Below are 57,671 nucleotides of genomic sequence, written 5' to 3' on the forward strand. Positions count from 1 at the left end.
TAACTCATCTAGCCCATTTACTTTTAATCCTGTAAATTTTGAGTTCTCTTTATGCGCTTTCATTATTCGCAACTCATCTCGCGCATTGCTTATAAATGAGGCACATTGTAGATTATTCTTTTCATTTAAAAAAGAACGAAATTGATCCGGTATATTATCTATAGCATACTCAATAAGGTTATCATTTCTCATGGTAAGAACACCTCAACATCGCCACTTCTTATCCCTTTAAGTAAGATTTCGCGTTCCATCCATTCATCAAAAGAATACTCCCACGACCACGAATCGCCAGGTTTGGGAGCACCAACTTTAACTCTCAATATGACTCCATCAGGTCCTGCGAAGTTTCTGGCTACCTCTGGACTATCTGTCCACGACGTATATGGACTGATACTAGATACCCCACCGAAATTATGTTGTTCTGGAGTTATCGATGAATTAACATCTCCTGGTATTACCTTGCCACGAAGAGCATTTTCCCATTCGGGATGATCTTTATGTATACCTCGGTAATTATACTGTCCTAGTTCCGCATCCGGCAGATGTTTATCGGGTTTACAAGGAGTCAACCCCCACGGATCCACCCACCCCAGCGCATTCGGCGCATACTGGTAAAGGTTTACCCCCCCCGCCAGCCCTATCGGGTCCTGCTGCGTAAACCTTCCGCAGTCCGGGTCGTAATACCGAAACAGATTGTAGTGCAGCCCTGTCTCACGATCCAGGTATTGCCCCTGCATGCGCAGGTTCTGGGAATATCCTGATACCTGCGTCTCGCTTTCCCGCAACAGCTTGCCCCAGGCACTGTTTACCCCTTCCCAGCGCACCTGTCCTTCGCTATCCGTCATCCGCTCCGGCGTGCCGTTCGGCTGGCAGTGGAACCAGAAGATCTCCGGGGCATCAACCCCGTCGATACGCGCCAGCGGATCGTAGCTGTCCTGATCGCTGTAGACGTAGGTCAGCGGCACTTCTCCGTGCACTTCCTGCAACAGGCGGAACCCTTCCCAGACGAACCGCGTGGTGACAGGCTTACCGGTTGGCTGGCCGCCCAGCATCTGGCGGCGCGTTTTGCTGATGCGTCGCCCGAGCGGATCGTAGAGGAAGCTGACCTGCGTCTGCGGCCTGTTGCAGTCCCGCGGCTGGCTGATGACCTCCGTCAGGCGGTGCTCACCGTCGTAGCGGTAGTGCCAGCGGGTCTGGCCGTTATCTTTCTCCACGGTGCGGCCGTGGATGTCATAGCGCCAGTGAATGCCGTTCAGCTGCGTCAGGCGGTTGTGCGTGACCTTCTCGGTAGAACCTTCTAGCGGGTTACCGGCTGCATCCCAGCGCCACTGCTCCTGGCCGGGCAGCGTGCCGTCCTGAACCAGCAGACGTCCGGCGCTGTCGTACTGCCAGCGGTACCAGCTGAACGGATTATCGTCCCGCTCTTCGCGAACCAGGTTATTACGGTAGTCGTAATCCCAGCGGCGGGACCAGCGGCGCGGCGACGGGCGCTGGGCGTTGCCGGTAAAGACGTCCCGCCGATGCAGGCGACCAAGGCGGTCGTATTCGCTGCGGGTGGTCAGCAGCCCCTGCGTGCGGCTGGTCTCGCGGTGAAGCTCGTCGCGGGTAAAGTCGGAGACCGACAGCTTATCGAGGGCAATGCTGAGCAAATGTCCGCTGCCGTAGTAGAACTGTTTCAGCTCACGGCCATCGGGCAGCGTGACGGAGGTGCGGTTGCCCAGCGCATCATATTCCCACGTCAGCTCCCCGTGCTCGCCCGCTTCGCGCGTCACGCGGCCGAGCGCGTCATACTCAAAGGCGAGCTCCTGCTCCGCCTCGGTGCTCCATGCATCGGCTGAAAGCGCAGGATGCAGCCCAATCCGGCTTAACAGCCCGGACGGCGTGTAGTGGTAGCGGGTCTGCCCTTCCGGCGTGGTGCGGGCCACCAGCTGACCGCTCGCGCTCCAGGCGAAGGCATGGGTGATGGCCTCCGGATGTCCGGCGGCAAAGGTGCGTGCTATCGTGCGGCCACAGGCATCGTAGCGATACTGCGAGGCCACGCCATCGAGCCCCACCTCTTCCATCAACAGCGAGTCTGCGCCCCAGATAAACCGGTACGCTTCGCCGTTTTCGTTTTCCAGAGCAATCAGACGCCCGCGGCTGTCCCAGCGGCGACGAACCTCTTCACCCTGCGTATTACGCGTGGCGGTTAAACGCCCCGCGTCATCGTATTTAAACTCGCTCTCTTTCCCGTCGGCACCTGCATGCTTTACCGGCAGGCCACGCTCGTTCCATTTGAGCGACTCTGTCCACCCTTCCGGGCGATCGAGCTGTACCGGACGCCCCGCGGCATCGTAGCGGTAGCGCGTCTCTTCGCCGTCAGCGCTGATCTCAGCCACCAGCCAGCCCAGCGGATGATAGCGATACTGAGTAACCCGACCAGAGCAGTCCGTGGCGCGAACCACCTGTCCGGCCTCGTTGTACTCCTGGAAGCGGCTGTTGCCGGCGGCATCCACCTCTTCAACCACCTGCCCATACTCGTCCCGACGCAGTTGCGTAACGTGCCCGATTGGATCGACCACGCGCTTCAGCCCGTGATGTTCGTCGTACCAGAAGCGGGTCGCGCTACCGTCTGCTTCAATGATTGACGCCGGAAGCGCACGGTGCTCCAGCCAGGTGGTGGTGCGGGCGTTACCGTCTGCGTCGATCTCCTGCACCCGATTGCCCATCTCGTCATAGACGAAGGTGACGGCATTGCCGAGCGGATCGATGCGGCGCGTAAGGAGCTCGTTGTCATCCCACTCGTAGCGCCAGTTCTCGCCGCGCTCGTCAACGTAGCGAACAATCAGGCTCTGCGCGTTCCAGTAGTGCTTTCGCGTCTGTCCATCGTAGTGCTCGACGGTGGTCAGCCCGGCGGTTAAATCGTAGCTAAAGCGGCAGCCGTCGCCGGTGCTGGTGCGATTTTCCACCACGCGCCAGTGGTCGAATTTTTGCCAGCGGTATTCGCTCTCCAGCCCGCCCGGCAGGCGGTGCCAGACCATCAGGCCGTTATCGTTATAACGGTATTCACGGGTCACTACGCCGGAGGCATCCGTCGCGCTGGCCAGCTGGCCGCGCCCGTCGTAGCCCCACTGCATCAGCGGCCAGGTGCGGCTTCCGTCAAAATGGCTCGCCGAGGTAACGCGCTGCGGGAAACGCTCGTCCTCATAGCGCAGGGTGACGTCAATCGCCCGCGGCTCGTCGTGAAGACCGACCAGCCTGCCGTGCTCGTCCCACTCCGTCAGCAGCGCGTTGCCGTATTCATCGCTGAGGGACGCCAGACGCAGGATGGAGGGGTTAGCGCGGGTCGGTTTATACAGACGCCACACCGCGCCGTCATCGTCGGCAATCGCCACGTCGCCGCTGTCATTGCGACGGATAATAATGCCTTCGCTAATGCTGTAAAACGCGCGGTCGACAGGTGGCAGCGCAAAGCTCAGCTCGCGCCCGGTTTCGTCGAACCAGGTGGCGTTGTTTTCTTCCAGCGTCAGGTAGCTGTCAAAGGTGGTTGCCCAGCCGAGGCCAAACAGCCCTTCGCGGGTAGTCAGGCTGTTGTAGCTGCGCTGCCAGCGCAAAGGAAAGCGCCCCGGCAGCGAGAAATCGAGCTCATCGTCGTCATTCAGCACCTTCACGCCGGTGGCGGCGTGAACCGGGTGCGAGGAGCCGAACACGGCGTTGACCGCCATATCGGCCAGCATCCCGCCGCCGGCAGACGCCAGCGCGCAGGGCATGTTTTTCAAAATCTTGCCAGGACGCCCGCGCAGCAGGGAGAGCGCAATCATCCCCAGCGCCAGGCCCGGCGTTTTGCCGCTTTTGATGTCGCGGACCGTCAGCGTGTCGCCGCCGATGATCACGTTCGGGGAGACGTCGTCGGACACGGTGCCCTCGCAGGTGGTGCGATCTTTCGCGCGCACTGCGGGCTGCCCGTTGATGAAGACGCTTTTGGAGCCTTCCGCCAGATACTGCGGCCCGGAGTGTTTATCGCACGCCACCTTGTCTTCTTCCAGCGGCGAGGTGCCGGCAGCGGCAGAGGCCACGCTCGGCTGCCACATTTCGCTGCCGAACTGTCCGGCGGCGGAAAGCAGCATGCCCGCGTAGTCGGCAAAGCTGCCCGGAGACTGCGGCTCAGGGGAAGGAGTATCGGCAGGCGTTAACGTCCCGGCTGCGCGTGCAGCCGGGATCGCATTGGTCAGAACGTTGCTGGAACCGGTGGTGATCTTACCCGCAGGCGACGGCGGGAAAAGCGCGTTACCCAGCCCTTCAGCGGCGTTGCTGATATCGTCGGTGATCCCGGCGACGTTCGCCAGAACCCCGCCGATAATGCCGCTCAACAGACAGCTGGAACCTATCGCCGCCACGCCTGCGGCAGCGGCCCCGGCACCCAGCAGCGGAGCCGCGGCGGTCGCTGCCGCGCCCACCGCCGCGCCGATCACCGCATAGGCGGCACCTTCCGCCACAATGCTGGTTATATCAGCAAAAATGCTGGAGTGAATAATCTCGTCGCCCTTACGGGCCGCGTTGTTATCGCTCATGCCTTACACATTCCGGTTGTCGTTTAGCGTCAGACTTTGCTTAAGCGCGCTCCAGCGCGCCTCGTCCTCTTCGGTGAAGGCTTTGAGCGACGAGAGGGTAAAAATCATCAATACCGGTTTGCCTGGTGTCTGCACGGCCAGCTGTTTTTGCCACAGGCGCTGGCCGTTACGGTCAAAGGTGGTTTCAACCTCCAGGCCGTTGATTTTTCCGTCAGGTCCCGCGTTGACGCGCTGGAATTCGCTCTGGGCGATCTCACCCATCTGAGGGCGCAGCACGTCCCACTGGCGGTGAAACTCTTTTTCGTAGTCGCTACCATCCGGGATGACGCCGCGGCTGACCACTACAGATAACCCGCTCTCGTCATCGCGAATGATGTTCATGCTGTTGTCCTGCCAGGCGGCAGGAAATAGGGTGAAGGAACCTTCCTGGAGGGTGTATTTCATAAGTGAACTCGGGATGATTAGTATTGAGAGAAATAACAGAGGCCAATCCACATTGGCCTTTTTACCGATGATTCTGTTATTTAAGCCACTGACCTGACTGTTCGACTAAAACATGGTTGCCTTTGCTGACAACCAATTTCGCAGGCGCATACGTCACGGTGTAAACGGTCTCGCCATTCTTGAAAGTTGAGCCGATTATTTTTCCTGCGGAGTCGTGTAACGTTTTTCCCTTTAAGGAGATCATACTATTATCGCTTTTGCGCATGCCGAGATAAGCCATCTGGTCACATTCGCTCTCAAAATGGCCGCACTTGTTTATCAGCGAAATAGCGAATTTATCGGTGTCCAGTTTTCTGGTTTCAGCGTTTTGAACCGAAGCGGCTTTACGTAACGTATACCGCAGCGGGGCATAGTAATTTCCATTTTGAGGAGGAGTTACTAAACGCCATTCCATTTCACGCCCCTTTATTTCCAGAACAGCCTGTCCGCCTACGCCGCCAAATGATGAGTTGAATTCAACGTTGGCATGATTGCCTGCGATCGTACCGCTAAGATTACGCTCATCATCCTCCGGGCAATCTATGCGGTTCCCTTTCTGGGATATATAGCAATAAGAGCCGGTGATACGGTTGCCTGATTCCGCTAACCGCAGGGTTAATGACGAGTCGTTCTCGACCCCGGCAGCCCAAATCCCGTCAAAAGGAACCTCACCGGTAACCTCCTCTTCCACCGGCACGTCGATTTTTCGGGCAATATCAGGAGTCCATCTGTCGCCCAGGGCGACAGATTTGTCTCTAATCTGTTTGGAAAAATCCTGTTCAGCCAGAATGGGTGGCATAGCCTGCGCTAATACTTCATAACTGCACAAAAAGGTCGAGATCAGGGTAAAACAAAGAGAAACAAAAAGGCGTTTATTCACGTTAATCGTCATTTGCTGGATAAATATTATGCTACTCACCACTTTAAAAAAACGGTGAGTAATGAAATCAGCATTCTTAGTCGGCGCTAATAGCAACCCCACCCAGGCAGTCAGGTTTTTTTACCGTGAAACTGAAGCTTATTTTTTGCCCATTCTTATCCTTTGGCGCTGTATAACTGGTCACTTCGTTCTCCGAACGGCCTCGCGGATAATCAGTTAACGTTAGTTGCGGATAATGTTTTTTAACGGTATCAAGAGTGATGCACTGGCCGGACGGTGCAAAATTCAGTAACGGTGCCATACCATCGCTTTCTTTACTTAAACGTAAATCTATTGCAGTAATGTTGGTTCCATCCGCGAGTTCAACATCGTCGGCATTGTAGAAATTGATATATTCATTCTGTTTCGTCAGCTTAAATGACAACGGAGCGTTATTCAGACTTGTAACGGACAACTTTTCGAGTGATGCGCTCATTTCTGTAATGAACTGCCAAAGATCCTGTTTCTGCATGTTACCTCCTGCCATTTCCGTCGTTAATAAAGCCGCAAGCACCGCACCAGTTTTTAGACTATGGATAATTTTTATCATACCAACCGCCATAATAATCTTCGTAAAATTGCCCTGTGTTCGACGTTTGTTCGCCTTTACCAAAGATACGGCCTATCTGCGTTCGCGCTTCACTTTCCTTAATAGTCCCTCGTTCGAGAGAATCATAGATGCGATTATATTGTGAATGATTTGCCGGATTGCCTGCAATACCTATATCTCCACCCTTATTGGCTAAGATTTCGCGTTGTACTCGAATATTGTTCAGCGTCGCAGCGCCCTCATCACTGAGAGCACTGTTGAGGTAAACATCACGCGATGAAAGATCAATGTTGGGTTCATATAAAGCGTGGCCACTTTCATGTGACAGAGACTGAACGACTGCATCCGGATTACCGAGCTCATTTTTATCAACGGTAATAACGCGCTTTTGACGATCGGCGTACGTCCCTTTACCTGCTTCACCCTTTTCAAATGTCCAGCCTCGTTTCTTTAAGGTTGCAATGTCATTCTTCATGGTAGGTGATTTGTCTACAAGGCTATCTACATCTTTGCCATAACCGCTTGAAGGCACACTGGACGTTGGGGGAGTAGCCGTTTTGGATGTTTCGGCAGGCGCACTGGCAGCCGCACCCGCCTTACTCTCCTTTCCCGGCGAAAATTTCTCCTGCACCGCCGCATCAATATCCCCTTTATGCCCTGATCCCGGCGCCGTCGTGCCCGGCTTGGTACCCGATGTATTCAGGTGCAGCTTGCCGCCAGTTGTAATGTGGCCATCCCCTTCAACGAAGAAGTTAAACTCTTTACCGATCAGGTTAATTTTGCCGTTAGCGTTAAGTTCAATCGCGCTTTCACCCGAGACCAGCCGCAGCTTCGTCCCGGACGCGATCACATACTGCTCCACCGCCGCATCCAGCTTGCCTTTCCCCGTCAGGATCTCGGTTCCGCCTTTCACGGCCTGGATCTGATTAGCCTCGACGCGATGCAGCTCATTTTTCTTCACGTAATGGCTGCGCGCCCCGCCGACGCTGTGCGTTTCATCATTTTTAACGCTGGTATCAAGATTGCGCTCGGCCTGGATCCACACCTGCTCCGCGCCCGCCTTGTCCTCAAAGCGCAGGGCGTTGGCGTTGTCCACAGAGCCGTCCTTCGTCCGGCTCATAAAACCCATCTGCGTTGCCGCTGCGGGCAGTGCCCACGGCGGCATGCTCGCGTCGTTGTACACGCGCCCGGTGATAATCGGACGGTCCGGATCGCCGTTGATAAAGTCCACCACCACCTCGTCGCCGACGCGCGGAATTTGCACCCCGCCGTAGCCCTGGCCTGCCCATGCGCTCGACACACGCACCCAGCAGGAGCTGGTGTCATCGCCCTTCGCCAGACGGTCCCAGTGGAACTTCACCTTCACCCGGCCATATTTGTCCGTCCAGATGCTCTCTCCCTGCGGCCCCACCACTTTCGCGGTCTGTGGGCCGTAGGTGCGCGGCCACGCCGTGGACTGCGCCGGACGGTACGACACCGCCGCCGGAATGACGCTGAAATCGGTGCGGTGAATGGTTTCCCCCTCGCCGCTCGCGTAGCGGTTCTCCTCGAAGTGATAGCCCGCCGCCGTGACCAGATACTCCCCGTTATCGCTGAAGAACGGCGCGTTGGTCAGGGTAAAGATGTGGCCCGGCGCAATGCCCGCTGCGGTAGCCGTCGCCTGAATCTGCTGGTGCTCCACCTGCCAGCGCTCCTGACGGATACGGGCGTAGAACTCCGCATGACCCGTCTCCACAAAGCGCCCCGGCCAGTCGTACACGTCTATGCTGCCCGGCTTCGGTGACGCCGGGTTCTGCTGGGCCTGGAACAGCCACGCGTTTGGCTTGCGGAAGTCGTAGTCGTCGAGGCTGTAAATCCCCGGCGTCACGCTGTCCTCCAGCGCCCACTGGCTGATGCCCTCTTCGTCCGTACTGCCGCCGGACGGCGTCTGGTGGTACGGGATGACCTCGTAGCCGCTGAACGGCTGATGCTGCGTCGCGGCATCGGTGAGTACCAGGGTGTGTTTGTCGGCCTCGTGGCTGAAGTAGTACGCAATCCCCTCCAGCTCCATCAGGCGGCTGATAAAGTCCAGGCTCGATTCCTGATACTGCACGCAGTAGTCCCACACCCGGTAGCTGCCGGTGAGCTTGTCTTCGAGGTTAACCTGATGCTCACCCAGCAGAGTTTTCACAATCTGCGGCACCGTCTGGCCCTGGAAGATCCGAAGGTTACGGTCGCGCTTCATCGGCCACAGGTCAGGCTCCACCGTTAGCTGGTACACCGCGTAGCGGGTGCCCGTCAGCTCCACGGCGCTCACCGCCACGCGCGTTACCTTGCCGTTGATGTAGCGGGGAGTGAGCAGGCTCTGCGTGGGGATGGTCACCGTGACCGGCTGACCGAGCAGCCTGCTGCGGTCAATGCGCGCATCCGTGCCGAGCAGGGTCAGCGTCAGCGCGAACGACTCGGACATCGCCTCGCGGCCGGAGAGTTTCCAGAAAAGCAGCCCTTCAACCGGGAGCTGAACGGTAATTCGGTTGAGCATAATCTTAATTCCATAATGGTTTATGCTGAGAATATTTTTAACGCAAGGCTTTTTTAAACGTGAATGTACTGGTTATTGGCCGTATTACTCTTTAACCGGGGGCCTTTCCCCTTCATATTTATAAATCCACAGGGAATAGATTTTCAGAAACTCTGACAAAAAGAACAAAAAGCCATTTAGCCAGACATTCATCACGCCCGTGAAACTTAACACCAGGGGAAAAAGGGAAACTGAGTAGCGAAATGTAACCAGACGCAGTATTTCCTGACAGAATGCCAGTCTGCTCGCGTATAAATTCCGGGCAAGGAAGCACCATGCTGAGGCAATAAAAGAGAGCAACAGCAAGAAATCGAGAATAAAAAAAAGAATAACCAGAGCGCTATACCCGCCAGCAGACAGCGTGTTCACAACCGTACTGAAGGCGTGTATATCGGAAATAAAAGGGATCCTGTCATGACGCACGGACTGGGCACAATAGAGCACAATGGCCAGGGCATCCATGCATCCCCAGAAAATGAAAACCTTATCTCTGACTTTCATGGCCGTTAAGCAATTACTTGACGGGCTGAGGTGGCCATTCGCCCCCCTTCTGGATGAGCTTCTCTTTTATTTCGTTTAATTTCTCGTACTGCTCACTGCCTCGGTCCAGTCCATTCAGCGCGTCCGCGAGCGCATTGCTCATCGACCAGCCATTTTTGGCCTTAATTGACGGATCCGCTCCACGATCGAGCAGCAACAAGACATGATCGTATGACTGGTTATCCAGCGCATCAAACACCAGCGTTTTACCCAGTGAGTTGGTTGAGTTGGCGTCAGCACCGCGATCGAGCATGGCTTCCAGCGTCTCTGTATTTTTCGCTTTAAGCGACTGGAAGACGATCGGTTCGTGGAAAACCTTATCTTTCACGTTGGGTGAGAGGCCACCGTCCAGCATCGCGTCGATCCAGTCCGCGCTGTCGCCCTTCAGGGCAAATTCAGCAGGACTGCTTTTTCCCTGTGGTCGAGGCTGGAGCGGATCTGCGCCGGCCTGAACAAGCAAAGTAATGACCTCTAAATGGTTCGACGTTTTTTTATCATTAATTGCGTTGCCAAGGGCCCAGAAAAGCAGGGTCATATCCTGCTTTCCTGGTTGATTAAGGTCGCTGTCCGGCGCAAGCGTCTTTACCGCATCGACGTCGCCTTCCTCAATCGCTTTCGCCAGTTCAAGCTGCTGGCCGCTGAAGTAGTCCTGTGGATTAAGTTCCATATCCTGCTTGCACCCCTGAATCATGAATAAAAAACATAACGCGACAAAAGCCATCAAACGTTTTTTCACAATCGACTCCCGATTATCGAAATATCCTCATTCTTCTGTTGCTCTATGCAATCTATCGCCTGGTTAATGCCATGGCGGTCCAGCGCGCTTCCGGTTCCACCAGGGAGATCGTGAGGAATTCCGGCAGCGTTGGGGCTCAGCGCAGAAATTTCCTCTTTGAGGATCCACGAAGGGACATGCCCTTTCATTGTTTTAAGATCTTCCCAGGGATTAACTTCCTGGATCCTGGTGAGCAGTTCACCTTCTACCCGATACGCCTGGATATTATCCGTACTGCCTAATAGCTTGCCGCCGTATTTTTCTACGGTTCCGGCATTCAGACCTGCGGCGTTGAACGTCCATCCCGCTTTCCCGCTGCCCATGGAGGTTGCAGAGGCGAGGCCACCGCCAAGGGAATGTCCGGCAATATCAATATTCTGGCCTGACCTTGCCAGCTCCTTACCAATACTCACGGCCTTTTTATAATAATCTGAAGCCATACCCATGCCCTGCGAGAAGTTATTCGACCAGTCAGCCCCGTTTACCACTGGTGCCAGCTCCCCTTTGGTCAGTAAAGAGGAGACATTCTCAGACAGTGAGGCGAAACCAGGCTCGCGCGATCCCCTGAATACCAGCGTGGGGTTCATGTCAGTGCCGAACACGTCCGGCTTCGGTTGATAGACGCGCGCCAGAAAATTGGGGGATGTGTCATCGTCAAAAAGCATCGATTTGTTCAGCCCGAACTTTCCTAACAGCGCATCGTCATTACTGATATCCGTCCACCCCTCCGGCACGCCGGGCGTGGCTTCCAGCGGGTTGACGGTCTTGTAAATATTCTCCGCCAGCTTCGCTTTTTCCACCGCGATATTATTCGCCGCCAGCCGCTTAGCCGCGATCTGCGCGTCCGGATACAGGCTGCTGCTCCCCTTCGCGATCAGATCTTTACGCGCCTGCCAGCGTTCTGCTTTGGTCATCTGCTGAAGCTGTGCGGCATAGGTTTTGCCGTCTTTGCCCGGGGTCGGCTCGTCCGGCACCTGCGCCGCTTTCGATTTCACCACCTGCTTCGGCAGTACCGTTGGCGCAGGGCGAGAACCATACGTTCTCACCATGGTTTCATAACGGTCGACAATCGTACTCACCGGATACCAGCCCAGCCCGACCAGGGACGCAGCCTGAAGTTGCCCTTTGGCGTTGATATAAAAAATTTCCGTTACTGATGACCAGTCACGAAAACTTTCATCAATGGCGACCACCCTGCCCATCTCCAGATCCTGCGCGATCAGCGTGCGGGTATCACGCCCGGACTGATAAGGATTCGCGCCGGTGATCGTGCGCAGCAAATCGTAGCGCGTGAAGAGCGAGCGCAGCGAGTGGTCGGGAACCGACATAATCCACTGCCCGGCAACGGACGGGCGGATAATTTTCGCAAACAGCGCCGGCGAGACGTTCTCGTGGAAAAGATAGACAAACTTGATGTTATACATTCGCTCCGTCCTGTTACCCGCAGGCTTACGGATTCACCAGCCAGGTGCCTGGCTTCGCAATATCCAGCGTCTGGGTACGCGTTCTTCCATTGCCTTCCAGTTCAATACGTGTTTCACCCGCCGGCAGTTTCAGCGATGCGTAACCGTTATTGCCCGGACGCAGCGCTTTCGGCTCGCCGTTAACCTTCAGCGTCTCGCCATCCAGCATGCGGATATAGACCAGCGCGACCGGGCTGGCGTCGACTGGCGGCGCACTCTGCTGTGCCGTAGCCGGTGGCACAACCGGTTCGCTCACCTCTGCGGTTGCCGGTTTGGTTTCCGGTGCGGCGGCGGTGTTAGCCGGAGGACTCACGGCAGGCGTTTGCGCCGTCTGCGTTGGCGTATCCTGACTGCCGCCGCCGAACAGCATCGCGCCGGCTACAACCCCAACCAGCACGCCCGCAGCAACCAGACCCGGCAGCTTGTAACGTCGCCAGTCCAGCGCGGAAGCAGACGCTTCCTCTTCCACCGGCACCAGCATCGTGCCGGTCTTTTTCGCGGTCAGCACCTCGTCGATACCGGCGACGGGCATCTCGATCAGCGCCGCGAACGCCTCAATGGATTGCGGACGGTCTTCCATATGCAGCGCCAGCGCCTTGTCGATGGCCTGTAGCAGCGGGATGGAATACCCCTGCGGCATCAGCTCCACCAGCGGTTTGCAGGTGTCCTGAATCGAACGCACCACGCTGACCGGCGGCGGTGAGCCCACGATGAGGGTGCGCAGCACGGCGCCGAGCGCGTAGATATCCGTCCACGGCCCCTGCTCGCTTTCATTGTCGTCGGTGTACTGCTCGATAGGCGCAAATCCCGGACGCAGCATGGTTTCCGTCTCGTCCGAAAGGTTGCCGATGGTGCGGCGCGCCGAACCGAAATCGAGCAGCACCGGCAGGCCGTTATCCTGAATCTGAATGTTATCCAGCGAGATATCGCGGTGCAGATAGCCTTCGTCGTGGATCGTTTTGATGGCGCCAAACAGCATCGGCAACATACGGCGGATCCACGCCTCGTTAATCAGCTCCGGTTTTTCTTCGCGCAGACGCGACAGCGTGGTGCCGCTGTAAAACAGCGTCCCCATGTAGGCCGTGTCGTTTTGCACCCAGAAACGCAGCACGTGCAGCAGGTTCGGGTGGTTAAAGCGCGCCAGCAGGCGGGCTTCCTGGATGAAGCTGTTGAGGCCCGCAGAAAACGCTTTGCCAAAGCGCTCGCTGCGCAGCACCAGCGTCATATCCTCGCCGCGTACGGCGAGGGAGGAAGGCATAAACTCTTTGATAGCGATAGTGCGTTCGAGCTGGTGATCCCAGGCGCGATAGACGATGCCGAATCCGCCGCCGCCAATCACCTCTTTTATTTCAAACTCATTGAAACGGTACCCGACCGGGAGCGCGTTTGGGACAGTCCGATTGTTATCATTATCCGTCATCTTTTACAGTTCTCTTGATGATTATTACGCGGCAAACTGACAGTGGAACTCGCCCTGCTCGCAGGTGACGTGCAGACGTCGGTACTGCTCGTCGCTGCGGCTGGCGGTAAGTAAAATCTGGCTCATCTGAGGCAGCAACGTATTGGTCAGAATCGCATCGACCATACGTCCGCCCGACTCGACCTCGGTACAGCGCTGAACAATCTGTTCGACCACGCTGTCGTCAAATTCAGAAATAATGTTGTGATTCTCTTCCAGACGTCGCTGAATGCGCTTGAGCTGAAGACGGACAATCTGCCCCAGCATCTCGTCGCTCAGCGGGTAATACGGCACCACCAGCAGACGCCCCAGCAGCGCTGGCGGGAAGACCTCCAGCAGCGGCTGGCGCAGGGCGCCGCTCAGCGCATCGGGCTCCGGCATCAGCTCCGGGTCGGCGCACATGGCGCTGATCAGGTCGGTACCCACGTTAGACGTCAGAATAATAATGGTGTTACGGAAATCGATGTGACGCCCTTCGCCGTCCTCCATCCAGCCCTTGTCGAAGACCTGGAAGAAGATCTCGTGCACGTCAGGGTGCGCTTTTTCAATTTCGTCCAGCAGCACCACGCTGTAGGGACGGCGGCGCACGGCCTCGGTTAAGACGCCGCCTTCACCATAGCCCACATAGCCCGGAGGCGCACCTTTTAACGTCGATACGGTGTGCGCTTCCTGGAATTCGCTCATGTTGATGGTGATGACGTTCTGCTCGCCGCCATAAAGCGACTCCGCCAGCGCCAGCGCGGTTTCGGTTTTACCCACGCCGGACGGCCCGCAGAGCATAAATACGCCGATCGGTTTGTTCGGATCGTCAAGCTTCGCGCGCGCGGTTTTCACCCGACGGGCGATCAGCTCCAGACCGTAGCGCTGGCCAATGACCCGCTGGTTCAGCGTGTCGGCCAGGTTAAGCACCGCGTCGATCTCATTTTTCACCATCCGGCCCAGCGGGATCCCGGTCCAGTCCGAAACCACCGCCGCCACCACGTTTTCATCCACCGCGGCAAACAGCAGCGGTTCGTCGCCCTGTAAGGTCGTCAGCGCCTGCTGCTGCTCCGCCAGCTGGCCGCGCAGTTCAGCCGTATCCTCATCACCCGCCGCAAACAGCGCGGCACGCAGGCGGATAATCTCCTGCACCCGCGTACGCTCTTCTTCCCAGCGGCGGGAAAGGGCTTCGCGTTGGGTTTCGAACGCGTCTCGCTCGGCTGTCAAGGTTGCCACGCGCGCCGGATCGCCTGCCCCCACGCGGGCTTCGCGTTCGGCAATCTCCAGCTCCACGTCCAGGGCCGCCAGATGACGCAGGCAGTCTTCCAGCTGGGCAGGCGGCGCGCTCTGGCTGACGGCCACGCGCGCACAGGCGGTATCCAGCAGCGCTACCGCTTTATCCGGCAGCTGACGCGCAGGAATATAGCGATGCGACAGCTTCACCGCCGCGCTGACCGCTTCGTCGAGAAGTAAAACCTGATGATGGGTTTCCAGCGGCGACACGGTGCTGCGGAGCATCAGTACGGCTTTCGCTTCATCCGGCTCGTGAACCTGTACGGTCTGGAAGCGGCGGGTCAGCGCCGGATCTTTCTCAATGTATTTTTTATATTCCGCCCAGGTGGTCGCGCCGATGGTGCGCAGCTGGCCGCGCGCCAGAGCTGGCTTGAGCAGGTTAGCGGCATCGCCGGTGCCCTGCTGCCCGCCTGCGCCAATCAGGGTGTGGATTTCATCGATAAACAGAATAATCGGCGTGGCGCTGGACTGCACCTCGTTAATCAGCGCCTGGAGGCGCGCTTCAAATTCCCCCTTCATGCCCGCCCCGGCCTGAAGCATGCCGATATCCAGCAGCCACAGCTGAACGTTTTGCAGCGGCTCCGGCACGTCGCCGTCGGCGATACGCAGCGCCAGCCCTTCCACAACCGCGGTTTTCCCGACGCCGGCTTCCCCGGTTAGCAAGGGGTTGTTCTGGCGACGACGCATCAGGATATCGACCATCTGGCGGATCTCTTCATCGCGCCCCACTACCGGGTCAATCTTGCCTTCCCGGGCGCGCGCCGTCAGATCCTGACCATACTGCGCCAGCGTGCCCTGCGCGGCCGGTACGGCACCGGCAGGCGCGTCCGCCGCGGCGGCAGCCTGCTGGCTCTCTTTGCTGTCGGCACAAATGGCGTCGAACTGCTCGATCAGCACCTCGACGTTAAGTCGGGTGAACTGCGCCGAAATGCTTTTCAGCACGTTAGCCAGATTCCACGTTTTCAGTATGCCGATCAGCAAATGGCCGCCGCGGATGCGGCTGACGCCAAACTTCAGCGAGCCGTAAACCCAGGCGCGCTCGACGGCGCTGTCGATATGCTCGGAAAGGTCAGAGACGGAACTGGCGCCGCGCGGCAGGGCATCCAGCGCCGCCACGATATCGCGCGTCAGCTGCTGTTCATCAAGGACGAAGTGACGGATGACCCGTTGCAGATCGCCATCCTGCTGCTGCATCAGCTGATGCAGCCAGTGCACCAGCTCAACGTACGGGTTGCCGCGCAGTTTGCAGAAGGCAGTCGCGCTCTCCAGAGAGGTAAATAACAGCGTATCCAGTTTGCCGAAAAGCACGGCACGGCTAATTTCTGACATGTTAGTTTCCATTAACAATGATTCGGTATACGGAAGGATTATCGCTCTGCGCGATACACCAGATCGCCACGCGGAACAGGCTGAGGCTGAAGGCCCAGCCAGGTGTTGTACCCTAATCGCCCGGCACTGCCGAGCGTGGCGCCCTGCACCGCATCGGCGCGCAGGATCACCCGTGTTTCCCATTCAAATTCCACCCCGGCATACTGTCGCACCCAGTCGCGCAGCTCGGTGACCCACCCTTCGCCCGGCAAAAAACGGTTGTACTCGTCTGCGCTTAAGGGGCCAATCTCCAGCCGAAACTTATGCTGCACGTCGCGTACCGCAATGCCGAGGAAGGCGGATTCCCCCATGCGCGGCAGGCGCCGCCCCTCACCCAGCTGTGCCTGCTCCCGCGTTGAGAGCGGCATCCACTGCGGGACGTTGGCCACCAGCCTGACCGGAACGTTGAAATAGTTGCGCAGGATCTTCTCCAGCCCTTCCGGATCACGCCCGTGGCGGGTCAGGTGCCCGGCGTGGGTAAAGCGGGCATGCGCGCTCAGGCTGCCTTTCGACATCTGACCGGGCTGGCCCATGCCAATCAGCGACGCCAGATACCCTTCGAAGCGCCTGTTGTCGTCGCGATCCAGTGAAACGGCAGGCTGCGCGTCCGCCCAGGCGCGGTAGAACAGCAGCGTCAGGCGGTGGTGAAAGAGGTCGGCAAACGCGCTGAGGCTGTGATCCTGATGATGATGAATACGCTCGCGGGCATACTCGGTCATGTGTACCGGCAGCGGGCCATTAGGACCAAACAGGCCGAAGCTCAGAATAGAAACCTCATGCAGCCCGTTCTCTTCTCGCTGCCGGACCTCGGCAACGGTTGACGGCGCAAAGCCCATCGAAGGCTGCTGACCAATACGCAGCGGCTCAAATTTCGGCAGCGGCGCGCGTCCCAGCGGATAACGTTCACCGCCCTGGGCATCAATGCGTCTTAACAGCTGGAACAGATCGTAGCGCCACGGCGTCTCGCGCACCCCGCGCCAGAAAGCATCGGGCAGCGGCGTCAGGCGATGCACGCGCAGCGTTGCAGGGGCAACCTCGCTCATACCAGCGCCCTTTTACCCATGCGCGGCGCCCAGTAGCCGATTTCGCCGCGCTGCTGGCTCTTGAGCGTGAATTCCGTAAAGCTGTTGATGGAGACCAGGCGGGCAAAAAGGCGCTCCAGCACGCTGCCGAATAGCCACGGGCTGGCGCCGGAAAAGGCGCGTTCATCCACGGTCAGGGTGATGCCGATCCCGCGGGCGAACACCACCGGGCCCGGCTCCGGCACGCGGCGGTGAACCGGCTCCAGCACGCAGTGGCGAACGCCATCCACCTGACGAGCAACCGGCGTCTCCGCCAGGTTGGCATACAGCCCTAACAGCTGACGCAGCGCGGCGGCGCCCTCTTCGTTTTCACTGTCCATCAGGCTGAGGTAATTCATTTGCAACTGGCTGATGAGTCGCCAGGTGCTGAACCCTTCCGCCAGCGCCGGACGCGGCGGCGTCGGGCCTTTGCGCAGGGTTAACGCCTTCACCGGCATGGAGTCGGCCATAATAAACTGCCCGAGCTCCTGCTGGAGCATCAGCGGCAGGTCGCGGCTGGTGCACAGAACCTCGGCGGAAATGTAGCGCAGGTTCTCCTGCCACGGCGCGTGCTGCGCATCCACCAGCGAGACAAAGACCTCCGAGCCGATATAGCCCGTGCGGGTGCCGTAGCGCAGCGCGTGTTCCGAGAGAACGCGCTGCTCGCGGCGCAGGGAAAAGTAGGCGCCGTAGTTACCCGCGTCGCCGCTCCAGGTACTCCAGAACGGTCGAAACGTCTGGTCGTCCCGCTGCCCGTCGGCGCTGGCGTAGATTTTTTTCACGGCATAAATTTCATAATCCAGCGGTCGGATGTTATCCACCACCAGATGGTATTCATGCTGGCCTTCGTTCAGCTTCTGTCGTGCAGCCACTTTCGGGAACAGGTTGATCACCGGCGTGCAGTGCAGCGCCAGGTGGCTGGCGTCCACTACGCGCTCCAGCTGATCGTCGCTCTTGTCGAGCAGAATAAAGATATCAAACGCCTTTTCATCTTCGCAGCGCTGGATCAGCTTGCCCAGCCCGCTCAGGCTGATGAAGCGAAAGCGTGCCGGGAACGCAAAGTACTCCTGCAACAGGCGATAGCCGTCAAAGTTGCGCAGATCGTCCGGGAGCAGCGCCTGGTTCGCGTCAAAGCCTTCCTGACGCAGGGCGTCAGACGACAATAGCTGGCGCTGGGGCTGCTTGCTGACCGTCTGGCAGACAATGCCCGCGTGGTGCTCCATGACCAGCTCCAGCAGCTTCAGCGCCTCGATGTCCGGGCCGCTTAAGAAGAACTCCAGGCGGTCAAAATCCAGGTGTCCAAGGTGCTGCGGGCCATCGCAGGCAATGCGGATCCGCAAGGCGCTGCTGATCCCCCGCTGGTTCAGGCCGAGCTGGGCCAGCGGCAGATCGGCGGGCACGCCGCCGAGCTCGATTCTGTCGATTTTTAGCGGCAGCAGGTTCACCTCGTGCGCCGTGGTATAGCTGCACGTGACGCCGGTTTTTTTCAGCGCCAGGCTGTCCATCATGGTGCCGCGCGGCACAATGAAGCCTTTGCTCAGGTCGCCGCGGCTGCTGTCGGGCTGAATTTCAGCGATCGCCATCGACGGCGTGGGCGCCAGATAATTCGGCGCAATCATCTCCAGCATGCGCTGTGAAAAGCGCGGGAACTCGGCGTCCATCTTCATCTGCACGCGGGAGGTCAGAAAGGCAAAACCTTCCATCAGCCGCTCGATGTATGGGTCCGCCACTTCGATGCCGCGCATACCAAGCCGCCCCGCCACCTTCGGGTAGCGTTCGGCGAACTCCGCGCCCATCTCGCGGAGATAGGCCAGTTCACGGTTGTAATATTCGAGCAGTTTGCTTTCCATAATTACCCCGCATCCTTCAGTTCAAAATGGCCATTTTCAAGGTCGACGTCGGTGCGAAAGAGAAACTCCAGCGGATACGGCACGCACCACAGGCGCCCTTTGATTTCGATAGACAGCACGTTGTGCAGATCTAACGACGAGGTATCGGATACGCAGCGAACCTGAAGCCCCTGCGGCAGGATCCGCGGTTCAAAGTTAATAATCGCTTCGGTGAGCTTACGCTGAATGTCGTGCCATTCGATATCGGACATTCTTTTCCCCGCCAGCGGCGCAACGCCAAAGTTGACGACGGAACGGCTCACCTGCGTCAGCCCGCTTAAGTCGCTGGAGGCATCGTAGTTGATGGTATTAAACAACCACTGTAAATCCCGCAGAACGTTGCGACGCAGCGCGGCGTGGGTGATCAGATTGCTGTTGGCGGACTCGCGTTTTTTTTCCGGATCGTTATCCGTCAGGCGATCCAGCAGCGAGGGCTGCATCTTGTCGCGTGCCCCCACTTTCTCCTGCCTGCTGCGGGCCTGCCAGCCGCTGCGCAGCAGATCGCCTTCGCCAGCGGGATTACTCATCCACACCATCCGCAGCAAACGTCACCAGGCTCAGGGTGAGCAGCGGGCTTTCGCTTTGCTCGCTCAGCCAGGCTTTCTGCCCCATGCCTTCATACAGGACACCGTCGTCGTCGAGCGGGAGCCACTCGGTAGTGCGCCCCAGCTTAACGCTATCGGAAGCGCCGTCAGCAAACGGATAACGCGCCGGGATCTGACAGACCTGCTCGCTGCCGTCCGTGAGGCGGACCAGCGCATGACGCCATACCAGATCGGTCACGCTGGCCGGAGCCTGAAACCGGATCGTGTCGATAGCGCAGAACGGCACCCAGAAATAGCGGCCATTGACCAGAGTTTCACACACTGGACCCAGACGGGCATCGCCGTCCATCAGCCATTCGAAGGGCTGGTTTTCTTCATTCTCCAGCGTGACCCGTCCACGGCTTGCCGGGGCCTGTTCGAGTGCCGCCAGACGCAGCGTTTGCGCATGCTCGCTGCTTTCCGTCAGCGCCTGGGCTAACGTCGTCAGCCACGGCCACTGCGCCTCGGGCATCGCCGGACGCGCCTCTCCTGCAAACACGCGGGCCCGCTGCTGTTCGCCCTGAATGGCCTGCTCCAGCAGCGTCACGGTCGGTTTTGCCTGCGGCTTCAGCGCCAGCCAGCTTTTCAGCTGGGTCAGGGCGCGCGCCCAGTTACCGCTGAGGATCAGAAACTGCACAAACGCGGCGCGCAGGTCGGCATCCGCCGGGCGGGCTTTAATATCGGCTTCCAGGCGAAGCAGCGCGTCGTTAATCGACTCACCCGCCAGGCGTTGATAAAGCGTATTCATGGCCACTCCTTAATTCGCCGCGCGCCAGGCGCCTATTGCCGGATCGCGCAGCTGCGGGCGCAGCGTGTCGATCAGAACAACGTTCAGCTCAGCGTCCGGTGCAACCCATGCGCTCCAGATCTTCTTGACCTCGGCGATACGCGCCTGAAGTCGGGCGTCGTCGCTGGCGATCTCGCGCGTGATTTCCACCGCCACCGTGCCGTTGCTCTTCCAGCCGTTCAGGGTGCTGTCGTACGGCAGGATCATCCAGCTCTGGTCGCTGTTCTGGGTGCTGAAGACCATGCGCTCTTTGTTGACGGAGGTGATCAGCGCGTTTTCAGGATCGACCGCGTTGTTCAGCCCCATCACCGGGAAGCCGTGAATGTAGGTGACCGGAATCGCTTTCTGCGTCCCGTTACGGTTTTGCGTCACCACCGTGTGGCCGCTGAGCCAGCTGCCGTTACCGCAGCGGGTGGTGTCGGAGTCAGGAATAAACAGCGCCGGCGCGGAGGAACCCCCCTCCCAGAAGGTGCGCAGGTGGCAGCCGTCCTGAAGGGTAAACTCCTGCCATGGGGTACGGTCTGCCGCTACGGTGTGCGTCTCCGGATTCTGGTCAGGCGGCAGCAGCGCGCCTGGGGTGGTGGTTGCTGCCACCGCCGTTTCCTGCTGCTTCACCACCAGCGCCCAGTCCTGCGCTTTAGCCGCCGTGCCACGGGCAAGCGTCGTCCCCTGCGGATCGTTCAGCGTCCAGTTGAGGGTATTCAGCTTGCTGCACTGGTGCTCCAGCAGCGAGCCAAGGCGCGGCACGAAGTTTTCCAGCACCGAAACCTCTTTCTTACCGTTCGCCACGATGCGCAGCGCCACGTCCGACTTACACCAGCTTTGCGGCGTATTATCTTTAATGTTGTCGATCCAGATATCCAGCTTCTGCGCAGGAGACTGCACGATGCGGAAGTTTTCAGCCTGTGCGGTGGTCGCCACCGTCAGAAGAGCCAAACCCGATAGCCAAAGTTTCATATCAATCCTTGTGTGTCTAATCAGTTCCGCAGGGAAGAAATTGTGCTGCGTCAGAGAGCGTATGCAGCAAAGTGGTGTCCTGAGGGTTGCCCATCCACACCGCCACGGCGGTGTAGTTATCCTGAGCATTGCCCTCCTGTTCGCCATTCTTTTGAATGATTTGGTTCATTAAGGTCAGCCACTCCTGTGGCGTATTGACCATGTGCAGCGACTGCTTCATCTGCTCTTCGCTGACGCCGTGCCAGAAACCGTCGGTGCAGAGTAAAAAAGCATCGCCGTCTTCAACCTGCACCACATCGCTGTAGCTCGCTTCCGGTCCGCCATTCTCAATACCCAGCGCCAGATACAGCAGGTTACTGTTGAGGTCATCGGTCTGATGTCCGGCATCCTTCATCTGCTGGACGAGGCTGTGATCGGTGGTGACGTGCCACAGCCAACCGCGACGAAACAGGTACAGGCGGCTGTCACCGGCGTGTGCCCAGTAGGCCAGACGGTAATCCCTGTCGATAAACAGGCTGACCAGCGTGGTGCCCATCCGGCGATAGTCCTGCACCGCCTGTTGTTCGCTGAGGATGGTGCGGTTCGCCGTTTGGACGTAGTCACGAATATGCTGCGCATTCAGGTGCTTGTCGCCATCAAAGCGGGAAATAATGCTGTTGCGGGCCAGCTCAGCGGCCACCTCGCCGCCCGGCAGGCCCGCAATGCCGTCGCAGACGACAAAGCAGGCTGAACGTTCCCCGATGGTTTCTCCCGTCTGATCCTGGTTGCTGGCGCGCGTCCCCTGGCGGGAGAGAGAAGCCGTTGCGATATTCATTTTTCTTCGGATCCGCTTTGTGAGTCTTTGTACTGATTGACCTCCATGTCATAGGCATGGAGGAAGGCTTCGCCAAACAGGGTATGGAAGTCATCCTCGATCTCGCCCGCCGTCTCGCCATAGCTGCGAACGAAATAATCCCACAGCGCGGCTTTACGGCTGCCCGGCAGCGCCAGGCGCGACGTCATCCCGTTCTGCTTCGCCTGCTCTTCCAGCTGTTCCGGGTTAAAGGATTGCAGCATAGCGGCGATAATGGCGCGGATACCGGAGATCATCCCCAGCTGGTGCGCCTGAAGATCGATCAGTGCATCACGCACCGATTTGGTCGGCGGCATAAAGCCCGGCATCGGCGTGCCGAACATCTGTATCAGGACCGTTTTACCGGTTGGCAGCAGCTTGAACGGGTTGTTGGCATCGTCGAGCACCATGGTCATATCGGCCTTCACCCCGCGCTTGAGGATGGAGCGCGAGGAGAGCAGCGCCACGGTCCCCTGCGAAAACATGCCCAGGATCTGGCCCAGCTGACGCATGTTTTCGCGGTCAAACTGCGGCACCGGCTGCATTTCGCTCAGGCCCATGCCATCCAGCAGCGCCTCCAGCAGTTCGCCCTGAAGCACCTCGCCCCGCTCGCCGGTCTGTGCAGCAGCAGCGGGGGATGCGGCGTTTTTAACCGGGTCGATGCGCAGGCGGCCCTTAGGCGCCTGGGCGTGACTGCGCGCCACGGCCTGCGGCGTTGGCATGGTGAAGCCGGCGTAATCGGGACGCGCGGGCTCTTCTTCTTCCGCGCGCGGCGCGTCCTGCGGTTCAGTCGGTTCCGGATCGAACAGCGGCGAACCGGCAAGCGCATCCTCTTCCGGTGCGGGCTGAGGTTCAGGCTTTGGCTCCGGCTTATCAGCCGCGATTTCATCCGGATGGGTTAACGGCGCGCCGCCCATCAGGCCGAGCGGGTCGTCGTGACGCGCGGCAGGCGCACTGGCCGTCCCGCCAAACAGGGCTAACGGATCGAGTTCATCCGCGGCCTCTTCCTTTGGCTGGGCAGGTTTGCTTTCGTCCGGCTGCACCAGTGTTGAAGGGGTGACATCGTCAAAGATGCTCTCCTGCTTGAACAACGCGTCATCGCTGAACAGCGAGTCCGGATCCACGTTCTTACGTTCCAGTGCCGGATCGGTGTCGTTGAACATCGCCAGCGGATCTTCGGCATTCCGCTCCGGAGCCGCGGGCTGGGAGAACGGGTCGTGGGACGCGGCGGGCTGTGGTTTCGCCCGGTTGCTGGAGATGCTGTCGGAGATGGAGAACTCCTGCATCAGGCTGTCCCAGATTTCCGACGGCACGGCCGTAGGTTCAGCTTTTCCGCGAGGCGCGGCGCTGGCCGGTTTTGGTTGCGGCGCCGCTGCCGGTGCGGGTGTTGCCGCTGGACGCGCCTGCTGCATGCTGGCCGCCATGCGGCTCACGGGCTGGGTATCGTGAATAAGTTCGCTGACTTCGATGCGATAATCATCAATACCGAGAATATCCCCATCCTGAAGCTCAACCTGACGCCCACGCTCCAGCGGAATATCATTCAATACCACGCGGGTGACGCTGCCACGGTTCGTGACGCGACATTCGCCGCTGGCGTCGACGTGAACGATAGCCTGCAAACGCGAGATAGTGCGATCGTTGTCCGGCAGCACCAGATTGTTATCCGTACCGCGCCCAATGGTGCCGCCCGGGGCATAAAAATCACAGCTGCTTTGCGGCGGCTGATGACCGGGTTTCGTAGAAATAATCGTGAATCGCATGGCGTATTCCTGCTGGTATGATTAGCGCTCAAACGCTGCCGCTCTCGGGGATGAGAACGGCGGGGTTTGGGCCCGCTTCTACTGCTTCTATTTTGCGGTTTTGAGCGGACGAATCGCGTCGCTGTTGGCGATTAAGCTGCACTTCAATACCTGATAATGACCCGACTGAGTACCGCCCACGCTCTCTTTCAGTAAAGTTGCAATCACCTTGTCAGCTTTTTCAAAATTTTCAGCAGGCAGGTCGCTTGCTTCCAGCCATGCGGCCGCGCTGGCCTCTGCATCATCTTTCAGACTTTTACTGTCCGCGATCTTACTGATGCACCGATTTTGCACCCAGTTTTCAAAAATTTGTTGCTGAGAAAAAGCGCTGACGGCAGGCAGCGTTTGGGCATAAACAACAGAGGCATTTAATGCCAATACGAGCAGCAGTAAACGTTTCATTTCAGGCTCCAGAAGGTGGCGTTGGTAGGAATAAATGAACCATTACCCGGCGAACCAAGGAAATGACAGTCATCAGAACAAATATTACCATTCCAGAGTGTTACATGACCTGTTGCGTCGCTCCAGCCATGCCCGGTAAAGATGATAATGCCTTGCTTACCTGCAAATTGCGCAGGCGTTGGGGAAGAGACCGACATATCTGCATTGCCCAATACCGTGGGTAGGAATGCAATCATATCTTTAACGCGGAACATATAGCGTTTTTTGTCGTTTCCGGTCACTGTCGCATATTTACTGTTAGAAGGAATCGGAATGCCACAGTAATTTAAAACGTAGCTCATACGAATTGGGCAGGCATTTTTAAAAATTCCGGCGTCGATATTATGCTGAACTTTTCCACCCAATAATTTGCCAACCTGTTCTACGTTTACGTTCACTTCTCTGAATCTGTTCCAGGCGGCACCAAAAGCAGGACGCATAAGTATTTTCCCTTTTAAATAGCCCAGGATAAAGTGAGCCCTTTCGGGCCCACTCCTGTTATGCTTCTTTGTTTTCTTTGATGTTCCAGCCAGCGCTGCTTTCAGCACCTTTACCACCGGCAGTGGTCTGCTCCCAGTACTGCTGTTTCACTTTCGCAGCCTGGAATGCATAGGTCACGCCAACGGTATCGCCGTTGTCTGCACCGGTGTACTGAACGGAAGTCACGAGAACGTCTTCCAGGGTGATGCGGGTGTATTCAACCTGCTGACCACCCGCTTTGCAGACGGACAGTTCAACTTTGGTCAGGTGCTTACCGCTTGCGCAGTGTTTCAGGATTGCTGTAGTGGATTTGTCGATCAGAGCGTTAACGTGCAGATCGTTAAAGTTAACCTTACCGGCACCACCGCCACCACCCACACTCATATTACCTGGCTGGGACGCGCCCCAGGAGAAGGAGGTAATGTCAGTCCAGCCGGTGTGGTTAGAATCTTTAGATTCGCCCGTAACACCCTCGACCTTCAGAAACATATCAATAGCCATAATATCTACTCTTCGTGGATGAACAATATTGCTTTCGAAAAAGCCCTTATATGGCAAACAGGAAAGCATGGGGCTGAATAAAACCGTCCATATTTTACCTCTGCCTCTAGTCTGTCGATATCGTACTCGCACAGACTGTTCAGAGTGGCTGCAATAACAACCACCCTAAATTATGGTTTGTCACTCATCACTGTGTCTCAACGCTAGACAATCATTGATTTCATCATCTAGAATAATTTCAATCACTTCCGGATTACATAAGGACACAAATGAAAAATCTTCTCTTAACAATACTTGCAATTGGATTATTCATTGTTGCAATTTTCACTACCGTGAATCTATTCCAGTCCGCATGGTATGTTTTCACGCTTGAGCAGATGACTACCCTGGCGGCTGGCTACCTATTTGGGAAATTACTTTTCCTGCTTATCGTTCTTCTGGTGATTTATTATCTACTGAAATCATTACGCAAATCAAAGTCGTGATTTTAATTTTTCAGCAAAGTAATAAATAGCGATAGATGCAGCCACAGAAAATATTAACAAAGCTGCATTTATCGTTACTTCAAAAGTACTCACACTCCAATCAAAGACGAAAACATAATAACCAAGCACCGTAAAGAAAAGCATGAAAGATAGTAGAAGCATGAGATATACCCCTATATATCTAATTGCTTTATCAAACACGAGGAACCCCCGTTAAAAACCGGTTAAAAATATCTTGATCGATAGCGCCATGACTTTGTTGATAGTTTATAGCTTCAATGAATGGTTTAACGTTATCTTCAACAAGGAAATATAACAAATCCAAATCTCCCGCACCACGTAACTCGTTGTAAACATCTTTATTTAATTTTAACAAATCATATGATGTATAAACTGAGCGAGAAATGGAAGCACCAACGCTTAACACTCCTGTAATTCCAGCAGAGACCAGAAAACGCGGTACAATTTTCGAAACAAACAATGCAATTAGCTCGTTTACAAAAATCATTTTAAAGGCAATACCACCGACTTGCGACCCACCTATTTTCAGGAGTAGCTCCTTAGATTGCTCTTCAGATAATCCAGACAGGTAGCGTTTTATAACTGTATTTATTAACCGACGGACATCCTCTGACGTGAGCCCTTTTTTGATAAGGGTCAGTAGTCTGATTTTGTCGGTTTGATTTCGCCACCGGTGATCTGAATCAAGGAAATCCTTCGTAAGCATCCATAAATCTTCTGGGATGGACATAAAACCATCGACCGTACTCCGGGCAAAGATTTCAGGACCGCTTTGTTTGCGCGTGTTGAATATTTTCAACATACCTTCGGCAATTTCTGTTGGCGAACTAGCTCCCAATTTCAGATCTCCCTGAGGTGAATAAATGTCGTTGATGAAATTTAAAGAAGTTGGTTTCGAAGAACTAGGTTACCGGCCCTTGCGGGCCGGCAATCGTCATTACGCATCTTTCGTCTTCAGCGACGGCAGTTTGGATACCAGACGCAGGGAAACGGTCAGACCTTCCAGCTGGTAATGCGGGCGCAGGAAGAACTTCGCGGCGTAGTAGCCCGGGTTGTCTTCGATTTCCTGCACCTGCACTTCCGCAGCCGCCAGCGGTTTACGGGACTTGGTCTCCTGAGAGGAGTTCGCCGGGTCGCCGTCAACGTAGTTCATTACCCAGTCGTTCAGCCAGCGCTCCATCTCTTCGCGCTCGCGGAAGGAGCCGATTTTGTCGCGCACGATGCACTTCAGGTAGTGGGCAAAGCGGCAGCAGGCAAACAGGTAAGGCAGACGGGAGGCCAGACGCGCGTTCGCGGTGGCGTCCGGATCGTGGTACTCGGCCGGTTTTTGCAGGGACTGCGCCCCGATGAAGGCGGCAAAGTCGGAGTTTTTACGATGCACCAGCGGCATAAAGCCGTTTTTCGCCAGCTCGGCTTCACGACGATCGCTGATGGCGATCTCGGTCGGACACTTCATGTCCACGCCGCCGTCATCGCTCGGGAAGGTATGGCACGGCAGGTTTTCCACCGCCCCGCCGGACTCCACGCCGCGAATCGAGGTACACCACCCGTACTCTTTAAAGGAGCGGTTGATGTTGGCCGCCATCGCATAGGCGGCGTTCGCCCACGAGTAGCTGTTGTGGTTCGCGCCGTCGGTCTGCTCTTCAAAATCGAAGCTGTCCACCGGGTTGGTGCGAATGCCGTACGGCAGACGCGACAGGAAGCGCGGCATCACCAGCCCCAGATAGCGGGCATCTTCGGATTCACGCAGGGAACGCCAGGCGGCGTACTCGGTGTTCTGGAAGATCTTGGTCAGATCGCGCGGGTTAGCCAGCTCCTGCCAGGATTCCATCTGCATCACGCCCGGCGCGGTGCCGGTGATGAACGGACAGTGGGCGGCAGAGCCGATGCGCGCCATCTCGCCCAGCAGCTCAACGTCCTGCGGGCTGTGGTCGAAGTAGTAGTCCCCGACGATGCAGCCAAACGGCTCGCCGCCAAACTGGCCGTACTCCTGCTCGTAGATTTTTTTGAAAATCGGGCTCTGGTCCCAGCCCACGCCCTTGTAGCGCTTCAGGGTGCGGCCCAGCTCCTGCTTGGAGATGCTCATAAAGCGGATCTTCAGCATCTCGTCGGTTTCGGTGTTGTTGACCAGGTAGCTCAGGCCGCGCCAGGCGCTTTCCAGCTTCTGGAACTCATCGTGGTGAATGATCTGGTTCACCTGCTGCGAGAGCTGCTCGTCGATACCGGCAATCAGGTTCTGAATGGTGCGGTAGGTGTCGTTAGAGAAGGTGACGGTATTTTCCAGCGCCTGCTGCGCCAGGGTTTTTACCGCGCTTTCGACGGCTGAGCGCGCCTGGTCGGTTTTCGGACGAAACTCTTTGTTCAGCAGCGCGCTGAACTCGTCCTGGCTGAACGCCTGGCCCGCCTGCTGATCGTGTTGTTGAGTCTGGTTGCTCATCGATTATTCCTCGCTACCTTTCGCACTTTCGTCATTTTTTGGCATCTGGCTCAGGGATTTGAGCAGCGTCGGATCCTGAAGGATTTTTGCAATCAGCTCTTCCGCGCCGTTTTTGCCGTCCATGTAGGTCAGCAGGTTAGAGAGCTGGGTGCGCGCCTCCAGCAGCTTGTTCAGCGGCTCAACTTTGCGGGCCACCGCGTCCGGCAGGAAGTCGTCCATGCTGTCGAAGGTCAGATCGACGTTGAGCTTACCTTCGCCGGTCAGGGTGTTATCTACCTGGAACGCCACGCGCGGCTTCAGCGCCTTCATGCGTTCGTCGAAGTTATCGATGTCGATTTCCAGGAATTTACGCTCGTCGACGGCTGGCAGGTTTTCCACCGGCTTGCCAACCAGATCGGCCATAACGCCCATCACAAACGGCAGCTGAATTTTGCGTTCTGCACCGTAGATCTCTACGTCGTACTCGATCTGCACGCGGGGAGCACGGTTGCGTGCGATGAATTTCTGTCCACTGTTACTCATTACCATGATGTTCTCCATCAAAGATGCGCGGTGAAGGTGAAACGGCAGACTCCATGCCTGTCGTCATAATGCCAGGACGCGTCATTCGCGGCGTCCAAAGATGTTTTCCAGTTGGTTAACGCCGTCCGGCGCCAGGTCGCGAATAATGTCCATAAAGTTGAGTTCAGACAGCCGCTGCACCCGTTCAATCATCAGCGGTGCGGGATGGCTTGGTTCGTACTGCGCAAAATACTGCTTCGCTTTTTCCAGCATCAGCTGCGCGTCGGCGCGGCTGGTCACCTGCACGCTGCGCCAGTCCGTCACCTGCTGGACGGGCTGGGCGGCCACCTGCTGTGGCTCGGCGTGCGGTTCAGCCTGCGCGTCACGGTTTGGCAGCAGCTTGCTGATATCGGTGACCTGACAGGCGCTGGAAACCAGCCCGACGGTTTTCAGCAGTTGTTCCATCTCCGGCACGCCGCTTTCACCGAGAAAGCCGGTAAGCAGTTCGCGGATAGCCAGCAGGCGCTCGTTGATCACGATAACCGCCGCGGTGCCGGGCTGGTCGCCGCGCGCCAGCTCGTCAATGAGCCTCGGGCGACCGCCGGGGTAGTCCGGGCATTCGGTTTTGCTGCCGTCGAGCAGCGCCTGCGCGTCACGCAGCGAAATTTCATCGCCATTTGAGCGCAGCAGCGAGGCGTTGCGCACCGCGACGGTCAGGTCGGATTTATCACTCAGCCCGGCGAGGGCGTTGATGCGGTAGAACGGATCGGTTTCCCCATACTCTTCCAGCAGCGGATAGAGCTGTTCCCAGTAGCGGGACAACGCTTCCTGCACCAGCAGCAGCCCGTCGGCGTAGCCTGCCAGCCCGCGGCGACGCGTCCAGGCATGGGTGAGCGCCAGCAGCACGCGAAGATCTTTGGTGCGGGTCAGCAGGCCGGTGGCGAGCTTTTCAACGGTGTTCCAGTCTGCGGGCTCTGCCGGGATGATGGTGTCGCCAAACTGCTGCTCGGCTTTGCCCTGGCTTGCCTGGTTCATCGCCTGGAAATCGGCGTCGTACTCCAGGTTTTCACCGCAGGGGTTGTCGGGGCTTATCGGCGCGAGAAATTCATCGATATTCATAAGGTCCCTGCTTATTCAAACATAGGCGGGTAAAGCCCGTGACGGCCCGGTCGGGCGCCGCCTGCCGGATCGAACAGCAACGTAAAGAGCTGCCCGGTAAAGTTTCCGCTGTGCACGTGGGTGTAGAGCGGGTAGCCGTCGCAGCGGTTCGTCCACCAGTAGCTAGTCTGGCGCAGCGGATCGAAACACTCCGCCGCCTGCGGCCAGCCCAGGGTGTTCTGACCATCGTCGTCATAGCCAATCACGTCGAGAATGTCGGAACGCTTTTGCGGTTCTACCGGCTGTGGCGCCGGGATGGTCATCAGCATGTCGTCCAGCTGGGAAGCAGAATAGCTGTTACGCACCGCGTGCAGCCCGAGACGGCCCAGCTGCTGGTACCAGCTTTCGGCCTGCCCGAGCAGGCGGGACGACCACTCAGCCGGGGTAAAGCTTAGCTGAATACAGACCGGATAGTGGCGGCCCACGCTGTCACGGCCCGGCAGCAAGCAGCCCATCTGAATCATCTGGCTGCCGAGCATCGGCGGGACGACAAAATTCCACACCGGGGCTTTAGAAAACGGGCGCTCGCCGCTGCGCTGCTCTTCCTGCTGCCAGGCCAGCAGGCCGACCTGGAACCAGTGCGACCACTGGCGTTGCAGGGTATCCGGAAAGCGACGCTGCAAAAAATCTCCGGCGCTGGGTAATTTGCCATACCAGCTGTAGCGGTTCATCGCAGGGGTATTCGTCATACGGCTGTCCTTGCGGTTATGGGCATGAGAAACGGGGAAGCTGGAACGGGTTGCGGATGCTGTTCGGCGCAAACTCCAGCGTGACCTGATGTCCGTCGACGTTGAAGGTGGCCTGACGGCTCAGGCTACCCGCGCCAGGGCTGGTGCGCGCCTTGTCGAAAAAGCGGTTGAGCGCCCATGAACCGTTGGTCACCAGCGTTGCGGTGCTGCCGTTTGCCAGACCGAGCTGCATACGCACCTGGTTCGTCCCGCCCGGCCCCGGCCAGTTCATGATTTGCACCGCCTGCGGACCGTGGCTGTAGCGCAGCAGCTGACCATCCACGTCCAGCGTGAGGTTCAGAATAGTGTTATCCATCCGCACGGTGCGCACCGTGACCTTAAAGGATGGCGTGGTCGCGCCGTTGGCAAAGAAGGCGTCGCGGATGGACTGCGCCTGCTGGAACGGACGCAGCAGCCCTTCGCTGCCCGGCAGCGTTTTGCCGTCGATACCCGGCATAAAACGCCAGTTCGCCTGGGTGGTGTCCACCTTGTTGGTCAGGTTGTCGCGAAAGAAGGTGTCCATCAGCCCGGTGCCCGGCGCGAACATGCGGGCAAGATCGTCCGGCGTCACTTCGGTGCTGGCGCTACGCACCAGCGGGTAACGCCCGGCAATCGCCTGACGGCAGAACCCGCCCACTTCCACGTTGATGCGCTTACGCACGTTTTCCAGATCGCGACGCTGGGTATCGCTGCTGGCGCCCACGGCCATATTACTGAACATGGTTTGCAGCCCGCCCGGCAGACGGCCCGCACTGGCTTGCAGGCGGCTGATGGCATCGCCGCCCGGCGCGGGCATACCGCTGTTTGCTGCATCCTGAACGGCAGTCAGGTAGCGATAAAGCTCGTCAACCTGCTTGAGAAAATCATCAAAGACGATGGTTTTGCCGCCCTTCTCCAGCGGCTGCGCCAGCTCAATCATCGGCGCATAGTGTTCGGTCACCAGCTGCTCGGGTGCCTGCGTTACGACCGCGCCCTGCGTTGGAGCGTTGTCACCGTTGCTGAACAACGCTTCCAGCGTACGGGTGGTGCGGTTGCTTTGCTCTTCCGCTTTCTGCGCATCCTCCGGCGCAGGCGCAGTGCGCGACAGCGTCAGCACCTTGCTCAGGTTGAGCACCAGGCGGCGCAGCGGCGAGTTGGTGCCTGAAAGCAGGCGTGCGGTGTTGATGCGCTGGGAAAGATCGGCGCTGTTGTTGAGCTGTATGTCCGCGAGAAAGCGATCCCAGTTGACGATGAAGTCGCGCATGTAGAGCTGACGCACGGCGTTGTCGATCTGCTGTTTATCTTCCTGAGCGGTGGTCGCCCCCAGAACCCAGGCATCATCTTCGTGCAGGGCGGTGGTCACGCTGTCGATCTGGTCGTTAAAACTCTTCCAGTAGCCGTCCGGCGTATAGAGCCCCGGCACGCCCTCACTCACCGGCTTGCCGCTTTTACGGGAAAACACCAGCTCGCTCTGCGGGCCGCCGAGATCTGAAAGCGAAACCGGCTTCAGGTTTTCATCATGCTCCAGCAGACGCTTCAGGCGTCCGTACACGCGGGTGGAGAGCGGCTGCTGGTTGATAAGCGCCCTCTCGCGGGCCACCAGATCCTCATCCTGGGCATACGGTGACGCCTGAATTTTCGGTTCCAGCAGCTGCGTCAGGTGCCACTCCAGCTCCTGAAGCTCCGCCTGCGTCACGTTCTGCGGCAGGTTACGTTGCAGGTTGAGCATCACCCACGAGTGCAGGAATTTGCCGTCGTAATGCTTCGGCTGGTAGAGCATCTGATAGGCCTTCAGCGCCTCATAGCTGTACTCCACGTCGCTGCCGTTGTCGTTGCGCAGCCAGGTGGTTATGTGCATCGCCACGGCGGGCAGCAGCATCTGATCCAGCGCTTTCTGATACAGCGATTGCGAGGCATCGCTGACGTCATCGCCGCGATAAAGCCCCATACGGCGTGAAACCGGCGGATCGTTAACGTCAAAGGCCTCGCTTTTCGGCAGATCCACCAGGCTGTTAAGCAGCGGCAGAAGCGCAAACAGATCGCGCTGAGGCTGGTTTTGCAGCGCCTTGCTCTGCTGCTCCAGCCCCGGAACTTTTGCATCCACCTCTTCCAGATAGGCTTTATTTTTGGCGTAGCTGGTCAGCCACAGGCCGCCCAGGATCACCAGCAGGGCCAGCAGCGCCGCATAGCCGGACCACATCACGGCGCGGTTGCGCAGTTCCCACCAGCGGTTTTCGCCGGCGATGCCCGCCTCCTGGAAAATGACGTTTTGCAGCAGGTTCTTAATGAAGAAACTCTGACCTTTCGCCCCCGGGATCGGCGCTTCTTTACTCACCGAGTCCCAGCGGTCGCTTTCGCCCCCTTCCGGCAGCGAGAGCGCGCGGTTCAGCTCGCCCATCACGCGGTCAAACGGCATGCCTTCCTGGGTGCCGCTGGCTAAGTAGATGCCGCGCGGAGAAAATTCGGTTTCGAAATTTGAGCGGGCAAAGACCGTGCTCAGGTAGTCCGCCAGCAGCGGGCGCAGCGCGGCGAACTCCTGCGGGAAGAGATAAGCTTCCGCCCGGGCTTTTGCATCGTGCTCTTTCAGCATGGTTTCCGGCAGGCCGGCATCCAGACGCTGTTGCAGCAGGGAAAACTCCTGCTGGAAGTTGCCCATCAGGTCGTAATCGGCGTGTTTAGTCTGCTCCCACGGCAGGGTAAAGCCCCAAATTTGGTCGCGCTGGGCTTTGTCGTAATCCGCAAACCAGGCGCGGAAGCCTTTAAGCAGGTCCGCCTTGGTGACCATCACGTACACCGGGAAGCGAATGCCCAGCTGTTCGTGCAGCTCGGAGAGACGCTGGCGCAGGTTCACCGCCTGCTGGCGGGAGGCCTCCGCGGACTGCGAAAGCAGGTCGGAAATGCTGATGGTGATAATCACGCCATTGATGGGCTGACGGCGGCGGTATTTACGCAGCAGGTTGATAAATTCCAGCCACTCGCCGGCGTCCTGAACCTGCTCGCTCTCCTGAGTGGTGTAGCGCCCCGCGGTATCCAGCAGCACCGCCTCATTGGTGAACCACCAGTCGCAGTTGCGCGTGCCGCCAATGCCGCGCAGCGCGGTTTTACCGAAGCGGTCCGCCAGCGGGAATTGCAGCCCGGAGTTGGCCAGCGCGGTGGTTTTACCGGAACCCGGTGCGCCAATAATGACGTACCACGGCAGTTGATAGAGGTACTGGGTGCTGAAGCGCTGCGTCCACTGCGCGCCGTGCCCCGCTTTGCTGAAGTGGGCTTTTTTCAGCATCTGGGCGGCTTCGTCGAAACGCCCGGCAAGGATCTGCTCCTCGCTGTTCAGACGTTTCTGCGGATCGGCCGCTTCCGGGCTGGTGGTGTTTTCGTTGAGCTTGTCCATCAGCTTGCGGTTCAGCCAGGCGTTATACAGCCGGGGCAGAATGTGGCTCTGGGCCCAAATCAGGTAGACCACCGCAATGCTGATGACGCGGTTCTGCTCGGATTCAAGAGGCCGGGTATCCACGATGGACAACAGCGGGCCAATCATCCAGATCACCGCCGCGAGCGCCGTTACGCCCAGGAAGCTCCACAGAATGCGATTGGTCAGTATAGAAAGTAGAGTAGTCAGCATCCTTAGTTTCCTTGCGGCAATCCGTTCAGCTCGGCCTGGGTATTGTCAGGCGACACCAGCAGCGTAATTTCCACGCGGCGGTTACGGGCGCGATTCTCAGGCGTCGTGTTAGGCGCTACCGGGTTGATCTCGCCCCGCCCTTCGGCTTTGACGCGCTCAGGCTGGGACAGGCTGCCCTGTAGCTGTTTTTGCACCGAGCGGGCGCGCTCAAGCGAGAGTTCATAGTTGGAGGCGAAGCGGGCGCTGCGGATTGGCACGTTGTCGCTGTACCCCACCACCAGAATTTTGCCGCTGACGTTATTCATCGCCTGGGCGATGCGGTCGATGACCGGCTCATAGCGATCGCGCACCACGGTTGAGGCCGAGGCAAACAGTCCGTCCCCTTTCAGGATCACCACGCTGCGATCCGCCTCATCCTTCACGGCCACCAGACCGGCCTCAATTTCCGGTTTCAGGAAACCGCGCAGGTTCAGCACCGCCGGCAGCTGACGCGCAGGCTGCTGGATAGTGGTTTCCGGCAGCTGGGACTGGTAAATCTTCGCCAGCACCGGGCTGGTGTTATCGCCCAGGCGCCAGTTGAGGACGATATAGAACAGGCAGGCGATAAAGCCCACCAGCGCCACGCACGCCCAGAGAGGAATCATTGGCCGCCAGAGCTTGCGCAGCACGGGGCGATCTTCCGGATGCGGGGAGAGTGGCGGCGGGTAGCTGCCGCGCACGCCGCGGATCATTTGCCACAGACGCTGTTTGATGGTTTCCAGCTGGGTGCGGCCATTGTCCAGCACGCGGTAGCGCCCTTCAAAGCCGAGCAGCAGACAGTAGTTGATCATCTCCAGCAGCAGAATGTGTTCACGCGGATTCTGAGACAGACGCGCCAGCAGCTGGAAAAACTTCTCGCCGCCCCAGGTTTCGTTATGAAACGTCACCAGCAGGCCGTTGCTTGACCAGACGCCGCTGCTTCCCCAGGGGGTCAGGGCGGCGGCTTCGTCCAGCGCCGTGCAGAGGCAGTAGCGCGCGCCGACAATCACTTCATACGGTAAGCCCGCCTGCTGGCACCGCACTTCGAATCGGCGAATTTCGTCGATCAGGCGCTGGCGCAGCCCGACCTGATCGTCGTGGGAAACCGAATGACGGATTTGCGGAATCGCATTGAGCAGCGGATTGGCGGCCGCCACCAGCTGATTATTCCCACTGGCTCCGGTAAACACGGCATCGCTGCCGGTATCCTGTCGTTCCTGCATATTAAGCGCTCGCTTTATTATTCTGTCGGGCTACGGATGGCCCAGAACTCCATATCGAGACCCGGGAATTCTCCTGCGAGATGCAGCGCGAATGCCCCGGACTTGTCCATCTCGTGCCACAGCTCGCTGCCCCTCTCGAGCTCGAAATAGCTGTAGCCCGCATGCCACGGGATCTGCGGCGGTGCGACGGGCATGGCCCGCAGCATGATGCCCGGCAGCTGAAGCTGAACCAGATCGCGAATTTTTGAGACTGGCGCAACCTTCATCTGGGCAGGGAAATGGGTTTGCAGGTGTTCGCCCGGGACGTTGGCTTTTACCGCCAGCACGAAGCAAAACTCGCGAACCATGCTGGTCTCCGGCACGGTGGCGATGTTCAGTCCGTGAGAGCGTTCGTGCAGCGGAAGCTGAATGGCATGATCTTCCATGACCAGCGACAGCCCCTGACGCAGCATCAGCATCAGTTTGCTGAAGCAAGCGGCGAGATCGTCATGGTCGTATACCGGCAGAATGCTCTCTGCGGTACGCTGCGGCGTCCAGGTGGCGAGTTCCGTGGCAAACGGCAGCCAGCTGTGCCAGAGCGCTTCCGGGTGAAGCAGCGGCAGCGTTTTTAAATGCGAGACGTCGCCCAGGTGGCGGTTGATCAGCGAGAGAAGCGTGAACTCGACCATCTCGGACGTATTGAAACGCCCCGGCTGGCGCAGACGGCCACCAATCTGCTGGCTACGCTGCACCAGCAAGCCGTGCAGATCGTTGATCATGCCGTACAGCTGCGGACTGTTATTGGCATTCAGCATGGGCGGGATGTAGCTGTTATCCAGCCGCACGTGGTTGTCGTTGCGCTTTTCGGTGACGAACGCCACGCCGATGGCGGTCCACTCTGCCGTCAGATCTTTCTCCAGCATCAGGGTCAGTCGCAGGCGGCCAAACTGGACCGTGGCCTCCCCGACCGACATGGCGTTATCGTCTTCCACCTCTTGCTCAAAGGTAATAAAACGCGCCAGAGAAGCGTGCTCTTCGCTGAAAATCACCTCTTCACGGCCACCGCGACGAACCGGCAGCGCAAGCACCACTTTTTCATTGGTGAGGTTATCGGGGATTTTTAGCGGGGCCGGACCGTTGCGATCGCTGCGAACCTGGAAAAACGTGCCGTCAGGCAGCAAACCGCTACAGTAGCTCAGGGCAATGCAGCCCTGGCGAAGCATCGCTTCGTCCAGCTCAAGGTCGAGAAAGCCCCAGAGGTACGATCGCTGCAATGCTCCCCATTCACGAACGTGGTTGAGGAGGTAACGTTCTGTCCGCTGAAAATGGTGGGGACGCAGGAACATGCCCTCTGTCCAGACGACCTTTTCTGCTTTCGTCATGATGATCTCTTTCCTGTTATGAAGGGCGTTACTGGCTGATGACCCGGATACCGTTTACGTCAAGGAAGACGCTGGCCTGGAGTTCATCTGCGGACCATTTCCAGAACTGGTAAATCGCGTTTTCGCCGGGAACAGGCAAAGGGAGTGAGACACGCCATTTTTTGCCGTCCAGCGCCTGGTATTCCGCCATCACGCCGATATAGCGCGCGTCCGGCGAGCTTTGACCGCTCAGGGTTTTCGAAAGCTGGCCCGGCATCAGGAAGAACACATCGCTGTTCAGCAGATTCGCGCCAAGCGTGGCTGACGCGTTGTTCTGTAAGGAGTAGAAGTCGCTGGACATGAAATCCGCATCGGATTTCAGCAGCATCACTCTGACCTTAAGCGGCGCAGAATCATTGATTTGAGGATGAGCCTGAAACTGTAGATTGTAGCGGGAGGGGTCGCTGTGTGAAGACGACGTACAACCACCGATCAGCGCGAAAATCAACGCAAAAAATGGGAACCACATCCGATGAAAATTTTTATTATTCATAAAAATATGCTCGTGAAACCCGTTTAGTTCAGGATCCAGGTACCGTTCGCGCTGTCTTTGCAGGCTTTGCTGTTGCCATCGACATCGACGCAGGTGGTTTTCTTGCGCGCTTTAGGGCGCTGCGCCTGTTTACGCACGGTGGCTTCGTACTGGTCAGCCTTGATCACGGCACGCATCGGCACGTAACCAATCAGCTGTTCACTCCCTTCATCGGCCAGCGCCATCCAGAAATGTTCAACCTGCCCCAGCACAACGTAAGTTTTGCCGGTCTCAAGCGTGCGAATTACCTTTCCGCCGTAGTCAGGGCGGCTCATCAGGGATGCCGGGTACATGGCACGATACGGTTCATTCACCTGAGTGAACTCCGCTGGCGGGGTAACAGCGTGACGGTGGGTCAGCGTGACGCCATTAACCTGGCTCGTCACGATCGTATCATCGGTGATCGCTGGTTTCTGCGGCGCCTTACAGCCCGCCACCGCCATAACAAACAGAAGTGATAACAATACGCGCAGTTTCATATGCTTTTCCGTAGCGATATTTAGAGGATGAAGAGAGGGGATAAAATTTGACTTAGGTGCTATTGTTAAAATAATCAGGATATTTTCAGCATGTAACTATTTTAGGGCATAGCTACCGCACGAGCCCTACAGAAATAGGCCCAGCGTGTTCCTGACATATTTTGACAAACGGTAGACAAGTTTACATGAGCTTGCCATCAATTCAATATTTCCCGTCTGCTTAATGGCGTATAACGATCCGCCCAATGCATTATAGGATTAATCTCATTAAAAATGCGCACTTAGCTTAAATCTGCTTTTTCTTAGGCAGGGAATGCGTATATCTTGTTGAAAATTAATAATTAAATATCCAAAAGAGAACCACTATCATTAACGTAAGCCACCTATTATCGCCACTACCATAATTAGTAGAATTTCATTTTTTCTGTGCGCTGTGGGATATATTTAGGATATTTACATTGTTGCATTTCAAAGATAAGTTTTATTCTTAACGAGTGCCCGCATTAACCAAGGCAGAGGGAAATAACGCCAGTATATTAATTTCGCGTGCCGAAATAACTTTTGAGAATTTAGCCTTCGGGGTTATTTTTTGTACCTTAATAATTAAGTCCGGCTACATCTTTTTGTTCTTTTAATGTTCAGCAGGAAGCATTTTACCCCACAACAAGGGGTATTGACGGTAAACCTGTCGCTAAAAGTTTTACCATTGCTACATATTTTTTTACTTCCTGCCAACATCTTCCTGGCCATTCATCCCGCAGCTTGACTTATTTTGTGATAAAGGTACTTTTCAGGACATGAAGAAGATCCTGATTATCGTTCCTGACGGTGGCATGCTGTTTGAAGCCGCCGGTATCGCCGACATTCTGATGCAGGCCAACCGGCTGCACCCGGACGGCCTTGCGCAGCCTCGCTACCGCATCATTATTGCCACCACCCAGCCTCATCTGGTGATCCACGGTCAGTCCGGTTTAAACCTGCTGGCGGACTATCGCCTGCCGGAGCTGGATCCGCGCGAGCCGCTGGACACTATCATCATTACCGGGCGCGGCATAAATGAGCAGGAGAGCACCGCCGTGGTGGACTGGCTGCACCTTGCCGCGCCGCATGCGCGACGCGTTGCCTCTGTTTGCGGCGGAGCGCTGCTGCTGGCACAGGCCGGACTGCTTGATGGGCGCCGGGCAACGACCCACTGGCGGCTGCTGGAGACGCTGAAAACGCTCTATCCTGCGGTCAACGTTGAGGGTGGCCCGCTCTATGTTCAGGATGGTCCCGTCTGGACGTCCGGCGGCGTCAGCTCCGGGTTTGATTTGACGCTGGCGCTGGTAGAAGACGATTATGGCTTCACCCTCGCCCGCAACGTAGCGCAGGATATGGTGATGTACCTGCGTCGGCCCGGCGGCCAGCTACAGTTCAGCCGCTATAATCTGGAGCAGTCCGGCGCGACCGGACCCGTAAGCGAGCTGCAAATCTGGATCCTGCAAAACCTTACCGCAGATTTGTGCGTCGAAAAGCTGGCTGAAAGTGTCGCGATGAGTCCGCGCAATTTTACCCGCGTGTTCACGCGTGACGTCGGTGTACCGCCGGCGCGTTATGTCACTGAAGCGCGCCTGGCCGCCGCCCGCCAGCTTCTGGAGCAGACCCAGCATCCGCTGGAGGTCATTGCCGAAAAAAGCGGGTTTGGTTCCAGCATTAACCTGCGTCGGGTGTTTGAAAAGCAGCTTCATCTCACGCCGGGCGAATACCGCCAGCGCTTCCACTGCCGCAAAATGGCGTAATCTGATCCTTTTTTGTCATTTACGCCATCCGACCTGACGCCTACAGTCACTTCAGACAACACAGATAAGGAGTGCATCATGGTTAAGGTCGGTATTAACGGTTTCGGCCGTATCGGACGTAATGTTCTGCGCGCGGCGCTGGGCAACCCGGATCTCCAGATTGTGGCCATAAACGATCTGACGGACAGCAAAACCCTCGCCCATCTGCTGAAATATGACTCTCTGCTCGGCACGCTGCCGGTGCCTGTTGAAGCGGCGGACGGCGCGCTACAGGTTGACGGGCAACGCATCACCGTATTCAGTGAACGCGACCCGGCAAATATTCCGTGGAAAGACGCCGGCGTTGAGGTGGTAATAGAAGCGACCGGGTTCTTTACCGAACGTGAAAAAGCGGCGGTGCATATCACGAGCGGCGGCGCAAAACGCGTCATTATTTCCGCGCCGGCTAAAAATGACGATCTCACGGTGGTGATGGGCGTGAACCACACGCTGTACGATCCGGCTCAGCATTTCGTGGTCAGTAACGGGAGCTGCACCACTAACGGGCTGGCACCGGCGGCGCAGGTGCTGCACCAGCAGTTCGGCATTGAGCACGGGCTGATGAACACCACCCATGCGTACACCAACAGCCAGGCGCTGCATGACCAGCCGGAAAAAGATCTGCGCGGCGCGCGCGCGGCAGCATTATCGATTGTGCCCTACTCCAGCGGCGCGGCAAAAGCGCTCGGGAAAGTGATCCCCGAGCTGGACGGCAAGCTTACCGGGTATTCCCTGCGCGTGCCGGTTCCGGTGGTGTCGATTGTCGATCTGACGGTAACGCTGAGCCGCAATGTGACCGCCGAAGAGGTGAATGACGCCTTCCGTCAGGCTGCCGCCAGCGGGCCGCTGAAAGGCATTCTGGGCTACAGCGATGAACCGCTGGTCTCCAGTGATTATCAGGGCGACCCGCGCTCATCCATTATCGACGGACTATCAACGCTGGTGATTGGCGGGAATATGGTGAAGATCCTGTCGTGGTACGACAACGAATGGGGCTTCTCGAACCGTCTGGTGGATCTGGCGGTGCTGATGGATAAGAAAGGGTTGTAAGGCTTAAGCCGGGTGGCCTGAAGCTTACCCGGCTTGTCAGTCACCGTTTCATTTCGTTAATGCTCAAAGCCTCAGGAATCGATCTGATCCCGGTGCGGTGAAAGCGCGCCCGAATTGTCTGGTTATGCGAAAAATGGGATATTCAACACGCTAAGTTAACGATATTCGTCTAAGGTTTTCAGGTAATTGACAACAGCGGTCACGCTGCTCAGTGAAGACAGGAGACGAACCGATGATAAGACCTCGCGCACGACGCCCCGCTTTTTTGCCCCTTGCGCTGGCAGGCGCACTACTCGGTGTTACCGCATTTGGTTATGCTGAAGACCAGCCAACGAGCCAGCAACGCTCACCGGATATTCTCCTTGGCCCTCTCTTTAATGACGTACAGAGCGCCAAACTGTTCCCGGATCAGAAAACCTTCGCGGATGCCGTTCCCAAAAGCGACCCGCTGATGATCCTGGCGGATTACCGGATGCAGCATACCCAGTCCGGTTTTGACCTGCGCCACTTCGTGGAGATGAACTTTATCCTGCCGAAGGAAGGTGAGAAATACGTTCCTCCGGAAGGTCAAAGCCTGCGCGAACACATCGACGGTCTGTGGCCTGTACTGACCCGCACCACAGACAAAGCGAACAAATGGGACTCCCTCCTGCCCCTGCCAAAACCCTATGTCGTGCCGGGAGGACGCTTCCGCGAAGTCTATTACTGGGACAGCTATTTCACCATGCTGGGGCTGGCCGAGAGCGGGCACTGGGACAAAATCAGCGACATGGTGGACAACTTCGCTTACGAGCTTGATACCTGGGGCCATATCCCTAACGGCAACCGCAGCTACTACCTGAGCCGCTCTCAGCCGCCGTTCTTCTCGCTGATGGTGGAACTGCTCGCCACGCATGACAGCGACGCGTTAAAGAAATACCGTCCGCAGATGGAGAAAGAGTATGCCTACTGGATGGAGGGGGCAGAGGGACTTCAGCCCGGCCAGGCGAACAAACGCGTGGTGAAGCTGGATGACGGCGCCCTTCTCAACCGCTACTGGGACGATAAGGACACGCCGCGACCTGAATCCTGGCTGGATGACGTGACGACCGCCAAAAACAACCCTAACCGTCCGGCCACGGAGATTTACCGCGATCTGCGCTCTGCCGCCGCCTCGGGCTGGGATTTCAGCTCCCGCTGGATGGACGACCCGCAGAAGCTGGATACCATCCGCACCACCAGCATCGTGCCGGTGGATCTGAATGCGCTGATGTTTAAGATGGAGAAACTGCTGGCCCGCGCCAGCCAGGAAGACGGCGATAGCGCCAGCGCAAGCAAATACGACGCGCTGGCCTCCGCGCGCCAGAAAGCCATGGAAAGCCACCTGTGGAACGATAAAGAGGGCTGGTACGCGGATTACGATCTGAAAACGAAGAAAGTCCGTAATCAGCTTACGGCTGCGGCCCTCTTCCCGCTTTACGTGAAGGCCGCGTCACAGGAGCGCGCCGATAAGGTGGCCGCAGCCGCGTCGTCGCGCCTGTTGAAACCGGGCGGTATCTCTACCACCACCATCAACAGCGGGCAGCAGTGGGATGCGCCGAACGGCTGGGCGCCGTTGCAGTGGGTAGCGGTGGAAGGGTTACAAAACTACGGTCAGCAAAAGGTGGCGATGGACGTAACCTGGCGTTTCCTGAAAAACGTTCAGCATACCTACGATCGCGAGAAAAAGCTGGTTGAGAAGTATGACGTCTCTTCGACCGGTACCGGCGGTGGTGGCGGCGAGTATCCGTTGCAGGACGGTTTCGGCTGGAGTAACGGCGTGACGCTCAGGATGCTGGACATGGTCTGCCCGAAAGAGAAGCCGTGCGACAGCGTACCGGAGCATCAACCTGCGGCGAACGATGATGTCGCGCCTGCAAAACAGGCGGTGCAGTAGCGCCCCTCACCCTAACCCTCTCCCCAAAGGGGCGAGAGTTAGGTCCGTGTAATAAAGTAGCCCGGTAGCGTTACCGGGCTTTTTTCAGAAGCTGTAGCTTGCCCCGACCTGGAACGTCCGGTCGCGGCCTATCCAGCAGTTGGTCGCGTCATAGCAGGTGAGCGTTTCTTTGTTCGTGACGTTCTGCGCGCTCGCCTTCAGCGTGAGTCCCTCCAGCGCTGGCGCCAGTTCGCCCATGCGGTAAGAAGCCGCCAGATCGTACTGCGTAGTCCCGCCCAGCTTGCCTGCGTCGTTGCCCGGCGAGATTTCCATCGGCCCGGTGTAGCGCGCGCCGGCCCCCAGCGTTACCCCTCTCAGCGGCGTGCTGTCAAAGGTGTAATCCCCCCAAAGGTTAAAGGCGTTCTCGGGGACCTGCGTTGGCCGTTTGCCCTGATATTTGTCATCTTCGGTGTTAATGGCGTGGGTGTAGGCGTAGTTGGCAATCAGCGTCAGGTTCTCCGTTGGACGACTGATGGCTGAAATCTCCGCGCCCTTAGATTCCACTTCCCCGGTCTGGCGGTAGTTGAGGAAGCCCGGATCGCTGGTCACCACATTTTTCTGACGAATGTTAAACACCGAGGCGGTGAAGGTGGTTGCGTATTCCGCCAGCAGGTATTTCACCCCACCCTCCACCTGATTGCTGGTGGTGGGCTTAACGTCTTTCGCGGTCAGCGTACCCTGCGGCGATACCGGGGCGAACCCTTCCGAGTAGCTGATAAACGGCGAGAGCCCGTTATCGAAGGCATAAAGCGCGCCCAGCCGTTTGGTGAGGCGATCCTGCGATACCCAGGCTTTGTCACCGTTTTGCAGATAGTTGGTGGTGACCGAACGGTAGTCGTCATAGCGCAGGCTGGCCAGCAGGTTCAGCCCGCCGAACTCCACCTGATCCTGCACGTAATAGCCGTTCTGCTGATAGCTCAGCCGGTTTTTCTGCGCAGTATAAAGCCCCAGCGCATTGCTTTCGATCTGCCCGCGATCCGGTTTGCGCATATCAATACCCGGCGTGGACGAGGCGTAACGATAGTGGAAGTGAGAGTTCAGCCTCTGATAGTCAAAGCCCGCCAGCAGATGATGCTTCCAGTCTCCCAGCGCAACGGTGCGGGTGACCTGGTTATCAATGTTGAAGCTCTGCAAATCTTCATCCGTGGTGTAGGCGAAGCGGTTAAGCTGGTAGACCTCACTGCCCGTCCCGGTGGAATAGACGCTGCGCTGGTGGGTGTCCACATCAAAATAGCGCGCTTTCTGGTTAAAGCCCCAGCCGCTGTCAAACTCATGTTCAAAGCTGTAGCCCAGCATCCACTGGCGTTGCTTAAAGCCGCTCCACTCGTCGCCGGCGTAATCACGACGATCGGCGTATTTCGAACGCAGATAGCTCAGGGGCATCGGGTCAGACGGCGTCAGGCTCGGCGTATTTTGCGCCAGCGCGTCAATGGTCAGGCGCGTTTTGCTGTCAGGCTGCCAGGTCACGGAGGGGGCAACCAGATAGTTTTCATAGCGCGTGGTATGCGCCTGTTCGTCACTTTCCGTCGCTTTGCCCAGCAGGCGATAGTGCCAGTCGCTGGTCGCGATCTGCCCCGTGGAGTCCAGATACCCCTCTTTCAGATTGCGGTTGCCGGTATTAAAGCCCAGCTCCGTTTTCGGCTCTTTCTGCGGCTTTTTACTCTGGATATTGACCAGCCCGCCCGGGGAGCCGCCGCCATAAAGCACGGATGATGGCCCTTTCAGGATATCGACGCTCTCAATCAACAGCGGATCGATTCGCGCTTTGGTGTTACCCGTGACGTTATAAGGAAGTTGCAGGCCGTTGTAGAACTCCTGCTCAACGTTGAACCCGCGAATTTTATATTCGCTCATATAAGAAGTGCTGCCGCGCACCTCCGTGGAAACACCCGGCGCATAGCGCAGGATCTCGTTTAACGAACCGGCGTGCCGCTGCTCGATCTCTTTAGCGGCGATGGTGTTGATCACCTGCGGCGTTTTACTTTCCGCTACGGCTGATTTCGTGGCGCTGTTGGTCCAGCCGGGAAGCGCATCGCCCTGCTCTGTTCCTGTCACCACGATGGTGGATTCTTCTGCGAAAGCCTGTGTCTGCAATGCCAGCGTAACGGCGCCTGCCAACGCGCATAACGCCAAACGTGAAGTATGCATAGTGTCGTCTTGTTATTAGATGATATTGGGAACGCCAATTATTATCATTTCCATTAGCAAAGCAATATGCGCGGAGAAAACAGATCGTTTGTCTTAAGTTTCATGCGAGCGTGCCGATAACCCAGAGACAGTCTGTCATCTATCGAGGAGCCATCTGGCGTGAGTAGCTACAGTGAGCAGTTCCTGAAACAAAATCCGCTGGCTGTATTAGGGGTGTTACGCGACCTGAAAAAAGGTGAGGTGCCGCTGCGCATCAACTGGACAACCCGTCAGTTTATCAGCAAGATCCTGGACGTGACGGCAGAGCACCTGATTGTGGATCTGGGTAGCCAGAGCGATGAAAACCGTGCCGCGCTACAGGCAGAAAATCTTTCGGTAATGGCCGAAACGCACGGAGCAAAAGTCGAGTTTGTGCTGCCTCGCCTCACCGCGATCGCCTACCAGGGTTTGCCAGCGTTTATCGCGCCGTTGCCTGAAAATCTCTGGTTCGTGCAGCGCCGCGAGTTTTTTCGCATCAGCGCCCCGCTTCACCCGGCCTACTTCTGTAAGGCAAAAATGCCGGACAAAAAAGAGATCCGCTTTCGCCTGTTCGATTTATCGCTGGGCGGCATGGGCGCGTTAATGGATACGCCGAAGCCGGAAGGGCTGGTGGAAGGTATGCGTTTTAGCCAGATCGAGCTGGATATGGGCGGATGGGGACGCTTCTGGTTTGATGCTCAGCTGATTGCCATCAGCGAGCGCAAGGTGGTGGACGGCAAAAACGAGACCATTACGACGCCACGCCTGAGCTTTCGCTTCCTGAATGTTGGGCCAGGCGCCGAGCGCGAACTCCAGCGCATCATCTTTTCACTGGAGCGTGAAGCGCGTGAACGCGCGAATAAAGTGCTCTGAAAGGCGTCGGGCAGCGTGCCGCCGCCCGACAAAGGGATTACATAGCGTCCATCGCTTTCTGTACTTTCCAGATATAGCGCGGCGCCTGTGCTGACGGATGGTTCTTCACAACGTGTTCGAAGAATTCATCTTTATCCATATCGTTAATCTCTTCTATCGCCTCTTTGCGATCGGAGGAGAAGGTTCTCAGCAGCGCGCCGGCCCCGTTAACGTACGACACCACCAGCGCGTATTGCATCACCTCCGGATCCTCAATTCCCTTCAGAATGCCGTGCTCAAGAATGCTCAGGTAGGCGGTTCCCATAGAGATATTACGTTCCGGGTTTTTCAGCTCGCTGGTGGAGGGTTGTCCCTTCCAGCCCATATAGCGATAGACCTCCCTTCCCGCCGTCGAGGCTTTTAGCTGCATCAGCCCCACCGCATTCGATTTACTCACCAGCGTTGGGTTGCCGCCGGATTCCACCGCAATAATTGCCGTGATCAGACGCGGGCTCACGCCCCAGGCCTTCCCGGCTTGTTCGCTGATCGGCATCCACTGCATGGCCCGCTTCACCGGCACGTCAGGGTTCCAGGGGGGATTTTGATAATCATGTTTTGAACTACAGCCAGCGAGCAACACAATCAAAAAAGCAAACCATCTCAATTTCACGTCATCTATCCTTATAGCCGGTCATCGCGGTACGTCGCCCCTTGAAGCAGGCGGCGTTTAAGCGGCATGATATAGACAATTAGTTTCTCATTCAGCAAGGAATTGCCATGCCTCAGTTTCATCTCATCGCACCGTCGGGCTACTGCATCAACCAGGAAGCGGCACAGCGGGGCGTTCAGCGCCTGCTGGAAAAGGGCCATCAGGTAGAAAATCAGACAATTATCCCCCGCCGCATGCAGCGTTTTGCCGGTACGGAAGCTCAGAGACTGAGCGATATCAACAGCCTGGCGACGCTGGAAGGCGAAAACAACGTTGTGCTGGCCGTGCGCGGCGGATATGGTGCGAGCCGGCTGCTGGAGAGTATCGACTGGGCCGGGCTGGCAGCACGCCAGCAGCAGGATCCGCTGCTGATCTGCGGCCACAGCGATTTCACGGCGATCCAGCTCGGCCTGCTGGCACTGCATAACGTCATTACCTTTAGCGGCCCGATGCTGGCCGGTAACTTTGGCGCGCCGGAGCTGGATGCTTTTACCGAGGAACATTTCTGGCGCGCCCTGCAAAACCCGACTTTTACCGTTGAGTGGCAAGGCAACGGACCGCACTGGGAATGTGAAGGACAGCTATGGGGCGGAAACCTCGCGATGCTGGTGTCGCTAATTGGCACACCGTGGCTGCCGCAGATTGAGGACGGCATACTGGTGCTGGAAGATATCAACGAACACCCGTTCCGCGTCGAACGCATGCTGTTGCAGCTGTATCACGCCGGGATCCTGGATCGGCAGTCGGCCATTGTGCTGGGCAGTTTTAGCGGATCGGCCCCCAACGATTACGATGCGGGCTATTCCCTCGAGACAATGATTGATTTCATTCGTTCCCGGCTGGACGTTCCGGTGATTGCCGGGCTGGACTTCGGCCATGAGCAGCAAACCGTCACGCTGCCGCTGGGCGCCCGGGCGCGCCTGACACACGATCATTCAGGCAGTCGGTTAATAATCAGCGGTCATCCGGTCTTAAAGGCATAAAAAAGCCGTTATTCCCCCTCAATAAAACGCTGTTACCGTTGTTAATATGTTAGGGTTTTAATAACAGCGTTCACATTGAGGTGGGAGTAAGACGACATTGGGTGCCACAGCGATAATCAGCCTTTTCATTCTCGGTTCCATCCTGGTAACCTTCAGCATTTTATTAAGTTCATTTTCATCGCGCCTTGGCATACCTATTCTTGTCATTTTCCTGGCTATCGGCATGCTGGCGGGAGTCGACGGGATCGGCGGTATCCCCTTCGATAACTACCCTTTCGCCTATATGGTGAGTAACCTCGCGCTGGCGGTGATCCTGCTGGACGGCGGCATGCGCACCCAGGCAAGTTCGTTTCGCGTGGCCTTAGGCCCGGCGCTGTCTCTGGCGACCGTCGGGGTGCTGATCACCTCGGGGCTGACCGGCATGATGGCGGCCTGGCTGTTTAACCTCGACATGATGGAAGGCCTGCTGATTGGGGCGATCGTCGGCTCGACCGATGCGGCAGCGGTTTTCTCCCTGCTCGGCGGCAAAGGGCTGAACGAACGCGTTGGCTCAACGCTTGAGATTGAATCCGGCAGTAACGATCCGATGGCGGTGTTCCTGACCATCACCCTGATTGAGATGATCCAGCAGCACGAAACCGGCCTGAGCTGGATGTTTGCCTGGCACATCCTCCAGCAGTTTGGCCTCGGCATTATCATTGGTCTTGGCGGCGGTTATCTCTTACAGCATACGATCAACCGTATTACGCTCCCCTCCGGCCTTTACCCGCTGCTGGCCCTGAGCGGCGGCATTCTGATTTTTGCCGTCACCACCGCGCTGGACGGCAGCGGTATTCTGGCGGTTTACCTCTGCGGGTTCCTGCTGGGCAACCGACCGATTCGTAACCGTTATGCGATTCTGCAAAACTTCGACGGGCTGGCCTGGCTGGCGCAGATCGCGATGTTCCTGGTGCTGGGCCTGCTGGTGACGCCTTCAGACCTGCTGCCCATCGTCGTACCGGCGCTGCTTTTATCGGCCTGGATGATCTTCATCGCCCGTCCGCTGTCGGTGTTTGCCGGCCTGCTGCCGTTCCGCGGGTTTAACCTGCGCGAGCGCGTATTTATCAGCTGGGTGGGGCTGCGCGGCGCGGTGCCAATTATTCTGGCGGTATTCCCGATGATGGCCGGACTGGACAACGCCCGCCTCTTCTTCAACGTCGCCTTTTTCGTGGTGCTGGTGTCGCTGCTGTTTCAGGGGACGTCCCTGGGCTGGGCGGCGAAAAAGGCCAAAGTGGTGGTGCCGCCCGTCGGCTGGCCAGTCTCCCGCGTAGGGCTGGATCTTCACCCTGAGAATCCGTGGGAACAGTTTGTCTATCAGCTGAGCGCCGATAAGTGGTGCGTGGGCGCTTCACTGCGCGATCTGCACATGCCGGCTGAAACGCGCATTGCCGCCCTGTTCCGGGACAACGCCCTGCTTCACCCAACCGGCAGTACGCGGCTGCGTGAGAACGATATCCTCTGCGTGATTGGCCGCGAGCGCGACCTGCCTGCCCTCGGCAAGCTGTTCAGCCAGTCGCCCCCGGTGGCGCTGGATCAGCGTTTCTTTGGCGATTTTATTCTGGAAGCCAGCGCCCGCTTTGCGGACGTGGCGCTGATTTACGGCCTGGAAGATGGCCTTGAGAATCGCGATAACCAGCAAACGCTTGGCGAGATCATTCAGCGACTATTAGGCGCTGCGCCGGTTGTGGGTGACCAGGTGGAGTTTGCCGGGATGATCTGGACGGTGGCCGAAAAAGAAGATAACGCGGTGCGCAAAGTCGGCGTAAGGCCGATGGAGGAGGATGCGGAGTAGCTGTTTTTTGCCGGGTGGCGGCTTCGCCTTACCCGGCCTACAAAACCCGCGAACGTAGGCCGGGTAAGCGTTAGCGCCACCCGGCACACGAACACGTTACACCGTCACAACAGGCACTCTTGGCGCCAGCGCGCACATCAGTTCATACCCAACGGTGCCCGCCGCAGCGGCCACGTCGTCGATTTTGACCTCGTTGCCCCACAGCTCAACCGGCGAGCCGATACCCGCCTGGGGACACGGCGTTAAATCAATGGCCAGCATATCCATTGAAACGGTACCTACCGTGCCCGTGCGTACGCCATCGACCCAAACCGGCGTGCCGCTCGGGGCGATGCGCGGATAACCGTCTGCATAACCACCCGCCACAATACCAATACGCTGTTCGCCCGACGCCCGAAAGCGGCTGCCATAGCCCACCGTATCGCCCGCTTTCAGCGTCTGCACGCCAATGATTTCACTGCGCAGGGTCATCACCGGCTTCAGGCCGCTGTTGGCGATATCCTGCCACTGGCCGGAAGGGGACGCGCCGTACAGAACGATCCCCGGACGCACCCAGCTGTAGTGCGCCTCAGGATGCCAGAGCGTAGCCGCTGAGTTCGACAGCGAACGCGGGCAGTCCAGCCCTTCTGCCGCCTGCTCAATGCGTACCATGGCATCGGCAATGCCGTCCGGCTTTTCCGCATCGGCGAAGTGCGCCATCAGCGTCATCTCACCGACGTTTTTCAGCGCACGCAGCTGCTGCCAGACCGTGTGAACCCGCTCGGGCTGGAAGCCCAGACGGTTCATGCCGCTGTTCACTTTGAGATAGATGTCCAGCGGGGCATGCAGCTTCGCGTCCTGAATGGCCTTGATCTGCCAGTTACTGTGCACGCTGGTCGTCAGACGATACTTGTCCAGCAGCGGCAGGTCTTCCGCATGGAAGAACCCTTCCAGCAGCAGAATCGGCCCTTTCCAGCCGCGCTCGCGCAGCAGGATGGCCTCTTCGAGGTTGAGCAAAGCAAAACCGTCGGTGGCGCCGAGCGCACTCCAGATACGATCGATACCATGACCGTAGGCGTTAGCCTTCACCACCGACCAGACACGAGAACCCGGCGCAGCACGGCGAACAATTTGCAGGTTATCCTTCAGCGCCTGCAAATCCAGCTGGGCCAGAATTGGACGGGACATGACAACTCCTTAATTATGCGCGCCGTGCAGGTGCTGGGGGCGCGAGGGGGTAAACCCTGATTGATAGCGTGCGGCGCTCAAATCGTCAAACGGTATAGCCGGGGTGCGACCGGAGATCAGGTCGCTCAGCAGCTGGCCCGACCCGCAGGCCATGGTCCAGCCAAGCGTGCCGTGACCGGTGTTGGTCCACAGATTTTTGTACGGCGTACGGCCAACAATCGGCGTGCCGTCTGGGGTCATCGGGCGCAGGCCCGTCCAGAACGTCGCCTGCTCAATAAAACCGCCGCGCGGGAAGAGATCCCCGACGACCATCTCCAGCGTTTCACGACGCGGTTTGAGCAAGTCGGTATTGAAGCCCACGATCTCCGCCATGCCGCCGACGCGGATCCGGTTATCGAAGCGGGTGATGGCGATTTTGTAGGTTTCATCAAGAATGGTAGAGACCGGCGCGCCGCTGTCCTCTTTCACCGGGATGGTCAAAGAGTAGCCTTTCAGCGGATAAACCGGGATATCCAGAATGCCTTTCAGCATCGCGGTAGAGTAGGAGCCAAACGCCATCACGTAGGCATCGGCTTTGATCACCTCTTCCCCACACTTCACGCCGTAAATCTTCTCCCCTTCTGACAGCAGCTTGTCGACAGAGGTGTTGAAGCGGAACGTCACTCCCGCCTGCTCGCACATGCGCGCCAGACGCTGGGTGAACAGCTGGCAGTCGCCGGTTTCATCGTTCGGTAAACGCAGGCCGCCCGTGAGCTTGTTCGCCACCTCGGCAAGCGCCGGCTCCACCTGCGCCAGCTGGCTGGCTTCCAGCAGCTGATACGGTACGCCCGCATCTTCCAGCACGGCGATATCGCGGGTAGCGTTTTCGTACTGTTGCTCGGTGCGGAACAGCTGAAGCGTACCGCCCTGACGCCCTTCATATTCAATGCCCGTTGAGGCGCGCAGCGCCTTCAGGCAGTCGCGGCTGTATTCCGCCAGGCGAACCATGCGCCCTTTGTTTTCCATGTAGTGGCGGGTGTCACAGTTGCGCAGCATCTGCCACATCCACTTCAGCTGGAAGGGCGAACCGTCCAGGCTGATCGCCAGCGGCGCGTGTCGCTGGAACATCCATTTAATCGCCTTCAGCGGCACGCCGGGGGCCGCCCACGGGGCAGCATAGCCCGGGGAAATTTGCCCCGCATTCGCCGCACTGGTTTCCAGAGCCGGACCGGATTCGCGATCGATAACGGTAACCTCATGTCCTGCCTGACTTAAATACCAGGCGCTGGTTACGCCAACGACACCACTTCCCAGTATGACAACACGCATAGCCACTCCATTATGAGCAAAAGAACAATCATCTAATTACAGATTGATAACCTAGTTGAAAATATTATTCAACATATGACTTTTTTATGGTGACTTAACTCACATATCCCGCTGTATCAGGGGATAACGCTTATTTGGGATCTCCTGCTGCGCGTTATTTTTAACCAGTATAAAATTCTGTGGACGCCGCTTTTTTTGCCGTATCGAAAACGGGAAATCGCAAAGAAAAAATTTCTGCGCCCCGCGTATTTGAATGGGGTGATCTATGCTTGAAAGGAGGCTCTCCAGTCAGAGAGAGCGACCGACAACGAGGGCGCGCTAATGGCTACAATAGATTCCATGTCCAGGGACAGTACCCGTCTGAGCGATGGACCCGACTGGACCTTCGAGTTGCTGGATGTCTACCTGGCGGAGATCGACCGGGTTGCCAAACTCTATCGTCTGGATACCTACCCCCATCAGATTGAAGTCATCACCTCTGAACAGATGATGGACGCTTACTCCAGCGTCGGGATGCCGATTAACTATCCCCACTGGTCGTTTGGCAAAAAGTTCATTGAGACAGAGCGGCTGTATAAGCACGGGCAGCAGGGGCTGGCGTATGAAATCGTCATTAACTCTAACCCGTGTATCGCCTATCTGATGGAGGAGAACACCATTACCATGCAGGCGCTGGTGATGGCGCACGCCTGCTACGGTCATAACTCGTTCTTCAAAAATAACTATCTGTTCCGCAGCTGGACGGACGCCAGCTCCATCGTTGATTACCTCATCTTCGCCCGTAACTACATTACCGACTGCGAAGAACGCTATGGCGTGGACGAAGTGGAGAAGCTACTGGACTCCTGCCACGCGCTGATGAACTACGGCGTTGACCGCTATAAGCGCCCGCAGAAAATCTCCTTGCAGGAAGAGAAAGCCCGGCAGAAGAGCCGCGAGGAGTATCTGCAAAGCCAGGTGAATATGCTGTGGCGTACCCTGCCGAAACGTGAGGAGGAGAAAACCGTCGCCGAGGCGCGACGCTATCCTTCCGAGCCGCAGGAAAACCTGCTCTACTTTATGGAGAAAAACGCCCCGCTGCTGGAGCCTTGGCAGCGTGAGATCCTGCGCATCGTGCGCAAGGTGAGCCAGTATTTCTATCCGCAGAAGCAGACCCAGGTCATGAACGAAGGCTGGGCGACCTTCTGGCACTACACCATTCTGAACCACCTCTATGACGAGGGAAAAGTCTCTGAACGGTTTATGATGGAGTTTCTGCACAGCCACACCAACGTGGTGTTCCAGCCGGCGTACAACAGCCCGTGGTACAGCGGCATTAACCCGTACGCGCTCGGCTTTGCCATGTTCCAGGATATCAAGCGTATCTGCCAGTCGCCCACCGAAGAGGACAAATACTGGTTCCCGGATATTGCGGGCTCCGACTGGCTGGAAACGCTGCACTTCGCGATGCGTGATTTTAAGGATGAGAGCTTTATCAGCCAGTTCATGTCGCCGAAGATCATGCGTGATTTCCGCTTCTTCACGGTACTGGATGATGACCGCAATAACTACCTGGAGATCTCGGCGATCCATAACGAGGAAGGCTATCGGGAGATCCGCTCGCGTCTGTCGTCCCAGTACAACCTGAGCAACCTTGAACCGAATATTCAGGTGTGGAACGTGGATCTGCGCGGCGACCGCTCCCTGACGCTGCGCTATATCCCGCACAACCGCGCGCCGCTGGATAAAGGGCGTAAGGAAGTGCTGAAGCACGTGCATCGCCTGTGGGGGTTTGACGTATTGCTGGAGCAGCAGAACGAAGACGGCAGCGTGGAGCTGCTGGACCGGTGTCCGGCGCGGATGAATACGCTGTAGTGCGTTTTTGCCGGGTGGCGGCTACGCCTTACCCGGCCTACGGTTTTTGTAGGCCCGGTAAGCGAAGCGCCACCGGGCGAAAAAAAACCTCTCATTCGAGAGGTTTTTTCTTTTACCGGCCCTGAATCGCCAGATCGCCCGGCAGCGTTTTCTGCATCCGGTGCCAGATTTCACCGGAGTCGTGACCGTAACGACGCACCGTTTCATAAACCTGGTCGTGCAGCCCCTCGGTGCAGAGTTTGCTCAGCTTATGGTAGAAGCCGAGCGCCAGGCTACGGGCTTCAGGGTTAGCAAAGTAGTGACGACCAATGCGCGTATATAACCCTTTCATCCCATTCAGGATCAGCCCGTAAACCGGATTGCCGGAGGCAAACGCCAGACCGCGGAACACGTTGTAGTCCAGAGTTGCAAAGGCATCCGCATGGTCCTCCACCTCATTGGCGGTGGCGAGCACCTTCAGCGCATCTTCAGGGTGCTGACGAAACGCGGTGCGGATGAAAATAGTAGCGATGTTGGTGCGCACCGAAAGCAGATTATCAATCAGCTGCGGTACGCTTTCGTGGTCGAGACGCGCCAGCGTTTCCAGAATATTCAGCCCGGACGTTTCCCAGAAGTTGTTCACTTTAGTGGGTTTGCCATGCTGTATCGTCAACCAGCCATCGCGCGCCAGACGCTGGAGCACTTCTCGCAGCGTGGTACGGGTGACGCCAATCAGTTCAGAGAGTTCGCGTTCAGCAGGTAGAATTGATCCCGCAGGGAAACGATTATTCCAGATGCTTTCAATGATGTACTCTTCCGCGAAACCCGCCGGGCTCTGCGCCTTAATGACCATAGTGAGATTTCCATTACACAGCTTTAGCAAATTACACTCATCATACCAGAGGCGGACAGAGGCAGATAGCGCAGCCGAGACAGAAAAGAGGGATCGCCGTTTCATTTTTATGAAATTTACAAAATGGCGTTAACGCCCTCACCGACGCCATTTTTGCGTATACTGATGTCTTGTCTTATTTGACGGGGAAAGGACGTCTGTCGTGGAAATTTCGTTTGGGCGCGCGCTGTGGCGCAACTTTTTAGGTCAGTCACCTGACTGGTACAAACTCACTTTACTGGTATTCCTGGTCGTTAATCCCGTTATCTTCTTGCTGAATCCCTTTGTTGCCGGATGGCTGTTGGTCGCCGAGTTTATCTTTACCCTGGCGATGGCGCTGAAGTGCTATCCGCTATTGCCCGGCGGGCTGCTGGCACTGGAGGCCGTGGCCACGGGAATGACCAGCGCGGAGCATGTTAAAAACGAGATTGCGTCGAACCTTGAAGTCCTGCTACTGCTGATCTTCATGGTGGCCGGGATCTACTTTATGAAGCAGCTCCTGCTGTTTATCTTTACCCGCTTGCTGCTGAGCATTCCGTCGAAAACGCTTCTCTCGCTGGCGTTTTGCCTCGCCGCGGCTTTCCTTTCAGCCTTCCTGGACGCGCTGACGGTGGTGGCGGTAGTGATCAGCGTCGCCGTCGGTTTTTACGGAATTTACCACCGGGTGGCTTCGTCTCGTCCCGGCGATAACTTGCAGGACGACAGCCACGTTGAGGCGCACAACCGCGACGTGCTGGAACAGTTCCGCGCGTTTCTGCGCTGCCTGATGATGCACGCGGGCGTGGGTACGGCGCTGGGCGGCGTGATGACCATGGTCGGGGAGCCGCAAAACCTGATCATCGCTAAAGCCGCCGGGTGGCATTTTGGCGAATTTTTCCTGCGCATGGCGCCGGTCAGCGTGCCCGTGCTGGTCTGTGGATTAGCGACCTGCGTGCTAGTCGAGAAATTTAACCTCTTTGGCTATGGCGCGACGTTGCCCGATCAGGTCCGCCATGAGCTGCAAAAGTTTGACGAGCAGAGCCGCAAACAGCGTACGCGTCAGGAGACGCTGCGCCTGATTGCACAGGGTCTTATTGGCGTGTGGCTTATCGCTGCGCTGGCCTTGCACCTTGCCGAAGTGGGGCTCATTGGCCTGTCGGTGATTATTCTGGCAACCAGCCTGAGCGGCGTAACGGACGAACATGCTATCGGTAAAGCCTTTACCGAAGCGCTGCCGTTTACCGCCCTGCTGGCGGTGTTTTTTGCCGTCGTGGCGGTGATTATTGACCAACATCTGTTCGCGCCCATTATCGCTTTTGTGCTTCAGGCTACGCCAGATTCTCAGCTTACGCTGTTCTATTTGTTTAACGGCCTGTTGTCTTCCATCTCCGATAACGTCTTCGTCGGGACGGTATACATTAATGAGGCCAAAGCCGCGATGGAGCAAGGGATCGTCAGCAGTGAACAGTTTGAGCTGCTGGCGGTGGCGATCAACACCGGAACCAACCTGCCCTCGGTGGCAACCCCGAACGGTCAGGCGGCATTCCTCTTCCTGCTGACCTCGGCGCTGGCGCCGCTCATACGGCTTTCTTATGGAAGAATGGTCTGGATGGCGCTGCCGTATACGCTGGTGCTTACCCTGGTTGGTTTGCTGTGCATCAAAATTACTCTCGTTCCCTGTACGCAATGGTTGTTACAAGCAGGTATACTTGCGGCGCATTAAAATTCGTTTACACTGCGCTGTCTAAGCATGTTCCAGGGAAATGATTATGTTGCGATTTTTGAACCAGTGCTCACGCGGTCGCGGAGCGTGGTTGTTGATGGCCCTGACCGCCTTTGCGCTGGAAATGGTCGCGCTGTGGTTTCAGCATGTGATGGGGCTGAAACCTTGCGTACTGTGTATTTATGAGCGTTGTGCGCTGTTCGGCATTATGGGCGCGGGTCTGGTCGGTGCAATTGCACCCAAAACACCGTTACGCTATGCGGCGATTGCCATCTGGCTGTACAGCGCCTGGAAAGGGATTGCGCTTTCCTGGGAGCACACCCAGATGCAGCTTCACCCGTCACCGTTTATGACCTGCGATTTTGCGGCCCGCTTCCCGGGCTGGCTGCCGCTGGATAAGTGGCTGCCGCAGGTGTTCGTTGCCTCCGGTGACTGCTCCGTACGCCAGTGGGAGTTTCTGACGCTGGAGATGCCGCAATGGCTGGTGGGCATTTTTGTCGCCTACTTCGTGGTGGCGCTGCTGGTGCTGATTGCCCAGCCGTTCAGACCGAAAAAACGCGATCTTTTTGGGCGTTAATGTGCCCGGCGGCGCTTCGCTTGCGCGGGCCTACGGTTTTGTAGGTCGGGTAAGCGCAGCGCCACCCGCCACAACAGCGCATAATAAAAAACCCGCCTCGGCGGGTTTTTTATTATCAGCGGTTGGGATGATTCATGATGTGGTCTTCCCAGTCCCGCACCTCTGACTCTTTCACCGCGATATGGCGCACGGAAATGCGTTCGCCGTGCATCGCCGCTTTCGACCCCGTCAGCAGGGGATGCCACGCAGGCAAATCCTTTCCTTCCGCCAGCAGGCGATACGCACAGGTATGCGGTAGCCACTCAAAGGTCGGCAGGTTTTCACGGGTTAACTTGATGCAGTCCGGCTCATATTCGAAACGGCGCTCGTAGTTGCGGCACTGGCAGGTTTTGATGTTTAACTGCTTGCACGCTACGTTGGTGAAATAGATTTCGTCCGAATCTTCATCCATCAGCTTATGCAGGCAGCACTGTCCGCAGCCGTCACACAACGATTCCCACTCCGCGTCAGTCATGTCGTCGAGCGTTTTGCTTTGCCAGAAAGGAATATCGTTCATCAGGATGTCCACACGTCAAAATAGAGCGCACCTTATAACGAGTCTGGCACGTTGATGCAAGTTTTGCCGCCCTTTTCAGGCGGCAAGGTGCTTTTACAGCACGCGGGTTTTTAGCGACAGGCCGTTAAAACTGACGTCCAGCTCGTCGCCAGCGTGCAGCGGGCCCACGCCTTCCGGGGTGCCGGTCAGGATCACATCGCCGGGTTTCAGGGTGAAGAAGCGGCTCATGTAGGCAATCAGCGGAACGATCTTATGGATCATATCGGCGGTCGAGCCCTGCTGGCGGATCTCGCCGTTGACCTTCAGGCTGAGCGGCGTATTCTGCGGGTCGTCGGTAAATTCACTCACCGGAACGAAACCGGAAATCGGGCATGAATTATCAAAACCCTTGGCTTTTTCCCACGGCTGCCCCGCTTTCTTC

Annotated in this window: 46 protein-coding genes and 1 pseudogene (1 of these 47 running past the window's edge); 9 read left to right on the forward strand and 38 right to left on the reverse strand. The window is 57.4% G+C overall.

What is annotated here, in order from left to right; genetic code table 11:
- From INF58_RS20960 to INF58_RS12245, 31 genes and pseudogenes are all read right to left on the reverse strand, one after another.
- Positions 1-192 (reverse strand): annotated as a pseudogene (locus INF58_RS20960) (hypothetical protein); the annotation flags it as partial.
- Positions 189-4,550 carry an RHS repeat-associated core domain-containing protein gene (locus INF58_RS12100; protein ID WP_227415082.1) on the reverse strand — a complete coding sequence of 1,454 codons (4,362 nt, stop codon included), beginning with the start codon at positions 4,548-4,550 and terminating at the stop codon, positions 189-191. The pseudogene INF58_RS20960 and the gene INF58_RS12100, both read right to left, overlap by 4 nt.
- A 3-nt stretch (positions 4,551-4,553) precedes the next feature.
- Complete coding sequence (locus tag INF58_RS12105; RefSeq protein WP_193527759.1) at positions 4,554-4,994, reverse strand: DcrB-related protein; 441 nt, start codon at positions 4,992-4,994, stop codon at positions 4,554-4,556.
- A gap of 76 nt (positions 4,995-5,070) precedes the next feature.
- Positions 5,071-5,913: a hypothetical protein gene (locus INF58_RS12110; protein ID WP_370552659.1), complete on the reverse strand. Its 843-nt coding sequence runs from the start codon at positions 5,911-5,913 to the stop codon at positions 5,071-5,073.
- A 76-nt stretch (positions 5,914-5,989) separates the two neighbouring features.
- Positions 5,990-6,502 (reverse strand): hypothetical protein, encoded by a 513-nt coding sequence (locus INF58_RS12115; RefSeq protein ID WP_227415083.1) that lies wholly within the window; start codon positions 6,500-6,502, stop codon positions 5,990-5,992.
- Positions 6,483-9,023, reverse strand: a complete 2,541-nt coding sequence (locus INF58_RS12120; protein ID WP_193527760.1) for a type VI secretion system Vgr family protein — start codon at positions 9,021-9,023, stop codon at positions 6,483-6,485. The genes INF58_RS12115 and INF58_RS12120 overlap by 20 nt, the downstream gene beginning before the upstream one ends.
- Positions 9,024-9,107: 84 nt before the next feature.
- Positions 9,108-9,524 carry a hypothetical protein gene (locus tag INF58_RS12125; protein ID WP_227415084.1) on the reverse strand — a complete coding sequence of 139 codons (417 nt, stop codon included), beginning with the start codon at positions 9,522-9,524 and terminating at the stop codon, positions 9,108-9,110.
- A gap of 52 nt (positions 9,525-9,576) precedes the next feature.
- Positions 9,577-10,338, reverse strand: coding sequence for an ankyrin repeat domain-containing protein (locus INF58_RS12130; protein WP_370552660.1), 762 nt, complete (start codon positions 10,336-10,338; stop codon positions 9,577-9,579).
- Complete coding sequence (locus tag INF58_RS12135) at positions 10,335-11,801, reverse strand: phospholipase (RefSeq protein WP_193527762.1); 1,467 nt, start codon at positions 11,799-11,801, stop codon at positions 10,335-10,337. The genes INF58_RS12130 and INF58_RS12135 overlap by 4 nt, the downstream gene beginning before the upstream one ends.
- A 25-nt stretch (positions 11,802-11,826) precedes the next feature.
- Positions 11,827-13,260, reverse strand: coding sequence for a serine/threonine-protein kinase (locus tag INF58_RS12140; RefSeq protein WP_193527763.1), 1,434 nt, complete (start codon positions 13,258-13,260; stop codon positions 11,827-11,829).
- A 24-nt stretch (positions 13,261-13,284) separates the two neighbouring features.
- Positions 13,285-15,900 carry a type VI secretion system ATPase TssH gene (gene tssH / locus INF58_RS12145; protein ID WP_193527764.1) on the reverse strand — a complete coding sequence of 872 codons (2,616 nt, stop codon included), beginning with the start codon at positions 15,898-15,900 and terminating at the stop codon, positions 13,285-13,287.
- A gap of 38 nt (positions 15,901-15,938) precedes the next feature.
- Positions 15,939-16,982, reverse strand: a complete 1,044-nt coding sequence (tssG, locus tag INF58_RS12150; protein WP_064910445.1) for a type VI secretion system baseplate subunit TssG — start codon at positions 16,980-16,982, stop codon at positions 15,939-15,941.
- On the reverse strand, positions 16,979-18,850 hold the full coding sequence (gene tssF / locus INF58_RS12155; protein WP_193527765.1) for a type VI secretion system baseplate subunit TssF: 1,872 nt from the start codon (positions 18,848-18,850) through the stop codon (positions 16,979-16,981). Before tssF ends, tssG begins: the two co-directional genes overlap by 4 nt.
- 2 nt (positions 18,851-18,852) lie before the next feature.
- The gene (tssE, locus tag INF58_RS12160) at positions 18,853-19,416 is read right to left on the reverse strand and encodes a type VI secretion system baseplate subunit TssE (protein WP_193527766.1); all 564 of its coding nucleotides are present in this window, start codon (positions 19,414-19,416) and stop codon (positions 18,853-18,855) included.
- Positions 19,409-20,221 carry a type VI secretion system accessory protein TagJ gene (locus tag INF58_RS12165; RefSeq protein WP_193527767.1) on the reverse strand — a complete coding sequence of 271 codons (813 nt, stop codon included), beginning with the start codon at positions 20,219-20,221 and terminating at the stop codon, positions 19,409-19,411. The genes tssE and INF58_RS12165 overlap by 8 nt, the downstream gene beginning before the upstream one ends.
- 9 nt (positions 20,222-20,230) lie before the next feature.
- Positions 20,231-21,217, reverse strand: a complete 987-nt coding sequence (locus tag INF58_RS12170; RefSeq protein WP_193527768.1) for a hypothetical protein — start codon at positions 21,215-21,217, stop codon at positions 20,231-20,233.
- Positions 21,218-21,233: 16 nt separating this feature from the next.
- Positions 21,234-22,031 (reverse strand): PP2C family serine/threonine-protein phosphatase, encoded by a 798-nt coding sequence (locus tag INF58_RS12175; protein ID WP_063449579.1) that lies wholly within the window; start codon positions 22,029-22,031, stop codon positions 21,234-21,236.
- Positions 22,028-23,812, reverse strand: coding sequence for a type VI secretion system-associated FHA domain protein TagH (gene tagH, locus INF58_RS12180; RefSeq protein ID WP_193527769.1), 1,785 nt, complete (start codon positions 23,810-23,812; stop codon positions 22,028-22,030). The genes INF58_RS12175 and tagH overlap by 4 nt, the downstream gene beginning before the upstream one ends.
- Positions 23,813-23,899: 87 nt before the next feature.
- The gene (locus INF58_RS12185) at positions 23,900-24,253 is read right to left on the reverse strand and encodes a T6SS amidase immunity protein Tai4 family protein (protein ID WP_102750863.1); all 354 of its coding nucleotides are present in this window, start codon (positions 24,251-24,253) and stop codon (positions 23,900-23,902) included.
- Positions 24,250-24,732, reverse strand: coding sequence for a type VI secretion system amidase effector protein Tae4 (locus INF58_RS12190; protein ID WP_063868517.1), 483 nt, complete (start codon positions 24,730-24,732; stop codon positions 24,250-24,252). Before INF58_RS12190 ends, INF58_RS12185 begins: the two co-directional genes overlap by 4 nt.
- 58 nt (positions 24,733-24,790) lie before the next feature.
- Positions 24,791-25,273, reverse strand: a complete 483-nt coding sequence (locus tag INF58_RS12195; RefSeq protein ID WP_014884229.1) for a type VI secretion system tube protein Hcp — start codon at positions 25,271-25,273, stop codon at positions 24,791-24,793.
- A gap of 678 nt (positions 25,274-25,951) precedes the next feature.
- Positions 25,952-26,617: a hypothetical protein gene (locus tag INF58_RS12200; RefSeq protein WP_227415085.1), complete on the reverse strand. Its 666-nt coding sequence runs from the start codon at positions 26,615-26,617 to the stop codon at positions 25,952-25,954.
- 99 nt (positions 26,618-26,716) lie between these two features.
- Positions 26,717-28,216: a type VI secretion system contractile sheath large subunit gene (tssC, locus tag INF58_RS12205; RefSeq protein ID WP_063868514.1), complete on the reverse strand. Its 1,500-nt coding sequence runs from the start codon at positions 28,214-28,216 to the stop codon at positions 26,717-26,719.
- Between the two features lie 3 nt (positions 28,217-28,219).
- Positions 28,220-28,744 (reverse strand): type VI secretion system contractile sheath small subunit, encoded by a 525-nt coding sequence (gene tssB, locus INF58_RS12210; RefSeq protein ID WP_193527770.1) that lies wholly within the window; start codon positions 28,742-28,744, stop codon positions 28,220-28,222.
- 75 nt (positions 28,745-28,819) lie between these two features.
- Positions 28,820-29,836: a type VI secretion system protein TssA gene (tssA, locus tag INF58_RS12215; RefSeq protein WP_193527771.1), complete on the reverse strand. Its 1,017-nt coding sequence runs from the start codon at positions 29,834-29,836 to the stop codon at positions 28,820-28,822.
- A gap of 11 nt (positions 29,837-29,847) precedes the next feature.
- Positions 29,848-30,564 carry a type VI secretion system-associated protein TagF gene (gene tagF, locus INF58_RS12220; RefSeq protein WP_063868513.1) on the reverse strand — a complete coding sequence of 239 codons (717 nt, stop codon included), beginning with the start codon at positions 30,562-30,564 and terminating at the stop codon, positions 29,848-29,850.
- Positions 30,565-30,580: 16 nt separating this feature from the next.
- On the reverse strand, positions 30,581-34,201 hold the full coding sequence (tssM, locus tag INF58_RS12225) for a type VI secretion system membrane subunit TssM (protein ID WP_193527772.1): 3,621 nt from the start codon (positions 34,199-34,201) through the stop codon (positions 30,581-30,583).
- A gap of 2 nt (positions 34,202-34,203) precedes the next feature.
- Entirely contained in the window at positions 34,204-35,442 is a 1,239-nt protein-coding gene (locus tag INF58_RS12230) for a DotU family type VI secretion system protein (RefSeq protein WP_063449587.1), read from the reverse strand.
- Positions 35,443-35,459: 17 nt separating this feature from the next.
- A complete protein-coding gene (gene tssK / locus INF58_RS12235) occupies positions 35,460-36,803 on the reverse strand; it encodes a type VI secretion system baseplate subunit TssK (RefSeq protein WP_193527773.1) in 1,344 nt (447 codons plus the stop codon).
- 28 nt (positions 36,804-36,831) lie between these two features.
- On the reverse strand, positions 36,832-37,335 hold the full coding sequence (tssJ, locus tag INF58_RS12240; protein WP_063868509.1) for a type VI secretion system lipoprotein TssJ: 504 nt from the start codon (positions 37,333-37,335) through the stop codon (positions 36,832-36,834).
- A gap of 23 nt (positions 37,336-37,358) precedes the next feature.
- Positions 37,359-37,853, reverse strand: coding sequence for a hypothetical protein (locus INF58_RS12245; protein ID WP_107535535.1), 495 nt, complete (start codon positions 37,851-37,853; stop codon positions 37,359-37,361).
- 797 nt (positions 37,854-38,650) lie between these two features.
- On the opposite strand from INF58_RS12245, the gene INF58_RS12250 reads away from it, so the two are divergent.
- The 3 genes from INF58_RS12250 to INF58_RS12260 all read left to right on the forward strand — a co-directional run bounded on the left by INF58_RS12250 (position 38,651) and on the right by INF58_RS12260 (position 42,635).
- A complete protein-coding gene (locus INF58_RS12250; RefSeq protein ID WP_193527774.1) occupies positions 38,651-39,631 on the forward strand; it encodes a GlxA family transcriptional regulator in 981 nt (326 codons plus the stop codon).
- A 78-nt stretch (positions 39,632-39,709) separates the two neighbouring features.
- Positions 39,710-40,720, forward strand: coding sequence for a type I glyceraldehyde-3-phosphate dehydrogenase (gap, locus tag INF58_RS12255; protein WP_131638183.1), 1,011 nt, complete (start codon positions 39,710-39,712; stop codon positions 40,718-40,720).
- Between the two features lie 232 nt (positions 40,721-40,952).
- Entirely contained in the window at positions 40,953-42,635 is a 1,683-nt protein-coding gene (locus INF58_RS12260) for an alpha,alpha-trehalase (protein ID WP_193527775.1), read from the forward strand.
- 84 nt (positions 42,636-42,719) lie between these two features.
- On the opposite strand, the gene INF58_RS12265 is transcribed toward INF58_RS12260, so the two are convergent.
- Positions 42,720-44,822 carry a TonB-dependent siderophore receptor gene (locus INF58_RS12265; protein ID WP_193527776.1) on the reverse strand — a complete coding sequence of 701 codons (2,103 nt, stop codon included), beginning with the start codon at positions 44,820-44,822 and terminating at the stop codon, positions 42,720-42,722.
- 159 nt (positions 44,823-44,981) lie between these two features.
- Between INF58_RS12265 and INF58_RS12270 the strand changes: the two genes are divergently transcribed.
- Positions 44,982-45,713 (forward strand): flagellar brake protein, encoded by a 732-nt coding sequence (locus tag INF58_RS12270; protein ID WP_063868503.1) that lies wholly within the window; start codon positions 44,982-44,984, stop codon positions 45,711-45,713.
- A 37-nt stretch (positions 45,714-45,750) separates the two neighbouring features.
- On the opposite strand, the gene emtA is transcribed toward INF58_RS12270, so the two are convergent.
- Positions 45,751-46,362 (reverse strand): membrane-bound lytic murein transglycosylase EmtA, encoded by a 612-nt coding sequence (gene emtA / locus INF58_RS12275; protein WP_063449596.1) that lies wholly within the window; start codon positions 46,360-46,362, stop codon positions 45,751-45,753.
- A gap of 107 nt (positions 46,363-46,469) precedes the next feature.
- Between emtA and ldcA the strand changes: the two genes are divergently transcribed.
- Complete coding sequence (gene ldcA / locus INF58_RS12280) at positions 46,470-47,384, forward strand: muramoyltetrapeptide carboxypeptidase (RefSeq protein WP_193527777.1); 915 nt, start codon at positions 46,470-46,472, stop codon at positions 47,382-47,384.
- Between the two features lie 97 nt (positions 47,385-47,481).
- Positions 47,482-49,215: a potassium/proton antiporter gene (locus INF58_RS12285; protein ID WP_131636912.1), complete on the forward strand. Its 1,734-nt coding sequence runs from the start codon at positions 47,482-47,484 to the stop codon at positions 49,213-49,215.
- A 96-nt stretch (positions 49,216-49,311) separates the two neighbouring features.
- Here INF58_RS12285 and dadX read toward each other — a convergent pair whose 3' ends face one another.
- A complete protein-coding gene (gene dadX, locus INF58_RS12290) occupies positions 49,312-50,382 on the reverse strand; it encodes a catabolic alanine racemase DadX (protein WP_063449599.1) in 1,071 nt (356 codons plus the stop codon).
- Positions 50,383-50,391: 9 nt separating this feature from the next.
- Positions 50,392-51,690 carry a D-amino acid dehydrogenase gene (locus tag INF58_RS12295; RefSeq protein WP_193527778.1) on the reverse strand — a complete coding sequence of 433 codons (1,299 nt, stop codon included), beginning with the start codon at positions 51,688-51,690 and terminating at the stop codon, positions 50,392-50,394.
- Between the two features lie 321 nt (positions 51,691-52,011).
- On the opposite strand from INF58_RS12295, the gene INF58_RS12300 reads away from it, so the two are divergent.
- A complete protein-coding gene (locus tag INF58_RS12300) occupies positions 52,012-53,544 on the forward strand; it encodes a SpoVR family protein (protein WP_063449601.1) in 1,533 nt (510 codons plus the stop codon).
- 112 nt (positions 53,545-53,656) lie between these two features.
- Here INF58_RS12300 and fadR read toward each other — a convergent pair whose 3' ends face one another.
- The gene (gene fadR, locus INF58_RS12305; protein WP_003859951.1) at positions 53,657-54,376 is read right to left on the reverse strand and encodes a fatty acid metabolism transcriptional regulator FadR; all 720 of its coding nucleotides are present in this window, start codon (positions 54,374-54,376) and stop codon (positions 53,657-53,659) included.
- 202 nt (positions 54,377-54,578) lie between these two features.
- On the opposite strand from fadR, the gene nhaB reads away from it, so the two are divergent.
- Together nhaB and dsbB are read left to right on the forward strand one after the other, a co-directional pair.
- The gene (nhaB, locus tag INF58_RS12310; RefSeq protein WP_063868497.1) at positions 54,579-56,117 is read left to right on the forward strand and encodes a Na(+)/H(+) antiporter NhaB; all 1,539 of its coding nucleotides are present in this window, start codon (positions 54,579-54,581) and stop codon (positions 56,115-56,117) included.
- A 46-nt stretch (positions 56,118-56,163) separates the two neighbouring features.
- The gene (gene dsbB / locus INF58_RS12315) at positions 56,164-56,694 is read left to right on the forward strand and encodes a disulfide bond formation protein DsbB (protein WP_063868496.1); all 531 of its coding nucleotides are present in this window, start codon (positions 56,164-56,166) and stop codon (positions 56,692-56,694) included.
- Positions 56,695-56,809: 115 nt separating this feature from the next.
- Here dsbB and INF58_RS12320 read toward each other — a convergent pair whose 3' ends face one another.
- Together INF58_RS12320 and INF58_RS12325 are read right to left on the reverse strand one after the other, a co-directional pair.
- On the reverse strand, positions 56,810-57,250 hold the full coding sequence (locus INF58_RS12320) for a YcgN family cysteine cluster protein (protein ID WP_063449604.1): 441 nt from the start codon (positions 57,248-57,250) through the stop codon (positions 56,810-56,812).
- Positions 57,251-57,343: 93 nt separating this feature from the next.
- Positions 57,344-57,671, reverse strand: the final stretch of a protein-coding gene (locus INF58_RS12325) for a fumarylacetoacetate hydrolase family protein (RefSeq protein ID WP_193527779.1). Its footprint extends 332 nt past the window's final position; only the last 328 of its 660 coding nucleotides appear in the window; its start codon lies beyond the right edge, outside the window; it ends in the stop codon at positions 57,344-57,346.

Origin of the sequence: Enterobacter cloacae complex sp. P24RS (assembly GCF_014982165.1) — a bacterium.
Classification (GTDB): Bacteria; Pseudomonadota; Gammaproteobacteria; order Enterobacterales; family Enterobacteriaceae; genus Enterobacter; species Enterobacter quasihormaechei.

Bases quoted from the DNA above. Each gene is read 5' to 3' on its own strand.
- tssK (WP_193527773.1), bottom strand. From the start codon at position 36,803: ATGACGAAAGCAGAAAAGGTCGTCTGGACAGAGGGCATGTTCCTGCGT.
- INF58_RS12295 (WP_193527778.1), bottom strand. From the start codon at position 51,690: ATGCGTGTTGTCATACTGGGAAGTGGTGTCGTTGGCGTAACCAGCGCC.
- tssJ (WP_063868509.1), bottom strand. From the start codon at position 37,335: ATGAATAATAAAAATTTTCATCGGATGTGGTTCCCATTTTTTGCGTTG.
- INF58_RS12300 (WP_063449601.1), top strand. From the start codon at position 52,012: ATGGCTACAATAGATTCCATGTCCAGGGACAGTACCCGTCTGAGCGAT.
- INF58_RS12120 (WP_193527760.1), bottom strand. From the start codon at position 9,023: ATGCTCAACCGAATTACCGTTCAGCTCCCGGTTGAAGGGCTGCTTTTC.
- INF58_RS12170 (WP_193527768.1), bottom strand. From the start codon at position 21,217: ATGAAACTTTGGCTATCGGGTTTGGCTCTTCTGACGGTGGCGACCACC.
- INF58_RS12100 (WP_227415082.1), bottom strand. From the start codon at position 4,550: ATGAGCGATAACAACGCGGCCCGTAAGGGCGACGAGATTATTCACTCC.
- INF58_RS12165 (WP_193527767.1), bottom strand. From the start codon at position 20,221: ATGAATACGCTTTATCAACGCCTGGCGGGTGAGTCGATTAACGACGCG.
- INF58_RS12245 (WP_107535535.1), bottom strand. From the start codon at position 37,853: ATGAAACTGCGCGTATTGTTATCACTTCTGTTTGTTATGGCGGTGGCG.
- INF58_RS12125 (WP_227415084.1), bottom strand. From the start codon at position 9,524: ATGGATGCCCTGGCCATTGTGCTCTATTGTGCCCAGTCCGTGCGTCAT.
- tssE (WP_193527766.1), bottom strand. From the start codon at position 19,416: ATGAGTAATCCCGCTGGCGAAGGCGATCTGCTGCGCAGCGGCTGGCAG.
- INF58_RS12250 (WP_193527774.1), top strand. From the start codon at position 38,651: ATGAAGAAGATCCTGATTATCGTTCCTGACGGTGGCATGCTGTTTGAA.
- INF58_RS12140 (WP_193527763.1), bottom strand. From the start codon at position 13,260: ATGACGGATAATGATAACAATCGGACTGTCCCAAACGCGCTCCCGGTC.
- fadR (WP_003859951.1), bottom strand. From the start codon at position 54,376: ATGGTCATTAAGGCGCAGAGCCCGGCGGGTTTCGCGGAAGAGTACATC.
- INF58_RS12265 (WP_193527776.1), bottom strand. From the start codon at position 44,822: ATGCATACTTCACGTTTGGCGTTATGCGCGTTGGCAGGCGCCGTTACG.
- dsbB (WP_063868496.1), top strand. From the start codon at position 56,164: ATGTTGCGATTTTTGAACCAGTGCTCACGCGGTCGCGGAGCGTGGTTG.
- tssF (WP_193527765.1), bottom strand. From the start codon at position 18,850: ATGGAAAGCAAACTGCTCGAATATTACAACCGTGAACTGGCCTATCTC.
- INF58_RS12195 (WP_014884229.1), bottom strand. From the start codon at position 25,273: ATGGCTATTGATATGTTTCTGAAGGTCGAGGGTGTTACGGGCGAATCT.
- INF58_RS12105 (WP_193527759.1), bottom strand. From the start codon at position 4,994: ATGAAATACACCCTCCAGGAAGGTTCCTTCACCCTATTTCCTGCCGCC.
- tssH (WP_193527764.1), bottom strand. From the start codon at position 15,900: ATGTCAGAAATTAGCCGTGCCGTGCTTTTCGGCAAACTGGATACGCTG.
- tssA (WP_193527771.1), bottom strand. From the start codon at position 29,836: ATGAATATCGATGAATTTCTCGCGCCGATAAGCCCCGACAACCCCTGC.
- tagH (WP_193527769.1), bottom strand. From the start codon at position 23,812: ATGCGATTCACGATTATTTCTACGAAACCCGGTCATCAGCCGCCGCAA.
- tssB (WP_193527770.1), bottom strand. From the start codon at position 28,744: ATGGTAATGAGTAACAGTGGACAGAAATTCATCGCACGCAACCGTGCT.
- INF58_RS12260 (WP_193527775.1), top strand. From the start codon at position 40,953: ATGATAAGACCTCGCGCACGACGCCCCGCTTTTTTGCCCCTTGCGCTG.
- dadX (WP_063449599.1), bottom strand. From the start codon at position 50,382: ATGTCCCGTCCAATTCTGGCCCAGCTGGATTTGCAGGCGCTGAAGGAT.
- INF58_RS12230 (WP_063449587.1), bottom strand. From the start codon at position 35,442: ATGCAGGAACGACAGGATACCGGCAGCGATGCCGTGTTTACCGGAGCC.
- tssG (WP_064910445.1), bottom strand. From the start codon at position 16,982: ATGAGCGAGGTTGCCCCTGCAACGCTGCGCGTGCATCGCCTGACGCCG.
- INF58_RS12185 (WP_102750863.1), bottom strand. From the start codon at position 24,253: ATGAAACGTTTACTGCTGCTCGTATTGGCATTAAATGCCTCTGTTGTT.
- INF58_RS12175 (WP_063449579.1), bottom strand. From the start codon at position 22,031: ATGAATATCGCAACGGCTTCTCTCTCCCGCCAGGGGACGCGCGCCAGC.
- INF58_RS12190 (WP_063868517.1), bottom strand. From the start codon at position 24,732: ATGCGTCCTGCTTTTGGTGCCGCCTGGAACAGATTCAGAGAAGTGAAC.
- INF58_RS12115 (WP_227415083.1), bottom strand. From the start codon at position 6,502: ATGATAAAAATTATCCATAGTCTAAAAACTGGTGCGGTGCTTGCGGCT.
- tssM (WP_193527772.1), bottom strand. From the start codon at position 34,201: ATGCTGACTACTCTACTTTCTATACTGACCAATCGCATTCTGTGGAGC.
- tssC (WP_063868514.1), bottom strand. From the start codon at position 28,216: ATGAGCAACCAGACTCAACAACACGATCAGCAGGCGGGCCAGGCGTTC.
- INF58_RS12320 (WP_063449604.1), bottom strand. From the start codon at position 57,250: ATGAACGATATTCCTTTCTGGCAAAGCAAAACGCTCGACGACATGACT.
- tagF (WP_063868513.1), bottom strand. From the start codon at position 30,564: ATGACGAATACCCCTGCGATGAACCGCTACAGCTGGTATGGCAAATTA.
- INF58_RS12135 (WP_193527762.1), bottom strand. From the start codon at position 11,801: ATGTATAACATCAAGTTTGTCTATCTTTTCCACGAGAACGTCTCGCCG.
- gap (WP_131638183.1), top strand. From the start codon at position 39,710: ATGGTTAAGGTCGGTATTAACGGTTTCGGCCGTATCGGACGTAATGTT.
- ldcA (WP_193527777.1), top strand. From the start codon at position 46,470: ATGCCTCAGTTTCATCTCATCGCACCGTCGGGCTACTGCATCAACCAG.